This is a genomic window from Streptomyces sp. NPDC002835 (genome assembly GCF_053591995.1).
Genome location: NZ_JBSFUW010000012.1, coordinates 57,672 through 115,083 on the forward strand (window position 1 = coordinate 57,672; position 57,412 = coordinate 115,083).

Annotated in this window: 45 protein-coding genes and 4 pseudogenes (2 of these 49 only partly in view); 19 read left to right on the forward strand and 30 right to left on the reverse strand. The window is 70.8% G+C overall.

Features of this window, described 5'->3' with window-relative positions; translation table 11 throughout:
• From infB to rimP, 4 genes are all read right to left on the reverse strand, one after another.
• Nucleotides 1-63, reverse strand: the 5' end (the start) of a protein-coding gene (gene infB / locus ACWD01_RS15605; RefSeq protein WP_451162014.1) for a translation initiation factor IF-2. 3,024 nt of this gene lie to the left of the window's left edge; the window shows 63 of its 3,087 coding nt (coding positions 1-63); it begins with the start codon at nt 61-63; its stop codon lies beyond the left edge, outside the window.
• A 151-nt stretch (nt 64-214) separates the two neighbouring features.
• On the reverse strand, nt 215-493 hold the full coding sequence (locus tag ACWD01_RS15610) for a YlxR family protein (RefSeq protein WP_451162016.1): 279 nt from the start codon (nt 491-493) through the stop codon (nt 215-217).
• Between the two features lie 160 nt (nt 494-653).
• Entirely contained in the window at nt 654-1,649 is a 996-nt protein-coding gene (gene nusA / locus ACWD01_RS15615) for a transcription termination factor NusA (protein ID WP_451162018.1), read from the reverse strand.
• A gap of 2 nt (nt 1,650-1,651) precedes the next feature.
• Nucleotides 1,652-2,149: a ribosome maturation factor RimP gene (gene rimP, locus ACWD01_RS15620; protein ID WP_451162020.1), complete on the reverse strand. Its 498-nt coding sequence runs from the start codon at nt 2,147-2,149 to the stop codon at nt 1,652-1,654.
• Between the two features lie 150 nt (nt 2,150-2,299).
• On the opposite strand from rimP, the gene ACWD01_RS15625 reads away from it, so the two are divergent.
• The 3 genes from ACWD01_RS15625 to ACWD01_RS15635 are packed head-to-tail and all read left to right on the forward strand — an operon-like array spanning nt 2,300 to nt 4,181.
• On the forward strand, nt 2,300-2,833 hold the full coding sequence (locus tag ACWD01_RS15625) for a hypothetical protein (RefSeq protein ID WP_451162022.1): 534 nt from the start codon (nt 2,300-2,302) through the stop codon (nt 2,831-2,833).
• Nucleotides 2,830-3,285 carry a ferritin-like domain-containing protein gene (locus tag ACWD01_RS15630; protein WP_451162024.1) on the forward strand — a complete coding sequence of 152 codons (456 nt, stop codon included), beginning with the start codon at nt 2,830-2,832 and terminating at the stop codon, nt 3,283-3,285. Before ACWD01_RS15625 ends, ACWD01_RS15630 begins: the two co-directional genes overlap by 4 nt.
• Before the next feature lie 32 nt (nt 3,286-3,317).
• Nucleotides 3,318-4,181 (forward strand): aminoglycoside phosphotransferase family protein, encoded by an 864-nt coding sequence (locus ACWD01_RS15635; protein WP_451162026.1) that lies wholly within the window; start codon nt 3,318-3,320, stop codon nt 4,179-4,181.
• A gap of 372 nt (nt 4,182-4,553) precedes the next feature.
• On the opposite strand, the gene ACWD01_RS15640 is transcribed toward ACWD01_RS15635, so the two are convergent.
• The 8 genes and pseudogenes from ACWD01_RS15640 to ACWD01_RS15675 form a co-directional block, all read right to left on the reverse strand.
• Nucleotides 4,554-6,248: a proline--tRNA ligase gene (locus ACWD01_RS15640; RefSeq protein WP_451162028.1), complete on the reverse strand. Its 1,695-nt coding sequence runs from the start codon at nt 6,246-6,248 to the stop codon at nt 4,554-4,556.
• 65 nt (nt 6,249-6,313) lie between these two features.
• Complete coding sequence (locus ACWD01_RS15645; RefSeq protein WP_451162030.1) at nt 6,314-6,895, reverse strand: GNAT family N-acetyltransferase; 582 nt, start codon at nt 6,893-6,895, stop codon at nt 6,314-6,316.
• Nucleotides 6,896-6,976: 81 nt separating this feature from the next.
• Nucleotides 6,977-7,819 carry a GNAT family N-acetyltransferase gene (locus tag ACWD01_RS15650; protein ID WP_451162244.1) on the reverse strand — a complete coding sequence of 281 codons (843 nt, stop codon included), beginning with the start codon at nt 7,817-7,819 and terminating at the stop codon, nt 6,977-6,979.
• 148 nt (nt 7,820-7,967) lie between these two features.
• Nucleotides 7,968-9,137, reverse strand: a complete 1,170-nt coding sequence (gene ispG, locus ACWD01_RS15655) for a flavodoxin-dependent (E)-4-hydroxy-3-methylbut-2-enyl-diphosphate synthase (RefSeq protein WP_451162032.1) — start codon at nt 9,135-9,137, stop codon at nt 7,968-7,970.
• 168 nt (nt 9,138-9,305) lie between these two features.
• Complete coding sequence (locus ACWD01_RS15660; RefSeq protein WP_451162034.1) at nt 9,306-10,607, reverse strand: M50 family metallopeptidase; 1,302 nt, start codon at nt 10,605-10,607, stop codon at nt 9,306-9,308.
• Nucleotides 10,604-11,854 carry a 1-deoxy-D-xylulose-5-phosphate reductoisomerase gene (gene dxr, locus ACWD01_RS15665; RefSeq protein ID WP_451162036.1) on the reverse strand — a complete coding sequence of 417 codons (1,251 nt, stop codon included), beginning with the start codon at nt 11,852-11,854 and terminating at the stop codon, nt 10,604-10,606. The genes ACWD01_RS15660 and dxr overlap by 4 nt, the downstream gene beginning before the upstream one ends.
• Before the next feature lie 64 nt (nt 11,855-11,918).
• A complete protein-coding gene (locus ACWD01_RS15670) occupies nt 11,919-13,877 on the reverse strand; it encodes an acyl-CoA dehydrogenase family protein (RefSeq protein WP_451162038.1) in 1,959 nt (652 codons plus the stop codon).
• 158 nt (nt 13,878-14,035) lie between these two features.
• Nucleotides 14,036-14,317: pseudogene (locus tag ACWD01_RS15675) on the reverse strand (hypothetical protein); the annotation flags it as partial.
• A gap of 2 nt (nt 14,318-14,319) precedes the next feature.
• On the opposite strand from ACWD01_RS15675, the pseudogene ACWD01_RS15680 reads away from it, so the two are divergent.
• A pseudogene (locus ACWD01_RS15680) lies at nt 14,320-15,131 on the forward strand (penicillin-binding transpeptidase domain-containing protein); the annotation flags it as partial.
• 102 nt (nt 15,132-15,233) lie between these two features.
• Here the strand turns inward: ACWD01_RS15680 and ACWD01_RS15685 are convergent.
• From ACWD01_RS15685 to ACWD01_RS15695, 3 genes are all read right to left on the reverse strand, one after another.
• Complete coding sequence (locus ACWD01_RS15685; RefSeq protein ID WP_451162040.1) at nt 15,234-15,563, reverse strand: hypothetical protein; 330 nt, start codon at nt 15,561-15,563, stop codon at nt 15,234-15,236.
• Nucleotides 15,564-15,614: 51 nt separating this feature from the next.
• Entirely contained in the window at nt 15,615-23,582 is a 7,968-nt protein-coding gene (locus ACWD01_RS15690; protein ID WP_451162042.1) for a ricin-type beta-trefoil lectin domain protein, read from the reverse strand.
• Nucleotides 23,583-23,777: 195 nt separating this feature from the next.
• Nucleotides 23,778-23,951 (reverse strand): hypothetical protein, encoded by a 174-nt coding sequence (locus ACWD01_RS15695; RefSeq protein WP_451162044.1) that lies wholly within the window; start codon nt 23,949-23,951, stop codon nt 23,778-23,780.
• A 242-nt stretch (nt 23,952-24,193) separates the two neighbouring features.
• Between ACWD01_RS15695 and ACWD01_RS15700 the strand changes: the two genes are divergently transcribed.
• Together ACWD01_RS15700 and ACWD01_RS15705 are read left to right on the forward strand one after the other, a co-directional pair.
• Entirely contained in the window at nt 24,194-27,328 is a 3,135-nt protein-coding gene (locus tag ACWD01_RS15700) for a hypothetical protein (protein ID WP_451162046.1), read from the forward strand.
• A gap of 188 nt (nt 27,329-27,516) precedes the next feature.
• Nucleotides 27,517-27,771, forward strand: a pseudogene (locus ACWD01_RS15705) (transposase).
• A gap of 93 nt (nt 27,772-27,864) precedes the next feature.
• On the opposite strand, the gene ACWD01_RS15710 reads toward ACWD01_RS15705, so the two are convergent.
• Nucleotides 27,865-29,310 (reverse strand): aldehyde dehydrogenase family protein, encoded by a 1,446-nt coding sequence (locus tag ACWD01_RS15710; protein ID WP_451162048.1) that lies wholly within the window; start codon nt 29,308-29,310, stop codon nt 27,865-27,867.
• A 196-nt stretch (nt 29,311-29,506) separates the two neighbouring features.
• Nucleotides 29,507-30,478 (reverse strand): EamA family transporter, encoded by a 972-nt coding sequence (locus ACWD01_RS15715; RefSeq protein WP_451162050.1) that lies wholly within the window; start codon nt 30,476-30,478, stop codon nt 29,507-29,509.
• 197 nt (nt 30,479-30,675) lie between these two features.
• Here ACWD01_RS15715 and ACWD01_RS15720 point away from each other — a divergent pair, with 197 nt between their 5' ends.
• Together ACWD01_RS15720 and ACWD01_RS15725 are read left to right on the forward strand one after the other, a co-directional pair.
• The gene (locus ACWD01_RS15720; RefSeq protein ID WP_451162052.1) at nt 30,676-31,308 is read left to right on the forward strand and encodes an eCIS core domain-containing protein; all 633 of its coding nucleotides are present in this window, start codon (nt 30,676-30,678) and stop codon (nt 31,306-31,308) included.
• On the forward strand, nt 31,290-31,826 hold the full coding sequence (locus tag ACWD01_RS15725; protein ID WP_451162054.1) for a discoidin domain-containing protein: 537 nt from the start codon (nt 31,290-31,292) through the stop codon (nt 31,824-31,826). The genes ACWD01_RS15720 and ACWD01_RS15725 overlap by 19 nt, the downstream gene beginning before the upstream one ends.
• Here the strand turns inward: ACWD01_RS15725 and ACWD01_RS15730 are convergent.
• Together ACWD01_RS15730 and ACWD01_RS15735 are read right to left on the reverse strand one after the other, a co-directional pair.
• Complete coding sequence (locus tag ACWD01_RS15730) at nt 31,821-33,416, reverse strand: PucR family transcriptional regulator (RefSeq protein ID WP_451162056.1); 1,596 nt, start codon at nt 33,414-33,416, stop codon at nt 31,821-31,823. The two genes, ACWD01_RS15725 and ACWD01_RS15730, sit on opposite strands and share 6 nt — an antisense overlap.
• Nucleotides 33,417-33,547: 131 nt before the next feature.
• Nucleotides 33,548-35,656: an ATP-binding protein gene (locus ACWD01_RS15735; protein ID WP_451162058.1), complete on the reverse strand. Its 2,109-nt coding sequence runs from the start codon at nt 35,654-35,656 to the stop codon at nt 33,548-33,550.
• Between the two features lie 511 nt (nt 35,657-36,167).
• Between ACWD01_RS15735 and gabT the strand changes: the two genes are divergently transcribed.
• Both gabT and ACWD01_RS15745 read left to right on the forward strand, forming a co-directional pair.
• Nucleotides 36,168-37,502, forward strand: a complete 1,335-nt coding sequence (gabT, locus tag ACWD01_RS15740) for a 4-aminobutyrate--2-oxoglutarate transaminase (protein WP_451162060.1) — start codon at nt 36,168-36,170, stop codon at nt 37,500-37,502.
• Between the two features lie 102 nt (nt 37,503-37,604).
• Nucleotides 37,605-38,435 (forward strand): phosphatase PAP2 family protein, encoded by an 831-nt coding sequence (locus tag ACWD01_RS15745; RefSeq protein WP_451162062.1) that lies wholly within the window; start codon nt 37,605-37,607, stop codon nt 38,433-38,435.
• 74 nt (nt 38,436-38,509) lie between these two features.
• On the opposite strand, the pseudogene ACWD01_RS15750 reads toward ACWD01_RS15745, so the two are convergent.
• The 7 genes and pseudogenes from ACWD01_RS15750 to ACWD01_RS15780 all read right to left on the reverse strand — a co-directional run.
• Nucleotides 38,510-38,719: pseudogene (locus ACWD01_RS15750) on the reverse strand (hypothetical protein); the annotation flags it as partial.
• Between the two features lie 129 nt (nt 38,720-38,848).
• Complete coding sequence (locus tag ACWD01_RS15755; RefSeq protein WP_451162064.1) at nt 38,849-40,261, reverse strand: NAD(P)/FAD-dependent oxidoreductase; 1,413 nt, start codon at nt 40,259-40,261, stop codon at nt 38,849-38,851.
• A gap of 18 nt (nt 40,262-40,279) precedes the next feature.
• Complete coding sequence (locus ACWD01_RS15760; protein ID WP_356895690.1) at nt 40,280-41,077, reverse strand: ABC transporter permease; 798 nt, start codon at nt 41,075-41,077, stop codon at nt 40,280-40,282.
• Nucleotides 41,077-42,006, reverse strand: a complete 930-nt coding sequence (locus tag ACWD01_RS15765) for an ABC transporter permease (protein WP_451162066.1) — start codon at nt 42,004-42,006, stop codon at nt 41,077-41,079. Before ACWD01_RS15765 ends, ACWD01_RS15760 begins: the two co-directional genes overlap by 1 nt.
• The gene (locus tag ACWD01_RS15770; RefSeq protein ID WP_451162068.1) at nt 42,003-43,154 is read right to left on the reverse strand and encodes an ABC transporter ATP-binding protein; all 1,152 of its coding nucleotides are present in this window, start codon (nt 43,152-43,154) and stop codon (nt 42,003-42,005) included. Before ACWD01_RS15770 ends, ACWD01_RS15765 begins: the two co-directional genes overlap by 4 nt.
• Nucleotides 43,155-43,191: 37 nt before the next feature.
• Nucleotides 43,192-44,439 carry a polyamine ABC transporter substrate-binding protein gene (locus ACWD01_RS15775; protein WP_451162070.1) on the reverse strand — a complete coding sequence of 416 codons (1,248 nt, stop codon included), beginning with the start codon at nt 44,437-44,439 and terminating at the stop codon, nt 43,192-43,194.
• Between the two features lie 48 nt (nt 44,440-44,487).
• On the reverse strand, nt 44,488-46,002 hold the full coding sequence (locus tag ACWD01_RS15780; protein WP_451162072.1) for a gamma-aminobutyraldehyde dehydrogenase: 1,515 nt from the start codon (nt 46,000-46,002) through the stop codon (nt 44,488-44,490).
• A 176-nt stretch (nt 46,003-46,178) separates the two neighbouring features.
• On the opposite strand from ACWD01_RS15780, the gene ACWD01_RS15785 reads away from it, so the two are divergent.
• Nucleotides 46,179-46,727 (forward strand): NADAR family protein, encoded by a 549-nt coding sequence (locus ACWD01_RS15785; protein ID WP_451162074.1) that lies wholly within the window; start codon nt 46,179-46,181, stop codon nt 46,725-46,727.
• Here ACWD01_RS15785 and ACWD01_RS15790 read toward each other — a convergent pair.
• Nucleotides 46,724-47,422 (reverse strand): DUF4190 domain-containing protein, encoded by a 699-nt coding sequence (locus ACWD01_RS15790; protein ID WP_451162076.1) that lies wholly within the window; start codon nt 47,420-47,422, stop codon nt 46,724-46,726. The genes ACWD01_RS15785 and ACWD01_RS15790 overlap by 4 nt on opposite strands.
• Nucleotides 47,423-47,568: 146 nt before the next feature.
• Between ACWD01_RS15790 and ACWD01_RS15795 the strand changes: the two genes are divergently transcribed.
• Genes ACWD01_RS15795 through ACWD01_RS15805 form a run of 3 tightly spaced genes read left to right on the forward strand, consistent with a single transcriptional unit; the run spans nt 47,569 to nt 50,073 of the window.
• Nucleotides 47,569-48,594, forward strand: a complete 1,026-nt coding sequence (locus ACWD01_RS15795; RefSeq protein ID WP_451162078.1) for an adenosine deaminase — start codon at nt 47,569-47,571, stop codon at nt 48,592-48,594.
• A gap of 1 nt (nt 48,595) precedes the next feature.
• Nucleotides 48,596-49,303, forward strand: coding sequence for a glycerophosphodiester phosphodiesterase (locus tag ACWD01_RS15800; RefSeq protein WP_451162080.1), 708 nt, complete (start codon nt 48,596-48,598; stop codon nt 49,301-49,303).
• A gap of 20 nt (nt 49,304-49,323) precedes the next feature.
• The gene (locus ACWD01_RS15805; RefSeq protein ID WP_451162246.1) at nt 49,324-50,073 is read left to right on the forward strand and encodes an SAM-dependent methyltransferase; all 750 of its coding nucleotides are present in this window, start codon (nt 49,324-49,326) and stop codon (nt 50,071-50,073) included.
• 25 nt (nt 50,074-50,098) lie between these two features.
• Here the strand turns inward: ACWD01_RS15805 and ACWD01_RS15810 are convergent, their stop codons facing one another.
• The 3 genes from ACWD01_RS15810 to ACWD01_RS15820 form a co-directional block, all read right to left on the reverse strand.
• Entirely contained in the window at nt 50,099-50,638 is a 540-nt protein-coding gene (locus ACWD01_RS15810) for a hypothetical protein (RefSeq protein WP_451162082.1), read from the reverse strand.
• A 42-nt stretch (nt 50,639-50,680) separates the two neighbouring features.
• Nucleotides 50,681-51,217 (reverse strand): HXXEE domain-containing protein, encoded by a 537-nt coding sequence (locus ACWD01_RS15815; RefSeq protein WP_451162084.1) that lies wholly within the window; start codon nt 51,215-51,217, stop codon nt 50,681-50,683.
• A gap of 128 nt (nt 51,218-51,345) precedes the next feature.
• A complete protein-coding gene (locus ACWD01_RS15820) occupies nt 51,346-52,785 on the reverse strand; it encodes a gamma-aminobutyraldehyde dehydrogenase (protein WP_451162248.1) in 1,440 nt (479 codons plus the stop codon).
• A 164-nt stretch (nt 52,786-52,949) separates the two neighbouring features.
• Between ACWD01_RS15820 and ACWD01_RS15825 the strand changes: the two genes are divergently transcribed.
• From ACWD01_RS15825 to ACWD01_RS15845, 5 genes are all read left to right on the forward strand, one after another.
• Nucleotides 52,950-53,465, forward strand: coding sequence for an Lrp/AsnC family transcriptional regulator (locus tag ACWD01_RS15825; protein ID WP_451162250.1), 516 nt, complete (start codon nt 52,950-52,952; stop codon nt 53,463-53,465).
• On the forward strand, nt 53,450-54,838 hold the full coding sequence (locus tag ACWD01_RS15830; RefSeq protein ID WP_451162086.1) for an aspartate aminotransferase family protein: 1,389 nt from the start codon (nt 53,450-53,452) through the stop codon (nt 54,836-54,838). The genes ACWD01_RS15825 and ACWD01_RS15830 overlap by 16 nt, the downstream gene beginning before the upstream one ends.
• A gap of 209 nt (nt 54,839-55,047) precedes the next feature.
• Nucleotides 55,048-55,779, forward strand: a complete 732-nt coding sequence (locus ACWD01_RS15835) for an ABC transporter ATP-binding protein (RefSeq protein ID WP_451162252.1) — start codon at nt 55,048-55,050, stop codon at nt 55,777-55,779.
• Nucleotides 55,761-56,870, forward strand: a complete 1,110-nt coding sequence (locus ACWD01_RS15840; protein WP_451162088.1) for a hypothetical protein — start codon at nt 55,761-55,763, stop codon at nt 56,868-56,870. Before ACWD01_RS15835 ends, ACWD01_RS15840 begins: the two co-directional genes overlap by 19 nt.
• Nucleotides 56,871-57,287: 417 nt before the next feature.
• Nucleotides 57,288-57,412, forward strand: partial view of an LOG family protein gene (locus ACWD01_RS15845; protein WP_451162090.1) — the beginning only. It continues 1,006 nt past the right edge of the window; only the first 125 of its 1,131 coding nucleotides appear in the window; the start codon lies at nt 57,288-57,290; its stop codon lies off the right edge, out of view.

The window sequence follows — 57,412 nt, forward strand, 5'->3', positions numbered from 1 at the left end:
CATGACGACCTTGCTCTCTACGCCGAACTCCTTGGCGAGTTCGTATACCCGGACCTTAGCCACTTCGCTCCTTTTAGGTCCGGGTTACCGCCGGACCGTCGCTACTTCATGGGCGTACTCATCGCGTACTCATCGAGTGCTCATCGCAATCTCGACCTACTTCCGACTCGCGAGGTACCTGACCGCACGGGGTATCCGTGCCGTACTTCTTCTCTTACGGTGCTGCCTGCTCGACATACCGCCGCACCGCGGCGGTCTCGAGCGGTCCCTGGACCCGGAAGGCCCTCGGGAACGCCCGGCGGCGAACCGCCAGGTCGAGACAGACCAAGGCGGGGTGCACGTACGCACCCCGGCCGGGCAGCGTACCGCGATCATCGGGGACGCATTCACCCTCGATCACCACGATGCGCAGCACATCGCTCTTGGCCGCTCGCTCCCGGCATCCCACGCAGGTTCGCTCAGGGCACACGCGGGCATGCGTCCGGCCAGACACGGTTAAGTCTACCTCCCCGCACCGACCTCACCCCTTGGGGGCAAAAATCGAACGGTTGTTGTCCTGATCGTGGTCAGCCTGGACGGCGCCCGTCACCGTTGCAACAGGATTCCGCCCCCGGCCATTCCTCGGCCCGGGTCGCCGGGCCCCTGCCCGCCGCTCAGCGCTCGTCGTCGCTCAGCTCGGTGTCCGGGCGGATGTCGATGCGCCAGCCCGTGAGACGGGCGGCCAGGCGGGCGTTCTGCCCCTCCTTGCCGATCGCCAGGGACAGCTGGTAGTCCGGAACGGTCACCCGGGCGGAGCGCGCGCCGAGGTCGACGACCTCCACCTTGCTGACGCGCGCCGGCGACAGGGCGTTCGCCACCATCTCGGCCGGGTCGTCCGACCAGTCCACGATGTCGATCTTCTCGCCGAGCAGCTCGGCCATGACATTGCGCACCCTGCCGCCCATCGGGCCGATGCAGGCGCCCTTGGCGTTCAGCCCGGAACGGGTGGAACGGACGGCGATCTTGGTGCGATGACCGGCCTCACGGGCGATCGCGGCGATCTCGACGCTGCCGTCCGCGATCTCCGGAACCTCGAGCGCGAAGAGCTTCTTCACCAGGTTCGGGTGCGTACGCGAAAGAGTGACGGACGGACCGCGCACACCCTTCGCCACCCGGACCACATAGGTGCGCAGCCGCAGCCCGTGGGTGTACTCCTCGCCCGGCACCTGCTCCTGCACCGGCAGGATGGCCTCGAGCTTGTCGTCCAGCCTGACCAGTACGTTCTTCGGGTCCTTGCCCTGCTGCACCATGCCGGCGACGACGTCGCCCTCACGGCGCGCGTACTCACCGAACGTGACGTCGTTCTCCGCGTCACGCAGCCGCTGCTGGATGACCTGGCGGGCGGTGGTGGCGGCGATCCGGCCGAAGTCCGACGGGGTGTCGTCGAACTCCTTGGGCTCCTGCCCCTCCTCCAGGTCCGCCGGATCCTCCTTGGCCCACACGGTCACATGGCCGGTGTCCCGGCTGAGCACCACGCGGGCGTGGCGGCGGCTGCCCTCGGTGCGGTGGTACGCGATGAGGAGAGCCGACTCGATGGCCTCGACCAGCAGATCGAAAGCGATCTCCTTCTCCTGTGCCAAGCCCTTCAGGAGCTTCACGTCGATGTCCACGGCTACGCCTCCTCTTCCTTCTTGTCCTTGCGGTTGAACTCGATCTCCACGCGCGCCTTGGCGATCTCGTCGAAGGCGACCCGGCGGGTGGTGGGCCTGCGCCCCTTCACACCCGGCACCTCGAGATCGAGCCCCTCGTCGTCCACGGTGAGGATGCGGGCCACCAGCTCCCCGTTCTCGTGCAGCTGCAGCTTGACCAGCCGGCCGGTGGCGCGCACGTAGTGGCGGTGCTGGGTCAGGGGGCGGTCGGCGCCGGGGGAGCTGACTTCGAGGACGTACTCGCCCTCGCCCATCGCGTCCGTCTCGTCGAGCTTCTCGGAGAGGGCGCGGCTCAGCTCGGCACAGGCGTCCAGTTCGACGCCGTCGTCGGAGTCCACGGTGATCCTCAGCATCCGGCGCCGCCCCGCCCGGGAGACCTCGATCTCTTCCAGATCCAGTCCCGCGGCGCTGACGAGCGGTTCCAGCAGCCCGCGCAGCCTGTCGCTCTGGGTGGTGCTCATCCGGGTGACTCCTCGGCCGCGTGTGCTGTTGTGGGATCGTCGCGTGTCGAAGAAAGGGTATCCGGTCGCGGGGGGTGTTGCCGTCCACCCGCCCGGCCCGCGGGTACGCTCGCCTGCGGCGATGATCACTGCGAACCCGAGGAGACAGGCGTGGGGCGCACGGGGACGACACGAAGACGTGCGCTTCTGGCGACGGGGGCGGCAGCGGCGGGCCTGTTGACGGGCTGTTCGAACGACGCGCCCGCCTCCCGGCGCACGCCGGAGCGATCCCCCGACGCGGCGCGCACCGAGGCAGCGCTCCGTGCGCGCCTGGTGCGCACGAGCACCGCGCTGCGGGACGAGTACGACGCCGTGATCGCCCGTCATCCCGCGCTCGCGGACCGGTTGACGCCACTGCGGGCCGAGGTCGCGGCGCATGTGGTGGCGCTGGCGGGACCGGCGTCGTCGCCTTCTTCCTCCCCCTCCCCCTCGCCTTCTGGTTCCGCGTCCGCCGCGGCGCCCACCACGGCTCCCGACGAGCCCGCCGCCGCCCTGAGGGCGCTGGCCGCCGCTGAGCGCCGCACCTCCGACAGCCACACCACCGCCCTCGCCGCCGCCGAGCCCGAGCTCGCCCGCCTGCTGGCCTCCGTCGCCGCGGCTGGCGCCGCGCATGCGTACTTGCTGACGAAGGGTGACGGCCGATGACCACGGTGGACACGCGAAGCGGCGCGACCGCCCGGCGGGACGCCCTGCAGGCCGCGCTGGCCGCGGAGCACGCGGCGGTCTACGGCTACGGGGTGGTCGGCGGCCGGGTCGGCGACGACCGGGAGAACGAGGCCGCCGCCGCCCACGCCGCGCACCGCTCCCGGCGGGACGCGCTGGCGCGCACCGTGCGCGACCTCGGCGGGCAGCCAGCGGTGGCCGCCGCCGGCTACGACCTGCCCTTTCCCGTGCCGGACGCCGCCGCGGCGATCCGGCTCGCCGCCGTGCTGGAGGACCGCGTGGCCGGCGTCTACTCCGATCTCGTACGGGCCTCCGAAGGGTCCCTGCGACTGGAGGCCGCGGGCGCGCTGCGTGAGGCGGCGGTCCGCGCCGTGCGCTGGCGCGGCAGCGGCGTAGCCTTTCCTGGGCTCGCCGAGCGGGCCGACCGGAACTGACGGGGAAGACGGGGAAAGGGAACCACGGACGTATGGCTTTCGAACCGCCGCAGCGGCTGGTCCGGGCACTCGGTGAGGACGACGAGTGGCTGGCCCGGCTGCCAGAAACCGTCCAGGAGGCGGTGGACCGGCGGAAGCTGGACGTCGAACGGGCCGTCGCGCCGGGCGGCCGGAGCGGCCTGGTCCTCCTCGTACGGCAGCCGGACGGCACCCCCGCGGCCCTGAAACTCGCCCCGCCCTCCGCCGCGCCGGCCCTCGAGCGGGCAGCCCTGGAACAGTGGAACGGCTGGGGCGCGGTGCGGCTGCTGGACGCCACCGACGACGAGTTGCTGCTGGAACGGCTGCACACCGAGGTCTCGCTCCGGTCGCTGCCGGAGGCCAAGGCGCTGCTGGAGGCGGCGGGCACGGTGCGCCGGCTGTGGGTGGAGCCGCCGGCCGGCCACGGCTTCGAGACGGTGGCGCGGCGCACCGGGCGGCAGGCCGAGACGATGCGCGCGTCCGGCGAGCCGCTCGTCGCGGCGGCGCTGGCGGCCCGGGACGAACTGGTCGCGCTGCCGCCCGAGGAGCTGCTGCTGCACGGCAACTTCCGCCAGGGCAAGGTGCTTTCGGGCGACCGCGTGCCGTGGCTGGCGGTCGGACCGGAGCCGCTGGTCGGCGAACGCGCCTACGATCTGGCGCGGTTGGTACGCGACCGGGTCGAGGACCTCGTCGCGTCCTCCGCCGGCCCGTCGGCGGCCCGCCGCCGCGTCAACAAGCTCGCGGACTCCCTGGAGGTCGACCGCGAACGGCTGCGCGGCTGGACGCTGTTCCGGGCGGTGGAGTCGGGAACCCGCGCGGTGGCCGCGGGGCGGCGCGCGGAGGGCGAACTGGCGCTGGAGTTCGCGGGCTGGCTGTAGCGGGGCGGTGGCCGCTGCGCGGGGCTGTTCCCCTACCCTCCCCCTGCGGCCTGGCGGCCGCGGGGGGACCACCACCTTCCCGTAACCGGGCTCTGCCCGGACCCGCGCCTCAAACGCCGGCGGGGCTGGGTGTGGCCGGTCTCGTCGGGGCTCCGCCCCAAACTCCCCCTACGGCCTGGCGGCCGTGGGAGGTGCCCCCAGCGAGGCTGAAGTTGCCCGGGCACATCCAGCCCGGCCGGTGTTTGAGGCCACCGCGCGAAGCGCGGTACCGGGCCCGGGCGAAGCCCGGCCCACCGCCCGGAGGGCGGTAGGGGTCCGGGGCCTGTCCCGGTTCGGGAAGGGGCCGGTAGGGAACAGGCCCCCGGCACGGCGTCAGGCGCGCAGGCGCGCCACCGCCTCCGCGACCGGGAGCTCCTCGCGCTCGCCCGTCCGGCGGTCCTTCAGTTCCACCACGCCCTCGGCCGAACGGCGGCCCGCCACCAGGATCTTGGGGACGCCGATCAGCTCCGAGTCCGTGAACTTCACGCCCGGCGAGACACCGGCGCGGTCGTCGACGAGAACGCGCAGGCCCGCCTCGCCCAGCTGGTTCGCGACGTCGAGGGCGAGCTCGGTCTGGAGCGCCTTGCCCGCGGCGACGACGTGGACGTCCGCCGGGGCGATCTCGGCCGGCCAGCACAGACCCTTATCGTCGGCCGACTGCTCGGCCAGCGCGGCGACGGCGCGGGAGACGCCGATGCCGTACGAGCCCATGGTCACGCGGACCGGCTTGCCCTGCTGGCCCAGCACGTCGAGCTGGAAGGTGTCGGCGTACTTGCGGCCGAGCTGGAAGATGTGGCCGATCTCGATCGCGCGGTCCAGCCTGAGGCCGGTGCCGCACTTCGGGCAGGGGTCGCCCTCCTCGACGACCACGACGTCCAGGTAGTCGTCGACCTCGAAGTCACGGCCGGCGACGACGTTCTTGGCGTGGGTGTCCTGCTTGTTGGCGCCGGTGATCCAGCCGGTGCCCGGGGCGACACGGGGGTCGGCGATGTAGCGGACCTTGGCGAGGCCCTGGGGGCCGACGTAACCGCGGACGAGATCGTCGCGGCCCACGAAGTCCTCCGCGGTGACCAGCTCGACGACGGCCGGGGCGAGGTGCTCGCCCAGCTTGCCGAGGTCGACCTCGCGGTCACCGGGGACACCGACGGCGACGATTTCGCCGTCCACCTTCACCAGGAGGTTCTTGAGGGTCGCGGAGGCGTCGACACCGAGCTGGGCGGCGAGGGTCTCGATGGTGGGGGTGTCGGGGGTGTCGATGTCCTCGGCGGCGGGGTGCGTCGCGCCTTCGACGGCCTTGAGGGGGAAGGTGACGGCCTCGGTGTTGGCGGCGTAGTCGCAGTTCGGGCAGTCGGCGAAGGTGTCCTCGCCGGCGGCGGCCGGCGCGAGGAACTCCTCGGAGGCGGAGCCGCCCATGGCACCGGAGACGGCGGACACGATGCGGTGGTCCAGACCGAGGCGGTTGAAGATCTTGATGTACGCCTCGCGGTGCAGGCGGTAGGACTCCGCCAGACCCTCGTCGGTGGTGTCGAAGGAGTACGAGTCCTTCATCTGGAACTCGCGGCCGCGCAGGATGCCCGAGCGGGGGCGCGCCTCGTCGCGGTACTTCGTCTGGATCTGGTAGAGCATCACCGGCAGGTCCTTGTAGGACGTGCACTGGTCCTTGACGGTCTGGGTGAAGATCTCCTCGTGGGTGGGGCCGAGGAGGTAGTCCGCCCCCTTGCGGTCCTTGAGGCGGAACAGCAGGTCGCCGTACTCCTCCCAGCGGCCGGAGGCCTCGTACGCCTCCTTGGGCAGGAGGGCGGGCAGCAGCACCTCCTGCGCGCCGATCGCGTCCATCTCCTCGCGTACGACGCGGGTGACGTTCTCCAGGACGCGCTTGCCGAGCGGCAGCCAGGTCCAGATGCCCGCGGCGTTGCGGCGGACGTAACCGGCGCGGACGAGGAGCTTGTGGCTGAGCGTCTCCGCGTCGGCGGGGTCGTCGCGCAATGTCTTGACCATCAGACGGGACATGCGCTGGACCTGGGCCATGGTGAACTCCTGCTCGGAACGTGTGATGTGCAGGAGGTTAGCCGGGGCGCACCGGCAGGCGGAAATCAGTTCCCCGTGCCGCTCCCCCGCCGCAGCGGCAGCGGGGCGCCCATCACGGCGTACGGGCTGGGGGCGCTGGGGAAGAGCACCTGGCCCGCGAGGTCCTGGTAGCCGAGTCTGCGGTACAGCGCGCGGGCGGGGCTCTCGGTGTCGATCGCGGAGAGGATGGAGCGGGGCTGGTCCGCGGCGTCCGTGAGGACGGTGATCAGTTCGCGTCCGACGCCGCGCCCCTGGAAGGCGGGGTGGACGTGGAGCTCGGTGATGACGAAGGCGTCGTCGAGCCAGTCCTCGGTCCCGGTCCGGCGCAGATACGGCTCGACGACGGTGGACCACCAGTGGGCGCGGTCGTTGGGCATTCCGTAGACGAATCCGACGAGCCGGCCGTCGGCGGTCGTGGCGCCGAGCGCGCGGGCCCCCGGGTTCTCCAGATGGCGCAGCACGATGTACCGGCGGATGTCGATCTCGTCCTCGGTGAGGCCGAAGGCGAGCGCCTGCACGGCGAGCGCCTCGTCGACCCGTGCGGCAAGGTCGAGCGGTCCGACCACGGCGGCGGGGCCGTGGGCGCCGTCCCCGGTGAGTGCTGGCATGGGCCGAACCCTACTTGTCGTCGTCGCCGCGTACGGGCCCGCGGGCGTCGCACGGGCTGGCCGGTGACGGGCGTGCGGGAGTCAGAACAGCACGCTCATGAAGGCGCCGACCTCGCGGAATCCGACCCGCCGGTACGAGGCCCTGGCGGCGGTGTTGTAGTCGTTCACATACAGGCTGACGACCGGTGACACGTCCGCCAGCGCGTAGCGCAGGACGGCCGCCATGCCGGTCTCCGAGAGGCCGCGGCCCCGGTACTCGGGGGCGACCCAGACGCCCTGGATCTGGCAGGCCCGGTCGGTGGCGGCGCCGATCTCGGCCTTGAAGACGACCTTGCCGTCGTCGATGCGGGCGAAGGACCGGCCGGTGCCGACGAGTTCGGCGACCCGTGCCTGGTAGAGGAGTCCACCGTCGCCGGCCATCGGGGAGACGCCGACCTCCTCGGTGAACATGGCCACGCACGCGGGCATGATCACGTCCATCTCGTCCTTGCGGATCCGGCGGACGTGCGGATCGGGCTCGATGTCCGCCGGCACCCGGTCGGTGACCATCAGCGGCTGGTTGGGGCGTACGTCCCTGGCGGGGCCCCAGTTCGGTTCGAGGAGCCGCCAGAGCTGGGCGGTGGGCTCCGCGGGGCCGACGATGGACGAGCAGCGGCGCCCCGCCCGGCGGGCGCGGTCGGCGAAGGCGCGCACGGCCTCGGGGGTGGCGCAGATGGGGACGAGGTTGGCGCCGGAGTAGCACAGGGAGCGCAGGTGCCCGTCCGCGTACCAGCCCCACATCTCACCGCCGAGTCGCCACGGGTCGAGCCCGGCGACCTGGACGCGGGACGTGACGAAAGCATTCGTCACGGGCTCGCTCTCGAGGATGGCGAGCGCTGCGCCGAGTTCGCCGGGGTCGAGGACCCGGGTGGTGGTCTGCGTCAACACGAGGGCGCCTCATCACACGGTTTGCTGGTCTTGGCACTCTACCCGGCTGGTCCGGGGGGTGGCGCGGGCACGGAAGGACCCCACCGACCGGCGGGGTCGGCGGGGTCCTGGAAGGGCTTCCGGTGGCGACTGCCGGAGCAGCCGGTCAGGCGCCGGGGTCGCCCACGGCGACGACGTCCGGCGTACCGGAGGCGACGCCGTCCTTCTCCATCTGCTCGGCGATCTTCATCGCCTCTTCGATCAGCGTCTCGACGATCTTCGACTCGGGCACGGTCTTGATGACCTCGCCCTTGACGAAGATCTGCCCCTTGCCGTTGCCGGAGGCCACGCCGAGGTCGGCCTCGCGGGCCTCGCCGGGTCCGTTGACGACGCAGCCCATGACGGCGACCCGCAGGGGCACCTCCATGCCCTCCAGGCCGGCGGTGACCTCGTCGGCGAGCTTGTACACGTCGACCTGGGCGCGGCCGCAGGACGGGCAGGAGACGATCTCCAGGCGGCGCTGGCGGAGGTTGAGGGACTCCAGGATCTGGATGCCGACCTTGACCTCCTCGGCCGGCGGCGCCGACAGGGAGACCCGGATGGTGTCGCCGATGCCCTCGGCGAGCAGCGCGCCGAAGGCGACGGCGGACTTGATGGTGCCCTGGAAGGCGGGGCCCGCCTCGGTGACGCCGAGGTGCAGCGGGTAGTCGCTCTGGGCGGCGAGCTGGCGGTAGGCGTTGACCATGACGACCGGGTCGTTGTGCTTGACCGAGATCTTGATGTCGTGGAAGCCGTGCTCCTCGAAGAGGGAGGCCTCCCACAGCGCCGACTCGACGAGCGCCTCCGGCGTCGCCCGGCCGTACTTCTCCAGCAGCCGGCGGTCGAGGGAGCCCGCGTTCACCCCGATCCGGATCGGGGTGCTCGTCTCGCGGGCGGCCTTGGCGATCTCCTTGACCTTGTCGTCGAACTGCTTGATGTTGCCCGGGTTGACCCGGACCGCCGCGCAGCCCGCGTCGATCGCCGCGAAGACGTACTTCGGCTGGAAGTGGATGTCCGCGATCACCGGGATCTGCGACTTCCTGGCGATGGTGGCCAGTGCGTCGGCGTCGTCCTGGGTCGGGCAGGCGACCCGCACGATCTGGCAGCCGGACGCCGTGAGCTCCGCGATCTGCTGCAGCGTGGCGCCGATGTCGGACGTCCTGGTCGTCGTCATCGACTGCACGGAAACAGGCGCGTCACCGCCGACGGCGACCGAGCCGACCTGGATCTTCCGGCTGACCCTGCGGTCGGCGAGCTTCGTCGGAACGGACGGAATTCCGAGAGAAATTGCAGTCATCTGCTGTGCAACCCCAAGGTGTGGATCGAGGTCCCGAGATCGGCGGGCTCCAGCACCCGAGATTACGGCACTGGCGTTCGCCGGGGCACATCGCACACCGATGTCCACCCAAAGGTGACGGCCGGACACAAAGGATGTCCGGCCGTCGGGGTCCTGCGGAAGATCAGGTCAGCTGATCTTCACCGGGTTGACGATGTCCGCCACCAGCACGAGCAGGGTGAAGCAGATGAAGATGCCCGCCACCACATAGGCGACCGGCATGAGCTTCGCCACGTCGAACGGTCCCGGGTCGGGGCGCCGGAAGACCTTGGCGACGTTCCGCCGCAGGGACTCCCACAGCGCTCCCGCGATGTGACCGCCGTCCAGGGGCAGCAGCGGCAGCATGTTGAAGAGGAAGAGCGAGAGGTTGAAGCCGGCCAGCAGCATCAGGAACGTCGCGACGATGTTCGTCGTCGGCACGTCCAGATTGAGCACCTCACCACTGAGGCGCGCGGCGCCGACCACCCCGACCGGGGAGTCGTCCTTGCGCTCGCCGTCGCCGAAGGCGGCGTCCCACAGGTCGGGGACCTTGGACGGCAGGGCGACGACCGCCTCCGCGCCGTTCTCGATCATGCCGCCCATGCGCTCGACGGAGTCGCCGAACGACAGCGGAAGGATCTCCGTCTTCGCGGCGAAGCCGAGGTAGCCGGCCGGGACGAACTCCTCGGGGACGACCTCCCCGTCCTCGTCCTTCTTCGCGACCGTGTTCTCGATGAGCGTGGCCTGAAGGACCTGCTCCGTGCCGCCGCGCTCGACGGTGATCGTGGCGGGGCCGATGGTCTCCCGGATACGGGTCGACAGTGTGGCCCAGTCCTCGACGGGCTTGCCGTTGAACGCGACGATCCGGTCGCCCTCCCGCAGCCCGGCGGCGGACGCCGGCGACCGCGGGTCGCCCTTCGCACAGGTGTCGCGCTTCTCGCTCTGGGCGATGACGCACTTCTGCACGCCGGCGACCTCGGTGGTCTGCGTCGGCGAGCCGAAGGTCATCAGCACGCCGAGGAAGATCGCCACGGCGAGGATCAGATTCATGAACGGGCCCGCGAACATCACGATGACGCGCTTCCACGGCTTGCGCGTGTAGAACAGCCGCGTCTCGTCGCCCGGCTTCAGCTCCTCGTACGCGGCGGAGCGGGCGTCCTCGATCATGCCGCGCCACGGCGAGGTGGAACGGGCCTCGATCCGCCCGTCCTGACCGGGCGGGAACATCCCGATCATGCGGATGTAGCCGCCCATGGGGATGGCCTTGATCCCGTACTCGGTCTCGCCCTTGTGCCGCGACCAGAGGGTGGGGCCGAAGCCGACCATGTACTGGGGCACCCGGATACCGAAGAGCTTGGCCGTGGAGAGGTGACCGAGCTCGTGCCAGGCGATGGAGAAGAGCAGCCCGACCGCGAAGAGCGCGATGCCCAGAATGGTCAACAGAATCGTCATGCGCGAGCCTCCGCCGTCGCCTTCGCTGCCGTTTCACGGGCCCTGGCCCTGGCCCAGGTCTCCGCTTCCAGGACGTCCGCCACCGTCAGTGAGGTTCCCGGAGCCGGGGTGCCGTGCTCGGCGACCACCTCGGTGACCGTATCCATGATGGCGTTGAACGGCAGCCGTCCGGCGAGGAACGCCTCGACGCACTCCTCGTTCGCGGCATTGAACACCGCAGGGGCCGTGCCACCCAGCTCGCCCACGTGCCGGGCGAGCCCCACCGACGGGAACGCCTCGTCGTCCAGCGGGAAGAACTCCCACGTGGAGGCCATGGACCAGTCGAAGGCGGGGGCCGCGTCCGGCACCCGCTCCGGCCAGCCGACGCCGATGGCGATCGGGCCGCGCATGTCGGGCGGGGTGGCCTGGGCGAGCGTCGAGCCGTCCATGAATTCCACCATCGAGTGAACGTACGACTGGGGGTGGACTACGACCTCGATGCGGTCGAAGGGGATGTCGTAGAGCAGATGCGCCTCGATCACCTCGAGTCCCTTGTTGACCAGGGTCGCGCTGTTGACCGTGATCACCGGGCCCATGGCCCAGGTCGGGTGCGCGAGGGCGTCCTCACGGGTGACGTTCGCCAGCTCTGCCCTGCTGCGGCCGCGGAACGGTCCGCCGGAGGCCGTCACGACCAGCTTGCGGACGTCGGCGCGGGTGCCGGCGGCGAGCGCCTGGAAGAGGGCGGCGTGCTCGGAGTCCACGGGGATGATCTGCCCGGGCTTGGCGAGCGCCTTGACCAGCGGCCCGCCGACGATGAGCGACTCCTTGTTGGCCAGCGCGAGCGTACGGCCGGCTTCGAGGGCGGCGAGCGTGGGCGCGAGACCGATGGAGCCCGTGATGCCGTTGAGCACCGTGTGGCACGGGGAGGCGGCGAGCTCGGTCGCGGCGTCCGGACCGGCCAGGATCTCGGGCAGCGGCTCCGCGCCGTACTGGGCGGCGAGCGCCTCCCGCAGCGCGGGCACGGCGTCCTCGCGGGCCACCGCGACCGTACCCGCGCGCAGCCGGTACGCCTGCTCGGCGAGCAGGCCGACCCGCCCGCCGGCGGCGGACAGGGCGGTGACACGGAAACGGTCGGGGTTGCGCAGGACCAGGTCGATGGCCTGCGTACCGATGGACCCGGTGGAGCCGAGGACGACGATGTCCCGGCGGCCTTCGGCTGCGTCGAAGACGAGATGCGGGTCTGCGAGGGGTGATGGGCTGTCGCTCATCCCCCCATTGTGGCCGTACTCCCCGTCCGCCCGGACAGGGAGTACCGCGCACACCGCCGAAGCGTCAGCGGATCGGGCGGTGCACGTTCTCCTTCACCGTCGGGCCGGGGGTGGCGTCGGCGATCCAGGGGCCTTCGCCGCTGGCGTCGATCACACCCTCCTCCAGCCAGGCGTACGTACCGGACAGGACGCCCTTGACGACCTTGCGGTCCAGGTCGTCGGTGTTGGACCAGAGCCGGTCGAACAACTCCTCGACACGGATCCGCGCCTGGTGGCAGAAGGCGTCGGCGAGCTGGTACGCCTCGCGGCCGTGCTCCCCGGACGCCCGCAGCATGTCCGCGCGGACACAGGCGGCGCTCATCGCGAACAGCTCGGCGCCGATGTCGACGATCCGGCCGAGGAAGCCCTGCTTGGTCTCCATGCGCCCCTGCCAGCGGGACATGGCGTAGAAGGTGGAGCGGGCCAGCTTGCGGGAGCTGCGTTCCACGTACCGCAGATGCGCGGACAGGTCCTGGTGACCGGCGGGGTGGAACTCGGCGTACGTACGGGGCAGTTGGCCCGGTCCGGTGACGAGCTTGGGCAGCCAGCGGGCGTAGAAGGCGGCCGCGTTGGCGCCCGCCTTGGCCTTCGCGGACATCGGCTTGTCCGGGTCGATGATGTCGCCGGCGACGGCGAGGTGCGCGTCGACCGCCTCACGGGCGATGAGCAGGTGCATGATCTCGGTCGAGCCCTCGAAGATCCGGTTGATCCGCAGGTCGCGCAGCAACTGCTCGGCGGGCACGGCCCGTTCGCCCCGCGCCGCCAGCGACTCCGCCGTCTCGAAGCCGCGGCCGCCCCGGATCTGGACCAGCTCGTCGGCCATCAGACAGCCCATCTCGGACCCGTACAGCTTGGCGAGCGCGGCCTCGATACGGATGTCGTTGCGGTCCTCGTCGGCCATCTGGGAGGCCAGGTCGACAACGGCCTCCAGGGCGAAGGTGGTCGCGGCGATGAAGGAGATCTTGGCGCCGACGGCCTCGTGCTTCGCGACGGGCTTGCCCCACTGCTCGCGTACCTCGGACCACTCCCTGGCGATCTTCAGGCACCACTTGCCGGCGCCGACGCACATCGCGGGCAGCGAGAGCCGGCCGGTGTTGAGCGTGGTCAGCGCGATCTTCAGGCCGGCGCCCTCGGGGCCGATGCGGTTCGCCGCAGGCACCCGTACCTGATGGAAGCGGGTCACGCCGTTCTCCAGGCCGCGCAGGCCCATGAAGGCGTTGCGGTTCTCGACGGTGATGCCCTCGCTGTCCGCCTCGACGACGAACGCGGTGATGCCTCCCTTGTGCCCCTCCGACTTCGGCACGCGGGCCATGACGACGAGGAGGTCGGCGACGACACCGTTCGTCGTCCACAGCTTGACGCCGTCCAGGACGTAGTCGTCGCCGTCCGGCACGGCGGTGGTGGCGAGGCGGGCCGGGTCGGAGCCCACGTCGGGCTCGGTGAGCAGAAACGCGGAGATGTCGCTGCGGGCGAGACGCGGCAGGTACTTCTGCTTCTGCTCGTCGGTGCCGAACTGCTTCAGCGGCTGCGGCACGCCGATCGACTGGTGCGCGGACAGCAGCGCGCCGATCGCCGGGTTGGCCGAGCCGACGAGGGCCAGCGCCTTGTTGTAGTACACCTGGGTGAGGCCGAGGCCCCCGTACTTGGGGTCGATCTTCATACCGAGCGCGCCGAGTTCGCGCAGGCCGTTGATCACCTCGTCGGGGATCCGGGCCTCCCGCTCGATGAGGGCGCCGTCGATCTTCGTCTCGCAGAACTCGCGCAGCTTCGCGAGGAACTCCTCGCCGCGCCGGGTGGCCTCGCCGGTCGGCATGGGATGCGGATGGATCAGGTCGAGCCGGAAACGTCCGAGGAACAGCTCCTTGGCGAAACTCGGCTTGCGCCAGTCCTGTTCGCGCGCCGCCTCCGCGACCTCTCGCGCTTCGCGCTCACTGATCTTCGGGGTCTGGGGCTTGTGCAGGGGCTTGTCCGTGGGAGCGGACATGAGGCTCACCTCGCCGCGAATCGGGGACCGCCCAGGGCGTGTACCGGACGGTGCTACTCGTTCGTAGTACCCGATTCGGGGCACCTCCACCAGCCCGCGTACGGCAGCGGGAGCAACGGGGACCGGCCGTGGGCCGCGCACAGCGTGCGCCGGCCGGATCAGCGCGCTTCCCTGCGCGCCGCCTCGTGACTACGGCATACCCGGCCTCCGTGCGGGATCAGGCCGCCGAACCGGTACGGGAGGTACGTGGCCGGTTGCCGGAACGGTCCGCGCCAGGGCGAGGCCGATGTCGAGCAACGACGACCGGCCGAGGCGGGCGACCTCGGGGATCGGAGTCCAAACCGACTCGGCGGTCCGGCCGTCCGGCTCAGGGCGGAGCCGGACGCCGGTGCGCGGACCTGGTAGAGGATGCCGACGTTCTGGAGCTCGGGCCGGCCGGGAGATCGTGACGGCGGCGGCCCTCGACGCGGGCGTGGTGACTGACGTCGAGGCGCCGACGGACACCCCGGCCCTGTTCGTCCTGCCGGGAACCCGGCAGGTGCTCCCGAACGCGGCGCGGGGGTGCGGGAACGCCTCGCTCGCGTACGCGCTCCAGTGGTCGTGCAACTGGGTGATGGCGGGGCTTCGGGGTTGAGGTGGGCCTGGTGGGATGGTGGACGCGGCACAGCGGTTCGGCTTCGACGGTCCGGGCCTCACGATGCGCTCCTGGGTCGCGAGGTCCAACTTCGACATGGACATGAGCGACAACCAGCTGGCGTTGTCGACGATCGGCCAGTTCAACACGACGGCGACCCCGCTGCAGATGGCGATGGTGGCGGCGGCCGTCGCCAACGGGGAGATCGCGCACCCGTATCCGGTCGAGCGGACGACTACGTCAGGCGGCACGACGGTCGACGCCACCGGCCGTCGCAGCTACCGCCATGCGATGCGCCCCTCGACCGCCACCCTGCTGCAGCGGCTGATGGTCAAGGCGGTCGAGGAGGGCACGGGCACGAACGCGGCCATCCCCGGGGCGCGCGTCGGTGGCAAGACGGGCACGGCTCAGCACGGCCTAGGCACCACCGGGACGCCGTAGGCCTGGTTCATCGCCTGGGCGCAGGCGGCGGACGCGACCCGGCCGGCGGTGGCGGTGGCGGTCGTCGTCGAGGACGCGGAGGCCAGCCGGGGGACATCAGCGGGGGCGGGAGCGCGGCGCCGATCGCGCGGGCGGTGATGGAGGAGGGGCTGAGGCTGGAGAGGGAGGCGCGGTGGTAGTCCTGAAGTGAGGTCTGCCCGGAGACGACGATGCCCCGTTGTGGTAGCTCTGGAGCGCACCACAACGGGGCATTGTCTTGAACCTGCTCTTAAGACATCCGCTTACAGCTCTTGTAGAGCCGCGCAGATCGCCTGGCCTACGGCTTGGACGTTCTCACGATAGAAGCCGTACTTGTTGTGAAACGCCTCTTCAGAGGAATGGTTCAAGTAGGCGAACGCCAGAGCTCCGTGCACCGCGCGGAGTTCCGCGCGGCTGAGCTGCAGCTCGATGTTCCCCCTCGACCGAAAGTCGACCTCCTGTTTCCTCAGTTCATGGAGCTGCGCGAATTCCTCACCCGAGACGACGGCGATCAACTCCGAGGAGTTCCCGCCGCTGTACAGACTGATGAGAGTTCTCCTGACCAGATCGAACTGAGAGGGAGTAAGGGCCACTCTGTAGCCCTCACCCGCTCGAGAGACTTTTACACTCCGCCGCACGAGGCCTCACCCATCCAACGGGTTGAAGATGCTGTTGAACTCATCCAGGGACTGATGATAGGCGTGCACCATGTACGAATTCTGAACAATCGTCACACCCCTTCCCTGCCCGTCCACTGTCTCCTCGTCGCGCCGTGCGGTCGTTCCCGGCTTCCTCCGGTCGCCATGAGTCATCCCCAGGTTGCGCTGATTCCTGAGATAGTCGGCCAGAGCTCCGGTGTTGCTACCAATACCGTTGATGGTGTGGTCCGCAGCGTTGCTCGCCGAATTGCATTCGGGGCACATGCGCTGAATATTGTAGTCCACTCCGTCAGCGATGTCGTTCCCGTGCGAGTCCTGCAGCTGTTCGTGACGATCGTCACTGATTCCCTCACAGTTGTGCACCAGGACTGGCGTGGCACCCGCCAGCGCGTAGTAGGTGTGAAGGTCGCTGACGGTGAGGTTGTGGACAGTGGCGAGCTGGCTCGTCCGGCGCTCGATCGAGGTGATCCGGACGTAAGTGCCAGCGTTGGTCTGGAGCCACTGGCCGGCGCGCAGGTCGGTGGCTCCGATCCACTCACCGAGCTCGGGGACCCAGAAGGGGTGTCCGTCGGTCGCGCTGACCTGGGCCGTCTTTGTACCCGCCTTGCCGTCGGTGTCGATGGTGACCTTGACCAGGTGCTTGAGGCCCTGGCCCTTGATCTCGGCAGTGACCGTCTCGATCCGGGTCTCCCCGGTCTTCGGGTCGGTCGCCTTGACCTTGTCGCCCGTCTTGACCTTCTCGATCGGCTTGGTCGAGCCGTCGGCCATCAGCACCTTCGTGCCGGGCACGAAGCTGTTGCAGGTGCCGCCTTCCTCGGCCTTGCCGGAGCTACCGCTGCCGCTCGAACCACCGTTGCTGCGCGAAGAGCCGCCGGAGCTGCCGCCCGGCTTGGAGGTGCTGGCCTTGCCGCCCCCGCCCTTGCCGCCACCGGAGCCCTTGGGCTGGGAGGACGCCTTCGGGGCCGCCTTCGCCTGGGACTGCTTCTGGACGGGGTTACCGGTCTTCTTCTTCGCGGCGGCCGCCGCGTCGGCCTTTCTCTTCGCCGCTTCGGCTGCCTTCTTCTTGGCGCGTTGCGCGGCCTCCTTCTTGGCCTTCTCGATGGCGGCCTTCTTGGCCCTGAGCGCTGCTGCCTCGGCGGCCTTGGCGGCCTTGAGGACGGCCTCGGCGGCCTTCTTCGCCTTCTGGAACGCCTGGATGGCGTTGATCGTGCGGTTGACTGCCTTGAGCACCGACGGGATCTTGCCCAGCTTGGCCCACGGGATCGCCCCGATGATCATGCTGCCGCAGGACCACATGTCACCGCCGAAGCAGGCCATGGCGTCGCTGAGTCCGATGAAGTCGCTCAGGATGCTCCAGGCAGCCGCGAGGATCACCGAGGTCAGGGACTTGCCCATGGTGGCCTGCGCCTGCGCGACCTGGGCCGCGGACAGGCCCGCGCCCGTGAGCGCAGCGGCCTTCTCGGAGGCGGTCAGGGTGATCGCCAGACCCGTCGGGTCCGAGTAGGTCACCGGGTTGTTGTGGGCGTAGACGTACCCGTTGGCCTGCAGCGGGTCGTTCAGGTCCATCAACGGGTCGGCCGACAGGAACCGTCCGACCACCGGGTCGTACAGACGTGCGCCCAGCGGCTGGAAGCCGGAGGCGTCGTCCCTCGTCTTGCCCAGGAAACCCTTGTGGCTCTGCAGGTTGACGCCGACGGTATCGGCGCCGCGCTGGTTGCCGAACGGGTCCTGCTTGCGGATCCGCACCGCCATGGTGCCGCTCATGGCGACCTCGGCGTAGGTGGAGCCCTGGTGGTCACCCGTCTGAGCGACCAGTGACTCCGTACCCGTGCCGTAGGCATAGCGCATGACCGAGCCACCAGGGGTGGCGTAGGTGCGCTGCGAGTTGATCAGGACACCGCCCTGCTGGACAGTCACCTCGGCCTCGCCCAGGTTGAGGGTGGCCTGCTTGCCCTTGATGGTCAGCAGGCGCTCACCGTCGGGGCCGTAGATGTGACGGGTGTCGTTCTGGGGCGCCCACAGCTGCGCGGCGGACGTGCCGTCGCAGGTGGCCAGCACGATCGGCGTGCCGCTGGCCGAGTTGGCGCCCTGCACCGCCAGGCAGAGGCCCGACACGATGTGCGTGAGCTGACCGGCGGTGTTCCGCTTCAGCTCCTGCGCGGCCGTGCCATTGCACTTCTGGATCTGGACCGCGGACCCGGCCGTGTTCGCGGCCGGCTGGACACACCAGTTGTCGTAGACGGTGAGCGTGCCCCGGTTGGGGTCGATCTGCGTCCCGGCCACGGGGGCCGGAGTGGAGGTGAACTTCCAGTTCTGGGCGACCGAGGTGTTGCAGCTGTAGAGCTGGATCGGCTGGGAGGCAGTCGCGAGGCCGGACTTGAGGTCGAGGCACTTGTCGGCCAGACCCACGTACGGGGTCTTGCCACCGGTGCCCTGGCCTGTGATCCGGTCGACCTTGCCGTCCGCCGTCCAGGTCAGCGTCTGCTTGTCGCCGTTCTGGAGCGAGGTGATCGACTTGGTCTCACCGGTGAGCTCGTACAGACGCTCGGCCTCGGCCTTGACCTGCGCACCCGCGGGGCCGGTGTAGGTCTTCGACACCTTCGTCAGGGTGTGCGGCTGCGAGCCGTCCGCCTTGCCGTAGGTGTAGTCGGTGATGGCGTCCTTCGCCTCGGCGCCGGTCAGGTCCTTCTCGACCAGCTTCTTGCGGTTGCCCAGCAGGTCGTACTCGTACTGCTGCCAGTAGCCGGAGGTGTCATCGCCGGCGGCGACGTTGAGGGTGCCGTCGGTGTTCTTCGGGGCGGTGCACTTCTCCTTGTCCTTGGAGGTCCAGGCCTCCTTCAGCTGACCCAGCGGGTCGTAGGTGAAGCACTGCCGCTCCTCGATCCCGGTGGCGTGCTCACGGATGCCTGTGACATTGCCGGCGGGGTCGTAGGTGTACTCACGGTTCGTCACCAGGTTGTTGTTGGGCAGCGGGGTCTGCTCGCGGTAGACCATCTGGTTCTGCAGCTCACCGGTGGACTCTTCGAACGAGTTCTGCGTCCACACGCGGTACGGCAGCGCGCCCAGGGTCGAACGCATCACCTGACCGTACGGCGAGTAGACGGTCTCCGTGCCGTACCAGTCCTTGCCGGAGAGGGAGACCGGCTTGCCGTCCTTGTTGTAGCGGACGACCAGCTTCTCCGCGTCGAACTTGCCGACCTTGGGGAGGTTGGCCTCCTCCAGCATGCCGTTGTCGGAGTACGTGTAGCCGTAGGTGTACTCGGTCGGCAGACCCCACGTAGCGGCCAGCGTCGACGGCAGCGACAGCGTCATGGACGTCGGCTGGTAGTCCTTCGTGTAGCCGTTGACCTTCTGCGTGTACGCCTGACCGTCCGTGTAGCGCGTGACGGCGGCGGGCATGCCCTTGCCGCCTGTGACGGAGTCGTACGAGTAGGTGGCGAACGCGGCACCGGTGGGGCCGTTGAGCTTCTGCGCCACCGGCCGGGACAGCTCGTCGTAGCCGTTCCAGACCGTCACACCACGTGCGTTGGTGGTGGTCAGCAGACGCCCGCGGTGGTCGTAGGTGTTCCGCGTCGTGCCCGTGTCCGGGTCGGTCGCGGTCTCCAACTGGCCGCGGTGGTCGTAGGTCCACGACCACGGGTGCGCGGTGTCTGTGGAGCTGGTCGCCTTCGCCACCTGGCCGCGGTTGTTGTACTCGTAGCGCGTCGACGTGAAGCCGCCGGGCGCCGCCGGGTTGAACGTGTCCGTGCGGACGGTGCGGCCCAGGGCATCGGTGTAGACGCGGTAGGAGGAGTTCCCCTGCGGGTGGATCACCTTCGACCAGTCAGGGCCGTACTCGTAGCGGGTCGCCTTCTCGGGGACCGGCTGGGAGATGGCCTCGGTCGTGCCGGTGAGCTTGACCTTGAGAACCGGCATTTCCTCGAGCACGCGGCCGAGGCCGTCGTACTTGTAGCGGGTGATGTTCGGAACCGTGGTGTCCGCGCGCGGCGTGAACAGCTCACCGCTCGGGTCGTCCTGGTTCAGGTAGGCGTTGTTGGTCTGGTAGACCTCACCGGCCGTGTTGTACAGCGTGTCGGTGATCAGACGGCCGCCGCCGTCAGCCTCCTCCTGCGTCTGGCGCTCGCGGCCCAGACCGTCGTAGATCGTGACGGACTTCTCGACCCGGTCCTCGTAGCCACGCGAGTAGGTGGTGACGTACGGAGGCTTGCGGATCTTGCGGCCATCGGGGTCGGCCGGGTCGGTCTCCTCCGCCGGGATCGTGTACTCGGCGCGGAAGTCCGGCACCGACGACGTCGACGGAGTTCGACCCGCACCCCATGCCTCGGCGAGACGGCCCAACGGGTCGAACTTCGCCTCGCTCACGTGACCGTTGGCATCGGTCGTCTTCAGCGCGACCGCACGGCCCGGCTCCAGCTCCTGGACCTGGGTGTGACCGAGCGGGTTGGTCTCGGTCACCTTGAAGACCTGCCCGGTGGGCGGGTCGAAGGCGATCGTGGAGGACTTCGGAACCGGCTGCGCCATCTGGTCCGGGTCTGTCTGCCGGATCACCCTGCCGATGGCGTCGAAGCCGACCGTGCCGCCGGTCTGGAAACCGGTGCCCTTGTCGTTCAGCGACCAGGTCTCGGTCGCGAGACCGCGGGTCGTGGCGCTGAGAGCGGTGCCGTACGCGGTGCCGTCGTACGCGGTGCGGGTGGCGCCGCTCAACGTGCTGAGATCGGCCCAGTCGGCGTTGGCGCAGAGCGACGGGGAGACCAGGACCTGCTTGGACAGACCAATCAGGTTCTTGCCGGTGTGGTGCAGGTACTCCAGCTTGGTGCAGGACTCGTCACCGGTCTTGCCCGTGTCGCCGAGGGACTCCACCAGGGTCGGCAGACCGTGGGTCGACTCGTAGGTCGTGCTGCTCTTGACGGTCCGCACGGTGCGCGTGTCGTCGCCGGTGCCGGAGGACTTCGTGTACGCGATCTCCTCGGGCTCCGTGACGCGCCAGGCCTTCAGCGGGTCCAGGCCGTCGTCACGGTTGCGGCTGGCGAGCTCGGTGGCCGCGGGGACGGTGAGGCTGCGGGTGAGCCAGTTGGTGTCGGCGTCGGTCGCGTTGGTGTAGCTGAATTCCTCGGCGATCCGGCCGGCGAACGCCTCGCGGTCGTAGACGGTCTGGCCGTCGTGGGTGAGCGTGGCGCCCGTGATGTTCTTCATGGGGACGGTGTCGCCCATGCCGCGGAAGAAGCGGGTGACGGCCTTGGTCTTCGGGCCGTCGACTCCCGGCGTGTCCTCGGCCGGGTCGGAGCCCTCGCCGCTGTCGGCGGTGGCCTTGCGCTCGCCCGTGATGACCGCGGTCTGCTCGAAGCCGGCGAAGGTCGAGTAGGTCCGGGTGGACTTCTTCGAGAACTCCGCGTCGGCGAGCTTCCAGCCGGCGTTCTTGTATTCGTACGACGTCAGGGTCGAGTACGAGCCGTCGACGTTCGGCAGCTCTTCGATGGATTCCACGACGTACTTGTGGAACCAGTCGATGTCCTCGACTTCGGAGTCCGGGTGCCAGAACTGCGGGTAGCACAGACGCGTGTTGGCCTTCAGACCGGCCGTGTCCGACTTGGTGGGCAGGCCCTGCCTGCTGGCGCAGCCGTCGAGTGGGTCTCCCCAACTGGGCATCTTGTAGGTGACGACGGTCTCACCGCCGTACTCGTTGATGACACGGCCGATACGCAGCCTGGAGAAGCCGGGACGCGGGTCGATCGGCTTCCCCTTGTCCACGCCTGCCGTCTCCCTCAGCAGGACACGGTTGGGCATGTCGTCCTCGTTGGACTCGAACCGCACCGGGTTGAGCTTGACGGAGGCGTCCGTCGAGCCGTTGCGGGCGTAGCCGGTGCGCTGGATGGACTCCAGCCACAGGGCGGTGTTCGGGCCGGTCTTGAGGACCGGGAAGCTCTGCTTGAGCTGGAACTCGTCGACGACCTGGCGCGCGGTGGTGTCGGTGCGCCGCTGCGCGGACGTGGTGATCTTGTCCAGGCGCTTGCGGGTCCAGAACGTCGGGCCGGCGTTCCAGCACTTCTGCGTGTACGTCGCTGTGACCGCCTGGCAGCGCAGGTCGGCCGGGGTGTCGTACCAGATGCGGTACTTGCCCGGGTCCTTGGAGGTGAAGTTCTCCTCGCTGCAGGTGTGCGTGGTCGACGCGTCGTAGCAGCGCTCGGCGACGGTGAAGCCGACGCGGGCCGGGGCCGTCGCGGAGAAGATCGATTCCTTGCGCTGGCCGTAGTAGATGTGCGACAGGTAGCCGCCGCGGTCGTACTTGACCGGACCCTTGAAGTAGAAGTTCTTCGCGTAGTAGTTCTCCTCCTTCTGCCACCACAGGGACATGGCGTTGCCGTGGATGTCCTCGACGTAGTCGAGGCTCCAGCGCCAGCCCTGGGTGCAGGAGGAGTTCTTCCAGTCGGCCGTGGTCGGACCCTGGTAGCAGTCCTCGCCCGAGTGGTTGCCGTAGACCGGCACGGTGAGGACCGACTTGGTCTGCGGGTCGTCGGTGAGGCTGCCGTTGTCCGACCAGCCCGGGAGCTTGTTCAGACCGAAGTGGTACTTGGTGCCGTCCTTGGTGGTGACACGCCAGTACTCGCCGTCCTTCGCACCGTTGCCGGTGGCCTGGCCCTTGATCCGCTCGACCTTGGAGCCGTCACCGTTGGCGGTGAACCACTGACCCACGGGCTTGCCGTCGGCACCCAGCGGACCCTTCGTGTCGTCCCACACCAGCTCGGTGGTCATGCCGCCGAGCGACAGAGTGGCGTTGTTCGAGCCCCAGCACAGGTCCGCGGTCTTGTGGCCCGAGTTGTTGGACCCGGACTTCTTGGAGTCCTGGCGGCAGTTGTTGTACGTCCGGGTGATCGAGCCCGCGTTGTAGTCCCAGCCGTCACCGATCCAGGAGGCCTGGTTGTTCGAGGCCGAGGTGCGGCCGTCGACCGACTGCGAGTTGTACGACAGGTTGACCTTCGGCATCAGGCCGCCGGCGGTCTCCGGGACCTGCACCTGGTACGCGTAGGTGAAGGCACCGTTCGAAGAACCCGCCGCCCAGGAACCGCTGGACAGCAGCGGCGAGGCGGTGAAGTCACCCGAGACCGAGGCCCCGGTGTCCATCGCGCCCACGACCTGACGGCCCGAGGCGGCCACGACCGGGAAGGCGGCCCGGTGTACCGCGCCGGTCGCCTTCGACGGGGCACCCCCGTCCGGCAGCAGGTTCCCGACCGGAACCGAACCGGTCAGGATCTGGCGGTTCGGGGCCTTCTTCGCCAACTTCGTCTTGGTGGGCGCCTTGGAGGCCGGCACCACCTTGATCGTGCTGCGCAGCCGCTCGACCTCGTCGCCCGCCTCGTCCGTGCCGGACATGGTCTGGACTCCGGCGTCCGGGGCACAGTCACCGGAGTCCGGGGAGTCCACGACACAGTCCGGCAGCAGGACCAGACCGAAACGGCTGGCGGCCTGCGGCCCGTAGAGGTCGGCGAAGCCGGTGGTGTCGACGGCGAGCGTGACCTGCGCGGCCGGGTCGGCCGTCGCCGGAGGCACGACCTCCATGATCATGCCGGGCACGCCCTGGTCCTGCGACGTGGTGGTCGACTTCAGCGCGACCGTCCAGTCACCGGCGATCGCCGCCGGGTCCTGGCCCACCGGGACACCCACCGCGATCGGCAGACCCGCCTGGGTCGTCTGGTTCACGACCGGAACCGTGGCACCCTCCGCGGTCGAGGACGACAGGGTCGCCTTGCCTGCGTCCTCCGCCCACGGCGTGACGGCCTTCGCCTCGTACGGGACGATCGGCTGCTCCGGCGCCGTGCTCAGCGTCTTCGGAGCCTCGGCGTCCTCGGGGAGCGTGGTGCTCTTCGGGATGTCCGGCAGTTCGACCTGAGAGGTCTGCTCCTCACGGCTCATCCCGTCGCCGGGAACGGCCAGGGCCTGCGAGCCCAGACTCGTCACCGTCAATATCGATGACAACAAAAGGACGGTCGCCGTGCGGCTTCGCCGACGGCGCCGTCGTTGTGACTCTGTCATGGCCAGGCGATCCCGCCCCACCCATGACAGTGGAACTGAAGCACGCATACGCGTCGACTCCCACCCAGACGAACAAGACAACGGAGGAGGTGCGGAAACACCAAAGAGCACGCGCCTGGCTCAGGCGCGTGCGTGCGCACTTTCTGTCATGTGCGCTGCATTTTCAAGATCGTGGATGGTGGCCGAGGTGCCACGGAAGTGAGCTTCGCCACGGTGCAACCGCGAGCAGAACCCCGCACCGTCGACCTTTGCTTCAGATCGGACATCGGAGATATTCCCGATCTGATGGCTCATCAAGTGGCCATAAAGTGGATGAACTGATGGCTTGTTATGCCTCTGCCGCACAGTAGGTCACGTATTCATAAATCCTTTGGATATGGACGTCACCTGCCGCTCGTGTGATCGTGTGCGCGCATTACGCCCCGCGGCCCGTCCGTCGGGGCTGTCTGTGCTGTCCGAAAACTGTCCGAAAATCCCTCTGGTTCACACGGGAGTAGACCGCCGTGCCAGCGCCGCCTCGTCTTCTCAGCCCGTTCGTGCGCACGCGCACACGGCTGTCACTCACTCTCGGCCTCGTACTGGCCGCACTCACCGCAGCGCTCCTGCCCTGGTGGCAGCCGAGCGCGCCCCCGAACGCCAAGTCCCCCGTCACGGACGCCAAGCAGGCGTCGACCGGTCCGCGTGACGAGGCCGCCGCCGCGGCCGAGGCAAGGCGGACCGGCAAGAAGGTGCTCGTCGACACGGCGACCACCCAGACCCAGCTGGTCTGGGCGATGCCCGACGGCAAGATGCGCACCCGGATCCACGCCCTGCCGCAGCGCGCGAAGGACGCCAAGGGCAAGTGGGCGCCGATCGACAACACGCTGCGCCGGACGAAGGGTGCCGGCCCGCTGGGCGTCCGCCCGGTCAACAGCGCCGTGCCCGTCCGCTTCGCCAGTGGCACCGAGGCAGCCCGCGCCGACCGCTCGTCGTACAGCCGTCCGCCCCTCGCCGAGGACGTCCCGAACCAGAGCGTCCTCGCCGAGGTCGAACTGGGCGGCCACACCATCGCCTACACCTGGCCGGGCACTCTGCCCGAGCCGGTGCTCGACGGTCCCCGTGCCCTGTACCCCGAGGTGTTCCCGGGCGTCGACCTGCTCCTTGTGGTGCGTGAGGAGGGCGGCTTCGGCCAGCTCCTGATCGTCAAGAACCGCGAGGCCGCGCAGAACAAGGACCTCGCCTCCGTCTCGTACGGACTGCACTCGAAGACCGCGGTCTTCCGTACGGACGCGAAGGCGAACCGGGTCCAGGTCCTGGACAAGGCGGGCCAGGAGATCGGCAGCATCCCGACCCCGTTCGCCTGGGACTCAGGCGGCCGCGACTCCGAGGCCCCGGCGGGCACCCCGCGCCACACCTCGGTCGCGACCACGGCCGACGTGCTGAAGCTGTCGGGTCTGACCGGCATCGAGCCCGGCGCCCGCTCCGCGCAGCTGCCCGTCACCCTCGACGGCGACGACACCGGTGAGGCCCGGCTCCACCTGGACGTCGCCAGGACCGGCCTGCTCACGCACAAGGACACGACGTACCCGGTCTTCATCGATCCGCCGCTCAACAGCGGCTGGCTGGCCTGGACGGTGGCGTACAAGAAGTACCCGAACTCCAGCTTCTGGAACGGTACGAACTTCTCCTCCGGCACCTCCGACGCCCGTGTCGGCTACGAGAGCGAAACCGGCGGCCTCGCCCGCTCCTTCTGGCGCATGAACTTCTCCTCCAGCTACAAGGGGGCGAAGTTCGACTGGGCCACGTTCAAGATCAAGAACAACCACTCCTGGTCCTGCACCACGCGTCAGATGGAGTTCTGGCTGACCGGTTCGATCTCCTCGGGTACGACCTGGAACGCACAGCCGAGCTGGTCACAGGTGCTGCACAAGAAGTCCTTCGCGCACGGCTGGTCCTCCTCCTGCCCGGACGCGTACGAGGCGTTCACCGTGACGGCCGCGGCCCAGAAGGGCGCGGACAGCGGCTGGTCCAACATCACCTTCGGCATGCGCGCGACCAGCGAGAGCGACACCCAGACCTGGCGCAAGTTCGCCGCGACCGGCGCCGTGCTGGAGGGCCAGTACAACCGTCCCCCGTCCCAGCCGACCTCCGGCACTTCCTCGCCCGGTGGCGCGTGCGTGCCCGGCCCGACCAACAGCGTCACCATCGGCCGGACCACCATCACCCTGAAGGCCAAGGGCTACGACCCCGACGGCACCCTGCCCAAGCTGCGCTTCCGCTTCTGGAAGACCGGTGCGACCACCAAGAAGGAGTACGTCGCCACCCCGTCCTCCACCGGCTACGGGCAGATGGTCATCCAGGCCGACGACCCGCTGCTGGCGAGCATCACGGCCAACACCCTCTACTCGTGGGACGTACGCGCCGAGGACTCCGCGGGTGAGGTCTCGACGTTCTTCCCGACCGGTACCGAGCCGTGCCGGATCACCGTCGACCCGACCGCGCCGCCGCAACCGGACGTCACCAGCACCGTGTTCACGGAGGCCACGAGCGACGGCAAGACGTGGGCGTCGGTGAAGTTCGGCACGCCGGGTGACTTCACCTTCACCGCGGCCGGCGCGTCCAAGTTCCGATGGGCCTTCGAGGGCGTCGGCTACGTCGACGCGCCGACCCCGGTCAACGGCAAGGTCACGATCACCGGTGTCCAGCCCAAGCACGCGGGCCCGAACGTGCTGACCGTCTACGCCTACGACGTCAACGGCAACCAGAGCATTCGCGGGGAGTACAGGTTCTACCTGCCGCCGCGCGACAGGGCCGACGGCCCGGGTGACACCGGTGGCGACGACATCGCCGACCTCATCGTCGTCGACGCCGATGGCAACCTGCGGAACTGCGTGGGCGCCCCCGAGGGCGAGCTCTACTCCTGCCTGGCGGCCTCCTACGTGACCGCCGACTCCAAGCTCGACCCGCCCGGCCACTGGTGGAACGGCACCAAGGCCGCGCTCATCGCGCACTACAACGACACCTACCCCGGTGACGGCTCGACCGACCTGTTCGCGGTCGCCCCGGACGGTCAGTTCTGGCTCTACCCGGGCGACGGCTACGGCAGCTTCAACGTCGACGACCGCATCAAGATCCGCCTGCCCGCCAACGCCCCGGCGCCGTCGACCTGGACGCAGCTGAAGGCGACCGGCGACATCACCGGCGACAAGTTGCCCGACCTGGCCCTGCGGGCCGGCACGGCCTTCTGGGTGCTGTCCGGCTACACCGGCGCCACCTTCGAGACCGCGACGCTCATGGAGGGCGCCGCCTGGGCCCCGCGCGACATCGTCAACCTCGCGGACATGAACAAGGACGGCACGCCCGACCTGCTCTGGCGCAACGTGGACAACGGCAACATGTACGTCCGCCACGGCAAGCCCGGCGCCGTCGCCGGCAGCGTGGACCTGGAGTCGATCAAGCTGGCCGCCAACTCCGCCAACGGCGACGTCTCCTTCGGCAACAGCTGGACCGCGGCGAACGTGTCGGCCGCGATCGGCATACCCGACGTCAACAACGACGGGGTCCCGGACATCTGGGCCCGGTTCGCCGACACCGGAAACGTGAAGGTGTACCACCCGTCGACGACCAACACCAACCCACCGGTCAAGACGGTGCTGTCGGTGAACTGGAACAGCATCAAGTCCTTCGGATGACGTCCCGTTCCACACAGCGGTGAGCCCCCGGCGCGATGCGCCGGGGGCTCACCCCGTCTCCCGGGCTTCCAGGACCGCCTCGCCGCCGGCCTCCGGGGCCCTGGCCGGCGCAGCGCGCCGAGGGCCGTTCGGGTACAGGCGGAAGCTGTGCCTCAACTGCACGCCGATCACCCTACGGAAGCCGGGTCATGGCCGAGTGTCAGAACATCCGTACTGGAAGGCACCGCGCTTTCGTCCTTCACGCACACGTGGTTTTCGTGACGAAGTACCGGCACAAGGGTTGTGCTTCCCGCCCGAGGTCGCCCTGTCGAAGCTGGTGAACTCCCTGAAAGGGGTCGGCTCCCGCCGCCTCCGCCAGGAGATCCCCGACCTCGTCCCGGCACTACCGGCGGGCCGACAAGCTCTGGTCCGGTTCGTACTTCGCGGGCTCGGTCCCGCCATGATCCGGCCGTCCTTGCTGGTCAGCACGGAGACGAAGAGAGACGGCCGGAGCCCCCGCACAGTGGGCTCCGGCCGTCGGTCGTGGTGTACGGGCGTTACAGCGCCAGGCCGGTGAGGACCAGCACCCGCTCGTACGTGTAGTCGTCCATCGCGAACGCGACGCCCTCGCGGCCGACGCCGGACTGCTTGGCGCCGCCGTAGGGCATCTGATCGGCGCGGTAGGAGGGGACGTCGCCGACGATCACGCCACCGACCTCGAGGGCGCGGTGGGCGCGGAAGGCGGTGCGGACGTCGTGGGTGAACACGCCGGCCTGGAGACCGTACTTGGAGTCGTTGACCGCCGCGAACGCCTCGGCCTCGCCGTCGACCCTGGTCACGGTAAGGACCGGGCCGAAGACCTCCTCGCAGGCGAGGGTGGTGTCGGCGGGGACGTCGGTCAGGACGGTCGGCGCGTAGGCGGCGCCGTCGCGCTTGCCGCCGGTGAGCAGCTTCGCGCCGCCCTGGACGGCCTCGTCGACCCAGGACTCCACCCGCTTCGCGGCGTCCTCGCTGACCAGCGGGCCGACGTCGGTGGCGGCGTCGGACGGGTCGCCGGTGACCTGGGCGTCGACGGCGGCGACGATCTTCGGCAACAGCCGGTCGTACACCGTCGCGTCGGCGATCACGCGCTGCACAGAGATGCAGGACTGGCCGCCCTGGTAGTTGGAGAAGGTGGCGATACGGGTCGCCGCCCAGTCCAGGTCCTGTTCGGACGCGAAGTCGGCGAGGACGACCGCCGCGCCGTTGCCGCCGAGCTCCAGGGTGCAGTGCTTGCGCGGCACCGAGTCCATGATCGCGTAGCCGACCTTGTCGGAGCCGGTGAAGGAGATGACCGGCAGGCGCTCGTCCTGCACGAGGGCGGGCATCTGCTCGTTCGGGACCGTCAGCACGGACCAGGAGCCGGCGGGCAGCTCGGTCTCGGCGAGCAGCTCGCCGAGGATCAGGCCGGACAGCGGGGTCGCCGGGGCCGGCTTGAGGATGATCGGCGCGCCGACGGCGATCGCCGGGGCGATCTTGTGGGCGCAGAGGTTGAGCGGGAAGTTGAACGGCGCGATGCCGAGCACGACGCCCTTGGGGAAGCGGCGGGTCAGGGCCAGCCGCCCCTGGCCGCCGGCGTCGGTGTCGAGCCGCTGCGCGTCGCCGCCGTTGAAGCGGCGGGCCTCCTCGGCGGCGAACCGGAAGACGGAGACGGCACGGCCGACCTCGCCGCGGGCCCACTTGATCGGCTTGCCGTTCTCGGCGGAGATCAGCTGCGCGAGCTCTTCGGTGCGCTCGACCAGGCGCTTCGACACGTGGTCGAGGGCGGCCGCGCGGACGTGGGCGGGCGTTGCGGCGAACTCGTCGCGCACGGCGTACGCCGCGGCGACGGCCTCCTCCACCTGGGCCTCGGTCGGTACGGAGACCCGGCCGACGAGGCGGCCGTCCCACGGGGAGGTGACGTCGAAGGCGGTCTCGCCGGTGGCCTGGCGGCCGGCGAGCCAGAAGGCGTGGGTGGAAGTCATGCGGGTCCCGGCCCTTCCGAAGTAGTGGGGTCTGCTCTCGGTCGTTCTCTCCACACGGTAGGGCCGCCGGCCCGTCCGGTCGTTTGTCCGGCATGGAGTAGTCGCGTGTCCCGCCTGGCCTCTTTGGCGCGTCGGCGGCGGCGGGGCGGCCCGGCGGTACGGCGGCCGCCCCGCGGCGGCCGCCGGCCGGGCGCGGTCAGCGGCGGCGTTCGGTGGACACGATCAGGCAGACGCCGGCCACGACCACGGTGCCGCCCACCGCGATGGGCCAGGTCAGCCGCTCGCCGAGCACCAGCGCGCCGAGCAGTACGGCGACCACCGGGTTGACGTAGGCGTACGTGGCGACGAGCGACAGCGGCGCGGTGTGCAGCAGCCAGGCGTACGCGGTGAACGCGAGCAGCGAGCCGAAGACGACGAGGTAGGCGAGCGCGACCCAGGAGCGGGTGGAGACGTCGCCGAGAACGAAGCCGTGGTGCTCGCCCCGGCCGAGCGCGACCAGGGCGCAGCCGATGCCGCCGGCCACCATCTCGTAGGCGCTGGCCGCGAAGGGGTCGGCCGGCATCGGAATGCGGGACGACGAGAACGAGCCCACCGACCACATCACGGTGGCCGCGATCACGGTCAGGACTCCGGTGATGCGCACGTCGCCGCTGAGGCCGGGCAGGGTCAGCACGGCCAGCCCGGCCAGGCCCAGAGCGACGCCCGCGTACGCGCCGAGGCCGGGACGCTCGCCGGACGCCCGGCGCAGGACGACGACCCAGGCGGGGACCACCGCGATCAGCAGCGCGGCGAGCCCGGACGGGATGGACGTCTCCGCCAGCACGACCAGGCCGTTGCCGCCGAGGAGCAGCAGCAGGCCGACGACGGCCGCGGAGGCGAGCTGCCTCTTCGTGACCTTGAGCGCCGAGGGGCCGCGCCGCCAGGCGACGAGGGCTCCGAGGATCAGTCCGGCGACGACGAACCGGGCCGCCGCCGAGGCGAACGGCGGCATCGTCTCGACGACGACGCGGATGCCGAGGTAAGTGGAGCCCCAGACGACGTAGACGATGGCGAGCGCGGCCCAGACGGCACTGGAGATCCGGCGGCGGGCGGGGACCGAGGGGGCCGCCGGCAGGACCGGCGCGGGAGCGCGTTCGCCGGGTGTCGACTCGGCTGTGGGGCTTGTCATGCGCAGGAGATTAAGCACTCCGAGGCACGGGAACCAACAATCCTGCCCGACTTCGGGCAGGATTCCGGAAGTTCGGAGGGACTGCCCGAAGGGGCAGGGCTCCATGCCCCCGGCAGGCAGAGGGCGGGCTGGACGGGGCAGGCCGGGCGCCGTGATGGTGGAGGACCGGGCAACGGTGCGGGTCAGGGGAGACGTCGATGAACGCACACGGACACAGCCACGACCACGACCACGAGTGGGAGCACGACCACGGCCGCGGACGCGACCTCGAAGCCGCGGACGAACGTCGGCACGAGGGTGCGCACAGCGCCGCCCCGGCCGGGACGGCCCATGTGTTCCGCGCCGCCGCCACCGGTCGCGCCGACGTGGTCGGCGCCTCCGGACTGGGCGTGCTCCAGCGGGCCGCCGGGAACGGCGCCGTCGGGGCGATGGTGCAGCGCAGCAGGAGCGAGACGGGGGAGGAGTCCCGGGAAGAGGCGCGCTCCCCGGTCCACGACGTGCTCGCCTCGGGCGGGGGGCAGCCCCTCGACACCGACACCCGTGTCGACATGGAGACCCGGATGGGCGCGGACTTCTCCGATGTACGGGTCCACAACGACGCCGCCGCCGACTCCTCCGCGAAGGGCCTCGGCGCCCACGCGTACACGGTCGGCAGCAATGTGGTCTTCCAGCGCGACGCGTACGATCCGTCGTCGCCCCAGGGCCGTACCACCCTGGCGCACGAACTCACCCATGTCGTCCAGCAGCGCAGCGGTCCGGTGGAGGGCACGGAGGCGTCCGGCGGAATCCGCTGTGGCGGCGGCCGCCGATCGTGCTCCCCGTCGTACTGATCCTGCTGGCGTGCGGGATCTGGTTCGCGTGGCCGCGGCTGCCCGGTGTGCTCGGCATCGCGAAGCAGGAGACCGGCACCCCGGAGGCGCTGCTGCCCACGGGGTTCCGCAGCTCCAGCGCGGCGTCCGGCCATCCGGCGGGGGCCGCCTTCGACGGCTTCAACAACCGCTACTGGGCGGCGAAGGAGACGGGCGCCGGCACCGGCGAGTACCTGGAGTGCGACTTCGAGCAGCCGGTACGGGTGACGAAGCTGATCGTGTTCGCCGGCACGTCGGCGAAGAAGGACGAGTTCCTCGCGCAGGCCCGCCCCGCGCGGCTCACCGTGGTGCTCACCTCGGCCGACGGCACCGAGGCGCGCAAGAAGGTCACGCTGCGGGACGAGCCCGGCCAGCAGACCTTCGACGTGCGCGGCAGGGACGTCGTGACGGTCAGGATCGTCGCGGACGCGGCCTACGGGGTCGCGAAGGGCAGACGGCCGGCGGTCGCCGAGATCGAGTTCTTCGGCCGCAGGTCATGAGGCAGGACGCGGCTTCGCCGGCGGCTCGCCCGTCGCCTTGAGCGCGAGCCACAGCTCCATGCGCACGTCCGGGTCGTCCAGCGAGCGTCCGAGGATCTCCTCCACCCGGCGCATCCGGTAGCGCAGCGTGTGGCGGTGGACGCCGAGGTCGGCCGCTGCGGCGTCCCACTGGCCGTGGCGGGACAGCCAGGCCCGCAGCGAGGCGACCAGGTCGCCCCGGCCGGTCGCGTCGTGGTCGCGCAGCGCGCGCAGCATGCCGTCCGCGAACGCGCGCACCGCGTCGTCACCGAGCAGCGGCACGATCGACCCGGCCGCGAGTTCCTCGTGCTCGACGAGGGCGCGCCCTCGTCGGCGGGCCACGGAGAGCGCCTGCTCGGCCTGCTTGTACGCGCCGGCGGCCGCGGCCGGACCGGTCGGCGCCGAGAGCCCGACGTAGAGCTCCGCCTCCTCCGCGTCCCTGGCCGCGTAGGTTCCCAGGCACGCGGTGGCCACCGCGCCGCCGTCCACGGCGAGCACGACCATCCGGTCCTCGACCCCGTCGGGCACCGCGAGAACGGTCTCCCCGGCCCGCGCGGCCGCCGACTCGACCGACTCGGCGAAGGCGCTCAAAGCGGCGGGGCGGCCGCCGGCGGCCGGGTCCGGGTCGCCGTCGGCTTCGGCGATCAGCAGCCGGAACGGGGCGTCGAGGAGCCCGCCGTACAGCTCGCCGGCGACGGCCCGGGCGTGGTCGGGCTGCCCGGACAGCATCATGCGCAGCACCGCGGCGCCGAGGCGCTGTTCGGCGGCCTGCATCGCCCGGGACCGCTCGGTGGTCAGGGTGAGGAGGGCGACCGCGGAGTGCACCGCGTAGCGCTCCGCGGTGCCGAGCGGGGCGCCGGTGCCGACGGCGAGCGCGCCGCGGACCCGGCGGCCCGTGCCGAGCGACTGGAGCTCGACCCGGTCGTCGTCCTCCGTGCCGCCGACGACGGCGCTCGCGGGCGCGGCCCGTTCGCGCAGCCGCTCGATGTCGGCGGTGAGCCGGGCGGCACGCCGGGCGGCCCAGTCGGGGGCCGCGGCGACGACCGCGCCGGACGCGTCGTACAGCGCCGCCCAGCCGTCGATGTGCGCGGCGAGCCGTGCGACGACGGCGCCGGGGCCTTCGGTGAGCGCGGCCCGGGTCAGCTCCCGCTGCGCCTCGAATCCGGCGGTCACGGCCCGGTACTGGTCGGCGGCGATCGCCGCGGAGACGGCTTTGCTGATCGCGATGAACGGCGTGCGGCGGGGCACGGCGAGCAGCGGCAGCCCCTCCTGCCGGGCCGCGTCGACGAGCGCCTCGGGAATGTCGTCGTAGTACACGCCGACGGCGAAGCCCAGTCCGACCACTCCGGCGCCCACCAGCCTGCGCACGTAGCGGCGCATGGCCTCGTGGTCCTCGGCGTCCAGCTTCATGGCCGTGACCAGCAGCAGCTCCCCGCCCTCCATGTACGGCACGGGGTCGGTGAGCTCGCTGACGTGTGCCCATCGCACGGGTGTCTCGAGCCGGTCCTCCCCGGCGCGCACGGTGAGCTTGAGCGCCGAGTGCTGGACGAGCGAGGCGAGGGTGGGCGGCATGGGACCAGGGGCCCTTCGAGGCAGGGGACGGCGGGTGCGGATTTCGCCGTCCCGTATGAACGGCATACCTCGATTCTGCCAGGGTGTCGCAGTGCCGGTTTCCCGCGGCGTCCGCGCACCGTCCCGGCGGCTCAGGTCCGCAGATCGACCAGCAGCGGCGGCGCGTGCTCGCCCCGTACGGTCGTCAGCGACAGCACGGCGTGACCGGCGGGCACGGCGTGGGCCAGGTCCGACGCCGACCAGCGGGCGCGTTCCACCTCCCGTACGGTGACCGCTTCCGCGGTGGGCGCCCTGCCGGTGACCAGGCGGCGCATCATGTGCAGTGCCTTGGTGAGCGGCTCGTCCGAGATGATCTGCCGGTTGGTGACGTCCCGGGTCTGGACCCACTCGGTGCCCCAGCTCTCCGCGAACCGGCCGCCGTCCCACGGGGCCAGCCCCGCGAACGCCATCCGGCAGCCGACCGAGCCGAGCAGCGGACCGCGCAGCGGCTCCGGCACGTCCTCCAGGGTGCGCAGCGCGAGGACGACCCCGGCATGTGCGGAACGCAGCCGCTGCAGCGCGCGCACCGAGTCGGCGGTCACCGTGCTGGTCGCGTCGTCGAGCACCAGGCAGGCGAAGAGCGAGCGGTCGGAGCGGGTGAGCGCGGCCTCGGTGAACTGGGCGAGCACCAGCCGGGCGATGATCCGCGACGCCTCCGCGTGGCCGCGCTCGGGCAGGTCCACCCGGACCCGCATGGGGTGCTCGATGGCCCGCAGGGAGAACGTCCGCCCGCCGCCGTCCGTACGGAAGGACCCGGCGAACGCGGGCCGGTCGAGGAAGGCGATCCGCTCGGACAGCAGCACCCCGATGTCGTCGCCGCGGGCCGACTGCCGTTCCCTGGCGTCCAGTTCGCGCAGTTGCGACGCCTCGCCCGCCTCCTCCAGGGCCGTCCGCAGCGCCCTGAGCGCGGCGGGTGCGCCGCCGAGCAGTTCCCGCAGCTCGGGGACGGCCGGGAAGTGTCCGTGCACGCACCGGTAGGGCCCGACCAGCTGGGCCAGCGCGGTCGCCGCCCGCCGGCTGTCCCCGCCCGGCAGCCCGGCGGAAAGATCCCCGACGAGCGCCTCCGCGAGCACCCGGGCGGCCTCGTCGGGGTCCTCCGCGCCGCCGTACAGGTCGAGGTCGTGCGTGTTCCCCGGCTGCCCCACGGCGATCACCAGGTCGAAGTCCCCGTCGGGGACGACCGCGTTGCCGTGGGCGGTCACGGCGACGACGGCGGCGCGGTTGGCGAGCGCCAGCAGACACAGGGACTCGATCACCGGCCGCACGAGCCGCACGCTCTTGCCCGAGCCGGACGGGCCGACGGCCAGCAGCGACGTGCCCAGCAGGGCCGGCTCCAACGCGACACCTGTGGTGCGGCGGGCATACGGATTGCGTCCGTCGTCGACGACGGTGCCGATCTTGACCTGCCCGGTGGCCAGATCGTGCGTCGCGGTCCGCACCGGCAGGTCCCGCAGCCCCGACGGGTGCGCGCAGGCGGCGGGCCCGTGCCGGCGCACGGTGTCCACGAAGGCGGCGAGCCGCTCCGGCCGGGCGTGCACGCCCTGCCAGGCGCGGCGGATCCGCGCGTAGTCCACGTCCCCGAGGCTCCCGGCCCGCGCCGCCTCCGCGAGCCGCCCGGCCACCTCCCCGAGCCCCGCGGCACGCAACTCGGGCCAGTCGGCGGGGTCGGCGTCCGGCGCCGGGGGCGGCACGGGGGCGGGCTTGTCCCGGCGCACCACGTAACGCCGCCAGATCTCCGGCACGTTGCCGATCCGCGCGAAGAACACGAGCATGCCGCCGCCGATGATCGCGTAGTACACGTAGCTGGCGTTGCCCCATGTCGTCGCGTCGTCGCGCCACGAGTCGGGGGTGAGCACGAGCAGCGGCCAGAGCCAGTAGCGGCCGAGATAGCCGTTCCACAGCAGCGACCAGAGCAGCCAGCCGGTGAGCAGCGAGATCAGCGCGCCGGAGATCAGCCGCCGCGCCGGGACCAGCTCGGGCTCCTCCTCGGGCCGCGCCCGGTGCCCGAACCGCCAGACGCCGGGCTCCGCCTGGGGGCGCGGCGTCCGCAGCCAGTCGAGCACGGCGGGACGCGTCGACGGCGCGTGGCCCGGCAGCGCGGGAGCGCCGGGCGGCACGGACGGCTCCGCCGGTGGACCGGCAGGACGTGGCACGCGATCGGCGTGCGTACCCCGTGCGTCGAATGTGCCTTCGGATTCCATGAAACCGCTGCCCCCTGACCAGCCAGGCCCCGCATCGTGCACGGTCAATCTAGTGCGTAAGCCCTTGGGCGGGCGGCAGACCGGTTCACGTTTCCGGGCGTGGCCGGCCAGGCCCCGGCCCGGGCCCGGCCCTGGCGGGTCCCGAGTACGCGCCCGGCCCTGGCCCGGTCCGGGTGCTTGGGCGTCCGGGTGCCACTCCGGTGGTCATGTCCGGGATCCCCCCTCCGGAGGCCCCGACCCCCGCACCACCCACCGGCGCAGCGCGCCCGCCCCGGGGGACGCCGCGCCCACCGACCCGACCCATCACCGGGCCCGCCCGCCCCCGGGGGCACCGCGCCCACCGGACAGGGCCGGCCCGCCCCGGGAAGCGGCGCCCCGCCGACCCCGTATGGCCGTCGCGGACAACGACGCACCCGCAACACTCCCGATCGGCGCATGCCCGGCGTCGTGCCCCGCGCCTAGCCTGCGGAGAAAGACATCAAGCGTCCGGATACACCCCCAGGAGCCCCGCATGACCGCTATCCCGCAGGAGCGCCGCGTCGTCACCGCCATCCCCGGTCCGAAGTCGATCGAGCTGCAGGCCCGCCGTACCGCGACGGTCGCCGGTGGTGTGGGGTCCGTGCTGCCCGTGTTCACGGCGCGGGCCGGCGGCGGGATCATCGAGGACGTCGACGGCAACCGTCTGATCGACTTCGGTTCGGGCATCGCCGTGACGTCGGTCGGCGCGTCCGCCGAGGCCGTCGTGCGCCGGGCCGGCGCCCAGCTGCAGAACTTCACGCACACGTGCTTCATGGTGACCCCGTACGAGGGCTACGTGGAGGTGTGCGAGCGGCTCGCCGAGCTGACGCCGGGCGACCACGCCAAGAAGTCGGCGCTGTTCAACAGCGGCGCGGAGGCCGTCGAGAACGCGGTCAAAATCGCGCGGGCGCACACCAGGCGCCAGGCGGTCGTGGTGTTCGACCACGGCTACCACGGCCGCACGAACCTCACGATGGCGCTGACGGCGAAGAACATGCCGTACAAGCACGGCTTCGGGCCGTTCGCGCCCGAGGTGTACCGCGTGCCGGTGGCGTACGGCTACCGCTGGCCGACCGGCCCGGAGAACTGCGGCCCGGAGGCCGCGGCCCAGGCGATCGACCAGATCACCAAGCAGATCGGCCCGGAGAACGTCGCCGCGATCATCATCGAGCCGGTGCTCGGCGAGGGCGGCTTCATCGAGCCGGCGAAGGGCTTCCTGCCGGCGGTGGTGAAGTTCGCGAACGACAACGGGATCGTGTTCGTCGCCGACGAGATCCAGTCCGGTTTCTGCCGCACCGGCCAGTGGTTCGCCTGTGAGGACGAGGGCATCGTCCCGGACCTGATCACCACGGCGAAGGGCATCGCCGGCGGTCTGCCGCTCGCCGCGGTGACCGGCCGCGCCGAGATCATGGACGCGGCGCACGCGGGCGGCCTGGGCGGCACGTACGGCGGCAACCCGGTGGCGTGCGCCGGTGCGCTCGGCTCGATCGAGACGATGAAGGAGCTCGACCTCAACGCCAGGGCGAAGCGCATCGAGGAGGTCATGAAGGGCCGCCTGGCCGCGATGCAGGAGAAGTACGAGATCGTCGGTGACATCCGCGGCCGCGGTGCGATGGTCGCGATCGAGCTGGTGAAGGACCCGGCGACGAAGGAGCCGAACCCGGAGGCGGCCGGCGCGCTGGCCAAGGCGTGCCACGCGGAGGGCCTGCTCGTTCTCACCTGCGGCACGTACGGCAATGTGCTGCGTTTCCTCCCGCCGCTGGTAATCGGCGAGGACCTGCTGAACGAGGGTCTCGACATCCTCGAGCAGGCGTTCGCCCGCGTCTGACCGGCGGCGAAGGCAGCGCTCTGTGAAGAAGCTGTGGGGGGCCGATGGCGGGATGGAATTCCGGCTGTCGGTCCCCTTCCCGCTGGCGTACGGTTTCCGCAGATGAGAGAAACACCCCGCTCGCAGGAGACTGCGGGCGATTCCAGGCCGGAGCCTCCCCAGCCCCGACCTGGTCGTGCCCTCGCGCACACCACTGGAGCTTCAGGCTCCGGAACTCCTCACCGATCGGATGGCCGCCCGCCCCAAACCCCCCGGGGCGCGCGGCAAACCGGTCCGGCCGGCCACCTCGGAACAACCCCCCCTGTTCCGAGGCGGCCGGCCTCTCGGCGTTCCCGCACCGCCGTCGGCCTGTGCGTGGTGCTCTTCGTGTCGGTCACCTGGCAGGTGGCGGTCGAGGGGCCGTTGTTGACCGCGGACGTGGCGCTGGGCCGGGCCCTGTTCGGCGCCGGGCCGGCCGCCGTCACCGAACTGTTCGCGGATCTCGGGAACATGGCTGTCGCGCTGCCCGTGCTGGCCGCGGCGGTCGGATACGTCCTGGTGCGTGACCGGCGGCAGTGGCGGGCGGCGCTGACTGCCGTGGCCGTGATGGCGGCGGTGCCCGCGCTCGTCGTTCCGCTGAAGCTGCTGGTCGCGCGCCCGGCCCCGCTGGAGCCGGGCACCGGCTGGTATCCGTCGGGTCACACGGCGACGGCGATGGTCGCGTACGGCACGGCGGCGTTGCTGGTCACGCCGTATCTGCGGCGGAGGTGGGCGATGCCCGTCGCCGTGGTGCTGACGGTGGCGACGGGCATCGGCCTGGTGCTGCGCGGCTATCACTGGCCGCTGGACGTGGTGGGCAGTCTCTGTCTGTTCGGGGCGCTGCTGCCCTTCGTCGGGGTCGGCGTCAGCGCCACGCGTAGGCGTCCAAGTTCTTCGAGAACGCGTACTGGTTGAAGCGGTCCCAGTTGGTGACTCCTCCACCCCCTGAAGGGGGTGGCTTCTCGCTATGCCGGTTGGGCTTCGCGACGGACCGGGCCGGGCCGGTCGACCAGCCGGGTCAGCACGTCCAGGGTGGGATAGGCCAGTTCGCCGGGGAGGATCAGCACGTCCCAGCGCCGGCCGGCGGGCAGGAGGGCGATCCCGTGCTGGTTCCGTTCCCACTCCCGCCGGCAGGCGTCCGGGTCCGGCGCCACCGCCGCCAGCCATTCCATCGCGATCCTTGCCCCCGAGCCGCGCATGTCATGATCTCCGTCCCGTGTGCAGTGGTTCCACACGGAAGAGAGAGCGTGGCGGCGCCGTCCTATGACGCGACTTCGGGGCTCTGTTCACGCGACTTCGGCCGGCGGCGGACAGCACCGGCCCGCAACTCAGCTGTCGAAGCCGAGACCGAGGCGGTCCATCGTCCGCAGCCACAGATTGCGCCGGCCGCCGTTGGCGTCCGCCCTGGCCATGGACCACTTGGTGAGACCGATACCGGCCCAGGCCACCGGCTCCGGCGGGAACGGCAGCGGCTTGCTGCGGACCATCTCGAGCTCCGTCCGCTCGGTCCGTTCGCCGGACAGCAGGTCGAGCATCACGTCGGCGCCGAACCGGGTCGCGCCGACGCCCAGGCCCGTGAAGCCGGCCGCGTAGGCGACCTTGCCGGCGTGCGCGGTGCCGAAGAAGGCGGAGAAGCGCGTACAGGTGTCGATGGCGCCGCCCCAGGCGTGGCTGAAGCGGAGCCCTTCGAGCTGGGGGAAGCAGCGGAAGAAGTGCGACGCGAGCTTGAGATACGTCTCGGGCCGGTGGTCCATCTCGGCACTGACCCTGCCGCCGAAGGGGTAGACCGCGTCGTAGCCGCCCCACAGGATGCGGTGGTCGGCGGTGATGCGGAAGTAGTGGAACTGGTTGGCGCTGTCGCCGAGTCCCTGCCGGCGTTTCCAGCCCACGGAGGCGAGTTGGGCGGCGCTGAGCGGCTCGGTCATCAGGGCGTAGTCGTAGACGGGGACGGTGTAGGCGCGCACGCGCCGGATCAGCGACGGGAAGACGTTGGTGCCCAGCGCGACCCGGTGGGCGAGGACCCGGCCGTACGGGGTGGGCACGACCACCCCGGGGCCACTGGCGGCGAGCCGCAGGCCGGGAGTGTTCTCGTAGATGCGGACGCCGAGGTCGAGGCAGGTCTGCTTCAGACCCCAGGCCAGCTTCGCCGGGTGCAGCATCGCGACGCCCTGCCGGTCCCAGAGTCCGCCGAGGAAGGTCGGCGAGTCGACCTCGGCCCGTACGGCGTCCGCGTCGAGGAGTTCGAGGCCGGTGAAGCCGAGCCGGGTGGCCTGTTCGTGCGTTTCGTGGAGTTCGGCGAGCTGGTGGGGCTCGGTGGCGACGTCGATCTCGCCGGTGCGTTCGAAGTCGCAGTCGATTCCGTAGCGCGCGACGGTCTCCTCGATGGCGCCGAGGTTGCGCGCGCCGAGCTCCTCCAGCTTCGCCAGCTCGTCCGGCCAGCGGGCGAGGCCGTTGCCCAGGCCGTGGGTGAGGGAGGCGGCGCAGAAGCCGCCGTTGCGGCCGGAGGCGGCCCAGCCCGCCTCCCGGCCCTCGATCAGGACGACGTCCCGCGCGGGGTCGCGTTCCTTGGCGAGCAGCGCGGTCCACAGACCGCTGTAGCCGCCGCCGACGACGAGGAGGTCGCACCGCTCGTCGCCGGTGAGGGCGGGCTGCGGGTCGGGCTTGCCCGGGTCCTCGAGCCAGAAGGGCGCCGGCCGGGCGTCGGAGAGTGATCGGGCCGTGCTCATGGCTGCTGGGGCCATGGTTCCCACTCCTTCGTGCTACTGCGAAAGGGCGCGTTTCCTGCGGCGGTCGGTGACGATCTGGGCGCCGGCCACGATCAGCACGGCGACGGCGAACATGGCCGTGCCGATGACGTTGATCTGGACGGGGGTGCCGCGCTGGGCCGAACCCCACACGAACATGGGGAAGGTGACGGTGCTGCCCGAGTTGAAGTTGGTGATGATGAAGTCGTCGAAGGACAGGGCGAAGGCCAGCATCGCGCCCGCCGCGATGCCGGGGGCGGCGATCGGGAGGGTGACGCGCAGGAAGGTCTGCACCGGCCCGGCGTACAGGTCGCGCGCCGCTTCCTCCAGCTTCGGGTCCATCGACATGACGCGTGCCTTCACCGCCACCACGACGAAGCTCAGGCAGAACATGGTGTGGGCGATGAGGATGGTCCAGAAGCCCAGCTCCGCGCCCATGTTGAGGAAGAGGGTGAGCAGCGAGGCGGCCATGACCACCTCGGGCATCGCCATCGGCAGGAAGATCAGCGAGTTGATCGTGCCGCGGGCCCGGAAGCGGTAGCGGACCAGCGCGAAGGCGATCATCCCGCCGAGGACGGTGGCCCCGATCGTCGCCCAGAGGGCGATCTGCAGGGACAGCGTGAGTGAGCCGCAGAGATCGGCGACTCCGCACGGGTCGCGCCACGCGTCGGTGGAGAACTCCCGCCAGGCGTAGTTGAAGCGCCCGGCCGGCTTGTTGAAGGAGAACACCATCACGACGATGTTCGGCAGGATCAGATAGGCCAGCGTGAGCAGGCCCGCGATGACCACGAGGTTGCGCTTGAGCCATGGCATCAGACCAGGTCCTCCGTTCCGGCCCGGCGGATGTAGACGGTCACGGTGAGCAGGACGGCCGCCATCAGGATGAACGACAGCGCCGCCGCCGTCGGGTAGTCGAGGACGCGCAGGAACTGCGACTGGATGACGTTTCCGATCATGCGGGTGTCGGTGGAGCCCAGCAGCTGGGCGTTGACGTAGTCGCCGCTCGCCGGGATGAACGTCAGCAGCGTCCCGGAGACCACGCCCGGCATGGACAGCGGCAGGGTCACCTTGCGGAAGGTGGTGGACGGCGTGGCGTACAGGTCGCCGGCCGCCTCGTGGAGCCGGGGGTCGATCCGCTCGAGCGAGGTGTAGAGCGGCAGGATCATGAACGGCAGGAAGTTGTACGTCAGACCGGTGACCACCGCGAGCGGCGTGGCGAGCACCCGGTCGCCGGCGGTCATGCCGAGCCAGCCGGTGACGTCGAGGAAGCCGACCGTGTTGAGGACGTCGACCACGGGACCGCCGTCCGCGAGGATCGTCTTCCAGGCGAGCGTGCGGATCAGGAAGCTGGTGAAGAAGGGGGCGATGACCAGCACCAGCAGCACATTGCGCCAGCGGCCGGCCCGGAACGCGATCAGATACGCCAGCGGGTAGCCGAGCATCAGGCACAGGACGGTGGCGGTGCCCGCGTAGAGCAGCGAGCGCAGGAACTGCGGGTAGTACTCGCTCAGGGCGTCCCAGTAGGTGGCGAAGTGCCAGGTGACCTCGTAGCCCTCTTCCAGGGAGCCCGTCTGCACGGACGTCGACGCCTGGTAGACGAGGGGCAGCGCGAAGAAGACGACGAGCCACAGGATGCCGGGCAGCAGCAGCCAGTACGGGACCAGTCTGCGGCGCACCGGGGTCCGGTGGACGGGTGGCTCGGCCGGTGCGGGGGTGGTGGGCGGCGCCTCGGTGACGGTCATGCCGTCTCCCCCACGGTCTCCACACCGGCGTCGATGGCCTGGGCGGCGTCCAGACCGAAGGTGTGTTCCGGGTTCCAGTGCAGGACGACCTCCGCGCCGGGTTCGAGGCCGGCCCGGTGCTCGACGTTCTGTGCGTAGACCTCGAGTCCCTTGCCGGCGGGGCTCTCCACGACGTACTGGGTGGAGACGCCGATGAAGGAGGAGTCGAGGATGCGGCCGGTGACGGAGTTGCGGCCGGCGGGGACGGCGTCCGCGTCGGCTGCCGGGGTGAGGGAGATCTTCTCCGGCCGGATGCCGACGAGGAGTTTGCCGCCGGTGGGGGTTTCGTCGGGGCAGCGTCCGGCCGGCAGCCGGAGCTTGCCGCCGCCGGCGGTGACGACGACCTCGCCGCCGGAGTTCTGGACGACCTCGGCCTCGATCAGGTTGGAGGTGCCGAGGAAGTTGGCGACGAACGTGGTCCGCGGGTTCTCGTACAGCTCCGCGGGCGCGCCGAGCTGCTCGACCCTGCCCCCGTTCATCACGGCGACCGTGTCGGCCATGGTCATGGCCTCCTCCTGGTCGTGGGTGACGTGCACGAAGGTGATGCCGACCTCGGTCTGGATGCGCTTGAGCTCGAGCTGCATCTGGCGGCGCAGTTTGAGGTCGAGGGCGCCCAGCGGTTCGTCGAGCAGCAGGACCTGCGGGTGGTTGATGAGGGCGCGGGCGACGGCGACGCGCTGCTGCTGGCCGCCGGAGAGCTGGTGGGGCTTGCGCCGGGCGAAGTCGCCGAGCTGGACGAGCTCCAGCATGTCGTCGACCTGCTTCTTCACTGACTTGACGCCGCGGCGGCGCAGACCGAAGGCGACGTTGTCGTAGATGTTCAGATGGGGGAAGAGCGCGTAGCTCTGGAAGACCGTGTTGACGGGGCGTTTGTGCGGCGGGAGGGCGGTGACGTCCTTGTCGCCGAGCCGGACGGTGCCCGTCGTGGGGTCCTCCAGTCCGGCGATCATCCGCAGCGTGGTGGTCTTGCCGCAGCCGGAGGCGCCGAGCAGGGCGAAGAACGAGCCCTGCGGGACGGTCAGGTCCAGTGGGTGGACGGCCGTGAAGGAGCCGTAGGTCTTGCTGATCCCGGAGAGGCGGACGTCGCCGCCCGCTTGCTTGTCAGTCATGGGTCGCGATCCCAGGTGTCTCGGGGGAAGGGGACGGTCAGGCGCCGATGAGCTTGGCGAACTTCTCCTCGTACGCCGTCTCTTCCTTGGCGGAGAGCGAGCGGAACGAGTGGGACTTGGCTGCCATGGCCTCGTCGGGGATGATCAGCGGGTTCTCTGCCAGCTCGGGGTCGATCTTGGCGAGTTCGGCGCCGACTCCGGCGACCGGACACACGTAGTTGATGTACGCGGCGAGCTGCGCGGCGACGGGCAGCTCGTAGTAGTAGTCGATCAGCCGGGTGGCGTTCTCGCGGTGCCTGGCCTGCGCCGGGACCAGCAGGTTGTCGGTGGCCGTGACGTAACCGGCGGCGGGGATGGCGTACTTGATGTCCGGGTTGTCGGCCTGGAGCTGGATGACGTCACCGGCCCAGGCGAGGCAGGCGGCGATGTCGCCCTTGGCCAGGTCCGCCGTGTAGTCGTTGCCGGTGAAGCGGCGGATCTGCTTCTTGTCGACGCCCTTCTGCAGCCGGCCGACGGCGGCGTCGAAGTCGGCGTCGGTGAAGGTGGCGGGGTCCTTGCCCTGGTCGAGCATGGTCATGCCGACCGTGTCACGCATCTCGGTGAGGAACCCGACCCGGCCCTTGAGCGTCGGGTCGTCGAGGAGCTGGGTGACGGAGTCGACCTTCCGTCCACGGGTCGCCTTGGCGTTGTAGGCGATGACGCACGGGATGCCGGTCCACGGGTACGAGTAGGCCCGGCCCGGGTCCCAGTCCACGGTGCGGAACTGGGAGGAGAGGTTGGCGTAGGCGTGCGGCAACAGCGAGGGGTCGAGCTTCTGCGCCCAGCCGAGCCGGATCATCCGGGCGGCCAGCCAGTCGGTGACGTTGATCAGGTCGCGGCCGGTGTCCTGGCCGGCCGCGAGCTGCGGCTGGATCTTGCCGAAGAACTCGACGTTGTCGTTGATGTCCTCGGTGTACTTGACCTTGATCCCGGTGCGTTTGGTGAACGCCGCGAGGGTGGGGCGGCTCTTGCCGTCCTCGCTGGTGTCCATGTACTCGGTCCAGTTGGAGAAGTTGACCAGTTTCTCCTTGTCCGAGTGGTCGTCGGCGTCGGCCGCCCCGCCCTCCCGCTTGGCGGGCGGGATGCCGCAGCCGCTCAGGATTCCCGCGCCGCCGACGGCGAACACGCCGGCGCCCGAGGCGCGCAGCAGCGAGCGGCGGGACAGCGCCCCGCGTCCGCTGGTCATGCTGCGCCGCACGGCCGCCAGCTGGGCCGCTGAGAGGCGCTCGGTCTCGTACTGCTCCATGACGCTCTGCCCTTTCGGGTGGATGGCCGCCGAAGGCGCGGCCGCCGGCTATCGGCCTTGGAAGATGGTGCGGTGCCAGTCCTTGCGGACGATGGCGGTGTTGTCGTACATCACGTGCTTGACCTGGGTGTACTCCTCGAAGGAGTACGCCGACATGTCCTTTCCGAAGCCACTGGCCCGGTATCCGCCGTGCGGCATCTCGCTGATGATCGGGATGTGGTCGTTGACCCACACGCAGCCGGCCCTGATGTCGCGGGTGGCGCGCCCGGCCCGGTAGACGTCCCTGGTCCAGGCGGAGGCGGCCAGTCCGTAGGGCGTGTCGTTGGCGAGCGCGATGCCCTCGTCGTCGGTGTCGAAGGGCAGCACGACGAGGACGGGCCCGAAGATCTCGGACTGCACGATCTCGCTGTCCTGCGCGGCGCCGGTGACGAGGGTGGGCCGGTAGAAGGCGCCCTCCTTGAGGTCGCCCCGGGGCGCCTCGCCGCCGGTGACGACGGTGGCGTAGCCGCGGGCCCGGTCGACGAAACCGGCGACGCGGTCGCGCTGCGCATGGGAGACGAGCGGGCCGAGGTCGGTGGCCGGGTCGAACGGGTCGCCGAGCCGGACCGTCGCCATCAGGTCGGCGACGGCGCCGACGAAGGCGTCGTACAGGGGCCGCTGGACGTAGGCGCGGGTGGCGGCGGTGCAGTCCTGGCCGGTGTTGATCAGCGATCCGGCGACGGCCCCGTGCGCGGCGGCCTCGAGGTCGGCGTCGTCGAAGACCACGAAGGGGGCCTTGCCGCCGAGTTCCAGGTGGAGGCGTTTGACGGTCTCCGTGGCGACGCGTGCGACGCGTTTGCCGACGGCGGTCGAGCCGGTGAACGAGGTCATGGCGATGTCCGGGTGGCCGACGAGGTGTTCGCCGGCGTCCCTGCCCGCGCCGCTGACGATGTTGACGACGCCGTCGGGGATGCCCGCCTCGGTGGCCGCCTGGGCGAACATCAGCGAGGTGAGCGGGGTGATCTCGGCGGGCTTGAGGACGATGGTGTTGCCGGCGGCGATGGCCGGCAGGACCTTCCACGCGGCCATCTGGAGCGGGTAGTTCCAGGGGGCGATGGAGCCGACCGTGCCGATCGGCTCCCGCCGTACGTACGAGGTGTGGTCCGCGCTGTACTCGCCGGCGGACTGCCCCTGGAGGTGGCGGGCCGCACCGGCGAAGAAGGCGGTGTTGTCGACGCTGCCGGGAACGTCGAACTCGGTGGTCAGCCGCAGCGGCTTGCCGCACTGGAGCGATTCGGCGCCGGCGAAGTCGTCGGCCTGGTCGGCGAGGACCCCCGCGAAGCGGTGCAGGGCGTCGGAGCGCTCGGCCGGAGTGGCTCCGGCCCAGCCGGGCAGCGCGTCGCGGGCGGCGGTGACGGCCGCGTCCACGTCCGCGGTGCCGGCCAGTTCGTAGGTGTGGACCGTCTCGCCCGTGGCCGGGTCGACGATGTCCTGCGTGCGTCCCGAGGTGCCGGGGCGCAGCCTGCCGCCGATGTACTGCGCGCCGGCCGCGAAGCGGTCCTGTGTCCGGTAGCGGTTGCCCATAGCGCTCTCCGTAGTCCCAGCTCGAATTGAGTGCCGATCCTGACAGAGGGTGACCCGCGCAACAAGGGATTCCGTTGTTGCCATTTGATTACGCGACGGAATCGGTCGACCATGTGTCGCGTCGACGCGCCTTCGGCAGGACGAGGTGTCAGTGGCGGCTGCCACACTCGTGTGTCATGGGGATCGACGAGCTGATCAGGCGGACGGCCGAGGGGCAGCGGGTGAAGTACCTGCACTTCTGGGGCCACCGGGCGCGCCGGGACGGCACTCTGGGTGCGGGTTGCCTCAGTCAGTGGTGGCCGTCGCCGTTCGAGGTGGACGGCGTGCGGTACGAGACGGCGGAGCACTGGATGATGGCGGCCAAGGCCCGGCTGTTCGGCGACGCCGAGGCGGAGCGGGCGGCGCTTTCCGCGCGGACGCCGGCGGAGGCCAAGAAGGCGGGGCGGCTGGTGCGCGGCTTCGACGACTCCATATGGGAGCGCGAGCGGTTCGCCGTCGTGCGGGCGGGCAGTGTGCACAAGTTCGGGCAGGACGCGGCGCTGCGCGACTTCCTGCTGGCCACGGGGGACCGGGTGCTCGTCGAGGCCAGTCCCATGGACCGCGTGTGGGGCATCGGACTGGCCTCGGACGACGAGCGGGCGCAGGACCCGGCGCGCTGGCGCGGGCTGAACCTGCTGGGATTCGCGCTGATGGAGGCGCGCGAGGAGCTGCGGGGCGGTGTCTAGCGGGTGACGTCCACGACCAGGTAGTTCGAGTAGCTGTCGTAGTCGTAGTCGTCGTTCTTCTTTTCCTCGTTGATCGCCGTGGTGATGCCCCAGGCGAGCAGCGCGATGACGACGGCCCCGATGACGATGCCGCACACCCCGAGGATGATGCCCGCCAGCGCCATGCCGCCGTTGGTGGCCTCGCCCCGCTGGGCGCGCTTGCGGCCGAGGATGCCGAAGATCAGCGCGAGGACGCCGAGGACGACGGCGACGATGCCGTAGAGACAGAAGAGGCAGACGGAGAGGATGCCGAGCACCATCGCGGTGATGCCCATGCCGTTGGCCGGCTGCTGCTGCCACCCGGCGGTCTGGCCGTAGCCGGGGTAGCCCGGGTAGCCCGCGCCGTACGGGTCGGGGGCGCCGTAGCCGCCGGTGGCCGGCGGCTGCGGCATGCCCGGCGCGGCCGGGTAGCCGTAGGCGCCCGCGGGGGGCTGGGCCGGGGCCGGGCCGCCGGGTGCGACGGGCGGCGGCGGTACCGAGCCGGTGCCGTCGGCGCCCGGCATCGAGATGACCGTCTGCTGGTCGTGCACGCTCGGCGGCGGGGTCGCCGCCGGCTTGTCCAGGGGGACGCCGCCGGCTGCGCTGCTGTTCTCCGGCGGAGCCCACGGGTCGTGCGGCTGCGGCCCGCCGGGCGGCTGGGCCTGGTTGTCGGACATGCTTCTCCCCCATCGGTGGTCCGGCCATGTTACGGCCTTGGCCTCACGCTCCGGAGGGCCGCCTACGATGATCCCCGGGCAGAGCACCGCCCGGCACCCAGGACCTGCCCGTGCGCAGGAGCGGCACGTCCCACTTGGAGGAACCGATGACCGATCTGCACCCCTTCATCGCAGGGCTGCCCAAGGCCGAACTGCATGTGCACCATGTCGGTTCCGCCTCTCCTCGGATCGTCGCCGAACTCGCGGCGAACCACCCGGACTCGAAGGTGCCGGCCGACCCCGAGGCGCTCGCGGAGTACTTCACGTTCACCGACTTCGCGCACTTCATCGAGGTCTATCTGACGGTCGTGGACCTGATCCGCACCCCGGAGGACGTGCGGCTGCTGACCTTCGAGGTCGCCCGGGACATGGCGCGGCAGAACATCCGGTACTCCGAACTGACCATCACGCCCTTCAGTTCCACCCGCCGCGGCATCGACGAGAAGGCCTTCATGGCCGCCGTCGAGGACGCCCGCCGGGCGGCGGAGACCGAGCTCGGGGTGGTCCTGCGCTGGTGCTTCGACATCCCCGGCGAGGCCGGTCTCGAGGCCGCGGAGGAGACCGCCCGGCTCGCGGTCGACCTGCGCCCCGAGGGCCTGGTCTCGTTCGGCCTCGGCGGCCCGGAGATCGGCGTCCCGCGCCCCCAGTTCAAGCCGTACTTCGACCGCGCGATCGCCGCCGGACTGCACTCGGTGCCGCACGCCGGCGAGACGACCGGCCCGCAGACCGTCTGGGACGCGCTGAACGAGCTGGGCGCCGAGCGCATCGGGCACGGCACCACCTCGGTGCAGGACCCCCGGCTGCTGGCGTATCTCGCCGAGCACCGCATCCCGCTGGAGGTGTGCCCCACCTCCAACATCGCCACCCGTGCGGTCGCCCGCCTCGACGAGCACCCGATCAGGGAGATGGTCGCCGCCGGTGTCCTGGTGACGATCAACAGCGACGACCCGCCGATGTTCGGCACCGACCTCAACAACGAGTACGCGGTCGCCGCCCGTCTGCTGGAGCTGGACGAGCGGGGCGTCGCCGCCCTCGCGAAGAACGCGGTGGAGGCGTCGTTCCTCGACCCGGCCGGCAAGGCGCGGATCGCCGCGGAGATCGACACGTACACCGACGAGTGGCTCGCCCGCTGACATGCGCGCGGTGGCGGTGGTCGCCCACCGGGGCGACCCGTACCGGTTCCGGGAGAACACCCTGCCGTCGCTGCGCTCGGCCCTCGAACGCGGCGGGGACGCGGTCGAGATCGATGTGCGGCTCACCCGCGACGGCGTGCCCGTGCTGCTGCACGACGCGACGCTCAAGCGGCTGTGGGGGCATGACCGGCCGCTGGCACGGCTCACGAAGGCCGAGGTCGACTCCCTCACCCACGGCGGTGTGCCGACGCTGCGCGAGGCGCTGACCGTACTCGGCGGGCACCGGCTGATGATCGATCTGCCGGGCGCGACACCGGAGTCGGTGCGCGAGGTGGTGGACACCGTCCGCGACTGTGGCGCCGGGGAGCACGTCTACTACTGCGCGGGCCCGGCGACAATGCTGGCGGTGCGGGCGGCCGACGCCTCGGCGGAGATCGCCATGACCTGGACGACGCTCGCCCCGCCGCGTCCCGCGCTGCTGGAGGCCGTGGGACCGCGCTGGCTCAACTACCGATTCGGCCTGGTGGGGCCCGAGTTGGCGGACCGGGTGCACCGGGACGGTCTGCTGCTCTCCGCGTGGACGGCGGACACCCGTCGTACGATGCGGCGACTGATCGGCTGCGGCGTCGACTCGATCACCACGAACCGGGTCGACGCCCTCAGGGCCGTCCTGGACGACTCGCGCTCCCCGAAGGGACCTCGCAGGTGACAGACCGGATCCGCACCGACATGGCGCACAACGCCCGCGTCTGGAACTACTGGCTGGGCGGCAAGGACAACTACGCGGTGGACCAGGAGGTCGGCGCGCAGGTCGCCGGCATGTTCCCGAGCATCGCCGAAGTGGCCCGCGCCGACCGGGCGTTCCTCGGCCGGTCCGTGTCGTACCTGGCGGGCGAGGCGGGGATCGGGCAGTTCCTCGACATCGGCACGGGCCTGCCGACCGCCGACAACACGCACGAGGTGGCGCAGCGCATCGCACCCGACGCACGGATCGTCTACGTGGACAACGACCCGATCGTGCTGACCCACGCGCGCGCCCTGCTGGCGGGCACGCCGGAGGGTGTCACGGAGTACGTGGACGCGGACGCCCACGACCCCGACAGCATCCTGCGTTCCGCCGCCCGGACGCTCGACCTGAGCCGCCCCGTCGCCGTGATGATGCTCGGCATTCTGAACTTCGTGCTCGACACCGACAAGGCCCGCTCCATCGTCCGGACACTGATGGACGCGCTGCCGTCCGGCAGTCATCTGGTCCTCACCCACCCCACGCTGGAGCTCGGCGGCGAGGGCAACGCGGACGCGATGGCGTTCTGGAACGAGAACGCGACCCCGCCCATCACCGCCCGCAGCCGCGCTGAGTTCGCCTCCTTCCTCGACGGTCTGGAGATCGTCGAGCCGGGCATCGTCTCGTGCGCGCGCTGGGGCGCGCCCGAGGCGGCGGAGGTGGCGCAGTTCGGCGCGGTGGGCCGCAAGCCGTAGCCGCCCGCCCGTCGGCCGACGATGTTCAGGCCGCCGACGGCGCCGGTTCCCGTGCGGGGGCCGACGTTGTCAGCGCCTCGAGGCGCTTGATCCTGCGGCGGACGAGGTACAGCGGGATCACGCCGAAGACGCCGAAGGACATGTCGATCACCGACCACCAGAACGGGATGCCCCGGATCGGGCCGCAGATCAGGGCGAGCGGAATGATCCCGGCGCAGGCGATCATGCCGAACTCCACGACCCAGACGTTGCGGACGGGATCGCGGTACGGCCCGTAGAAGGCGACGGCGATCACCAGGTGGGCGAAGGCGAGCCAGTCCGTGCCGTAGAGCACGAAGGGGTACTTCTCCTCGGTGGCCTCGAGCCCCTCCCGTACCCGCTCGATCCACTCCATGGCGGCGGGCAGTTGCTCGGGGACGGGCGAGGCGGCGGACTTCAGCAGGCCCTCCAGCCACCGCATCTCCGTCACCAGCGGAAAGGCGGTCACCCCACTGAGCACCAGACACACCACGAAGAAGCCCAACCACACACGTATCCCCCGCAAGAGGGCTGCTCTCTCGCTCATACGGGCAGCCTACGGCAGAAGTGAACATGTTCAAAACTTGGTTCACAGCTGCCGGACGCCGCTGATCCGCCGGGCGACCAGGTGGGCGACGGCGGTCGCGCCCGCGGCCGCCGCCAGTCCCGCCGCGACGTCGCGTGCGCGGGCGGGCCGCAGCACCCCGGCACGCCGCAGCCGCCCCCTGGCCCAGAGCGCGAACGGCACCACGATCAGCGGCGAGGTCACCGAGCCGGGGGTGTAGCCGCGCACGGCGGCCGCCTGGGCGATGTGGACCAGGCCGTGCAGCCCGAAACCGTCTACCGCGCCCTGATAGAAGGCCGACCGGCCGCCGCTGCGGTGCCCGGCCACGGACGCGGCACCGACCATCAGCGCCATCGCACCCACCGCCGCGGCGAATTCGCGCTCGTCGACCGTCTCCGCGGCCCGCCACAGCCGCTCGGGGACCTGCGGGAACCGTTCCCGGAGCACGGGGACGTTTCGTCGTAGCCACCGCGGCCCGGTGGCCAGTTCCTCCAGGTCGTGCAGCGCCCAGGCGGCAAGCAGGCCGTAGGTGACAGTCGCGTTCATCCGGTCGTCGCTCATGATCCCCAGTCTGCGCCGGGGAGTTGACGGAGCGGCGCCTTCCCGCCACCGGTCCCGGGAACGGCTGCGCGCCCGGTGCACAGGGCACCGGGCGCGCAGCGTCTCCCTTCCGGGAGAAGGGGACGGGGTCAGCCGTCGAGGGACGTCATCACGTGCTTGACGCGCGTGTAGTCGTCGAAGCCGTACGCCGAGAGGTCCTTGCCGTAGCCGGACTTCTTGAAGCCGCCGTGCGGCATCTCCGCCACCAGCGGGATGTGGGTGTTGATCCAGACGCAGCCGAAGTCGAGGGACTTGGACATGCGCATCGCCCGCGCGTGGTCCTTGGTCCACACCGAGGACGCCAGCGCGTACTCCACGCCGTTCGCCCACTCGAGGGCCTGCGCCTCGTCGGTGAAGGACTGGACGGTGATGACCGGGCCGAAGACCTCGTTCTGGATGATCTCGTCGTCCTGCTTGAGGCCGGAGACGACGGTCGGGGCGTAGAAGAAGCCCTTGTCGCCGACGCGCTGACCGCCGGCCTCGACCTTGGCGTGCGCCGGCAGCCGGTCGATGAAGCCGGTGACCTGCTTCAGCTGGTTGGCGTTGTTCAGCGGGCCGTAGAGCACGTCCTCGTCGTCCGGGGCGCCCGTCTTCGTCTCCGCCGCGGCCTTGGCCAGCGCGGACACGAACTCGTCATGGATCGACTCGTGCACCAGCACCCGGGTCGCCGCGGTGCAGTCCTGCCCGGCGTTGAAGAAGCCGGCCACGGAGATGTCCTCGACAGCCTTGGCGATGTCGGTGTCCTCGAAGACCACGACCGGCGCCTTGCCGCCGAGCTCCAGGTGGACGCGCTTGACGTCCTTGGCCGCGGACGCCGCGACCTGGATGCCCGCGCGTACGGAACCGGTGATGGAGGCCATCGCGGGGGTCGGGTGCTCGACCATCGTGCGGCCGGTGTCGCGGTCGCCGCAGACGACGTTGAAGACGCCCTTGGGCGCGATCGCGCCGATGATCTCGGCCATCAGCACGGTCGACGCCGGCGTGGTGTCCGACGGCTTCAGCACGACGGTGTTGCCCGCGGCGAGCGCCGGGGCGAACTTCCAGACGGCCATCATCATCGGGTAGTTCCACGGCGCGACCTGCGCGCAGACGCCGACCGGCTCGCGCCGGACGATGGAGGTCAGGCCCTCCATGTACTCGCCCGCGGAGCGGCCCTCCAGCATGCGCGCGGCGCCCGCGAAGAAGCGGATCTGGTCCACCATCGGCGGGATCTCTTCGGTGCGGGTCAGCCCGATCGGCTTGCCCGTGTTCTCCGACTCGGCCGCGATCAGGTCCTCGGCCCGCTCCTCGAACGCGTCGGCGATCTTGAGCAGCACCTTCTGGCGCTCGGCGGGCGTGGTGTCGCGCCAGGCGGGGAAGGCGGCCGCGGCAGCGTCCATGGCGGCGTCGACGTCGGCCTGGCCGGAGAGCGGCGACGTGGCGTACACCTCGCCGGTGACGGGGTTGACGATGTCGATCGTCCGGCCGTCGGCGGCGTCCTTGAACTCCCCGTTGATGTAGTTGCGCAGTCGACGCAGCTCGGTGGTCACTGTTGCCACCCCTCCTGTCGTGTCCGATGGGTGAGACACCCCACCCTAATCGCTCCGCTGAGCTTTTCAACAGGCCCACCACGCTCCAACTTCGGATTCAGTGAAGTTTGACCCTCGCAACAACGAATTTCATCGCTCTGGGCTTGCCAGACAGACGAGTCGCGGTGCACAGTGTGGTCGTGGCCAGTCGTAGCGCAGACCCCAGGAACACGACCGTGAGCGGTTCGTCGACCCCGACGATCGACGCGGTCTCCCTCGCGATCATCGAACAGCTCCAGGAGGACGGTCGCCGTCCGTACGCCGCGATCGGCAAGGCCGTCGGCCTGTCCGAAGCGGCCGTGCGGCAGCGCGTCCAGAAGCTGCTCGACCAGGGCGTCATGCAGATCGTCGCCGTCACCGACCCGCTCACCGTGGGCCTGCGACGCCAGGCGATGGTCGGCATCACGGTCGAGGGCGACGTCGATCCCGTGGCGGACGCGCTGACGGCCATGGCCGAGTGCGAGTACGTGGTGATGACCGCGGGCTCCTTCGACCTGATGGTGGAGATCGTCTGCGAGGACGACGACCACCTCCTCGAAGTGATCAACAAACGGATCCGCGCGCTCCCCGGCGTGCGCTCCACCGAGAGCTTCGTCTACCTCAAGCTCAAGAAGCAGACCTATATGTGGGGAACCCGATAGCCGTGAGCCAGGACCGCAGCGACCTGTCAAAGTCCGCCTACGACCACCTGTGGATGCACTTCACCCGCATGTCGTCGTACGAGCACGCACCCGTGCCCACCATCGTGCGTGGCGAGGGCACCTACATCTACGACGACAAGGGCAAGCGCTACCTCGACGGCCTCTCCGGCCTCTTCGTGGTCAACGCGGGCCACGGCCGGCACGAGCTCGCGGAGACCGCCTACAAGCAGGCGCAGGAGCTCGCGTTCTTCCCCATCTGGTCCTACGCGCACCCCAAGGCGGTCGAGCTCGCGGAGCGTCTCGCCCACCACGCGCCGGGCGACCTGAACAAGGTCTTCTTCACCACCGGCGGCGGCGAGGCCGTCGAGACCGCCTGGAAGCTCGCCAAGCAGTACTTCAAGCTGCAGGGCAAGCCGACCAAGTACAAGGTCATCTCGCGCGCGGTCGCCTACCACGGCACCCCGCAGGGCGCCCTGTCCATCACCGGCCTGCCGGCCCTCAAGGCCCCCTTCGAGCCGCTGGTCCCCGGCGCGCACAAGGTGCCGAACACCAACATCTACCGCGCCCAGATCTACGGCGACGACCCCGAGGCCTTCGGCCGCTGGGCCGCCGACCAGATCGAGCAGCAGATCCTCTTCGAGGGCCCGGAGACCGTCGCCGCGGTCTTCCTCGAGCCGGTGCAGAACGCCGGCGGCTGCTTCCCGCCGCCGCCCGGGTACTTCCGCCGGGTCCGCGAGATCTGCGACCAGTACGACGTGCTGCTCGTCTCCGACGAGGTCATCTGCGCCTTCGGCCGGCTCGGCACGATGTTCGCCTGCGACAAGTTCGACTACGTGCCGGACATGATCACCTGCGCCAAGGGCATGACCTCCGGCTACTCCCCGATCGGCGCCTGCATCGTCTCCGACCGCCTCGCGGAGCCGTTCTACAAGGGCGACAACACCTTCCTGCACGGCTACACCTTCGGCGGCCACCCGGTCTCCGCGGCCGTGGGCCTCGCCAACCTCGACATCTTCGAGCGCGAGGGCCTCAACCAGCACGTCCTCGACAACGAGGGCAACTTCCTCTCCACGCTGCAGAAGCTGCACGACCTGCCGATCGTCGGCGACGTCCGCGGCAACGGCTTCTTCTACGGCATCGAGCTGGTGAAGGACAAGGTCACCAAGGAGTCGTTCAACGACGAGGAGACCGAGCGGGTCCTGTACGGCTTCCTCTCCAAGGCGCTGTACGACAACGGCCTGTACTGCCGGGCCGACGACCGTGGCGACCCGGTCGTCCAGCTCGCGCCGCCGCTGATCTCCGACCAGTCGACGTTCGACGAGATCGAGCAGATCCTGCGCGGCGTCCTCGCCGAGGCGTGGACCAAGCTCTAGCCCCGCCGGGGCCGGACCCGTCCGGCTCCACCCCGCTCTCCCCCGGCCGCGGCCCGGGTGCCTCCATCCGAGTGAGATGGACCGCGCCCGGGCCGCGTGCTTCCCCGGAGCCCGGCGGTGACTCCTTAGCGTGCCCAGTGACCGATCGGCCCTGTCTTCGTTCCCCCGTACGGGGGGCCGGATATGTGATCAGAACCGAGGTGTACGTCATGGTGGCCCCGCCGGACAACGATGTGATCTGGGCTCGCTCCCTGCACCACGCCCACCGCGGCTCCCCGGCCCTCGTCGGCGTGTCGCTGGGCGTGCGGGACGGCGAGATCCTCGCCGTGCACGGTGCGCGCGGCAGCGGCAAGACCACGCTCCTGCAGTGCCTGTCCGGGCGGCTCGTGCCGCAGCAGGGCGAGGTGTGGTTCAACAGCACACCCGTGCACACCATGCCGCCGATGGTGCGCGAGCGGCTGCGGCGTGACCGTTTCGGCTGGATCGACCCCGAGCCGACGCTCGTACCGGAACTGAAGGCCTGGGAGAACGCAGCCCTGCCCCTGCTGCTCGCGGGCGTCTCCCGGCGGGCCGCGAAGACGACGGCGATGGAGTGGATGGAGCGGCTGGACATCGGCCCCTGCGCGAGCAAGCGCCCCCGCGCGCTGCTCCGGGCCGAGCAGCAGCGCGTCGCCGTCGCGCGGGCCCTGGTCACCACCCCGTCCGTACTCTTCGCCGACGAGCCGACGGCCCCGCTGCACAGCATCGACCGGGCGCACGTCCTGCGTACGCTCGCCGCCGCCGTCCGCTCGCACCGGATCACCATGGTCATCGCCACGCACGACCTGGACGTCGCGGCGCTCGCCGACCGTACGATCACGCTCGCCGACGGGCGGCGCGTGGGCTCCCTGGCAGGAGCGGACGCGGAAGGCCGGGCCGCCGCGTGCTCGCTCTCCGTCTAGCCCGCGGGGCGCATCCGCTGGTACTCCTGCGCCGTCTGGTGGTGGCGGGGGCATCGGCGGGTGTCGGCTTCCTGCTGCTGTGCACGCTGATGTACGCGCTGTCGCACCCCGGCGACCCCGCCGCCGTGATGCGCCTGCTGTGGTGCGGCCTGCCGCTCGCCGCGACGGTGTACCTCGCGGTGGCCGTGGCCCGTACGGACCCGGGGACGCGGCCGCGGCCCGGCCTGTCCGCCGTCGGGCTCGGGCCCGTCCGCCTCACCGCGCTCGCCGTCGCGTCCACCGCACTGTCCTGCACGCTCGGCAGCATGGTCGCGCTGCTGTTCTTCCTGCATCTGCGGGGCGACCTGTCGGGGCTGCCGTTCGACGGGGCCGCGGCCGAACTCCTCGCCGCGGACCTGCCGCTGCCGCTGCCCGCCGCGCTCACACTCCTGGCACTCGTGCCGCTGCTGGCCACCGCGGCCGCCGCGGTGGTCCTGCGGCCGGGCGCCACGTCGCCCGACGCCGGGGAGCCGGACGCCACCCCGGCCGGGCTGCCCTGGGGCGTCGCGCTCGTCGCGGTCGGCCTGGCCGTCGAGACGTACACGAGCGCCGTCCGCGCCGACGGGCGGCCGGCCGGAGTGCTGGCGGGCTGGACGCTCACGGCCCTCGGCCTCTGGCTCGCCGGCCCGGCCGTCACCCACCTCTGCGGCCGCCTCCTCCAGTCCACCCGCCCCGGCGCGACCCGCCTGCTGGCCGGCCGCCTCCTCATGCACGAGTCCCGGCGCATCGGCCGCCCGCTCGGCGTGCTCTGCGCGGTGGCCTCGGGCGCGGTCGCGACCACGGCGGCGTACGGTTCCGCCCCGCGGCCCTGGGGCCCGATGACGGCGCTCGGCGCGACGCTCGTCGTCGCCTGCACGACGGCGGCGCTCCTGACGTCCGCCCTCGACGTCAGGGCGGCCCGCGCCGAGACCACGACGACGCTGGACACGCTGGGCGCGCCGGCGACGCTCCTGCGGCAGGCGGCGGCGCTGCGGGCGGGCGTCCTCGTGACGGTCTTCGTCCCGCTGACCCTCACGGTGGGGGCGCTGGCGGCGGCGCCGCTGACGCGCTGAACCGTTTCGGCCGAACCGCTGCGCGGGCCTCCTCCCCACCCCGCCCCTTCCCGCTGTACCGGATGTGCGGCTCCGCCGCGTGGGGGCTCCGCCCGGACCCGGTACCGCGCTCCGCGCGGTGGCCTCAATCTCCCCCTACGGCCTGACGGCCGTGGGTGGGGGCACCTCCCACGCCGCCAGGCGTAGGGGGAGTACCCCCCAGGCCGGGCTGGATTTCGCTCCGCGAAATCAGCCTCGCCGGCGATTGAGGCGCGGGGTCGGGGCAGCGCCCCGCCAACGCTCAACCGCACCGGACCCAGCGCGGAACCGGGCACATCCAGCCCCGCCGGCGATTGAGGCGCGGGGCCCGGGGGTTGTCCCCCGGTTCGGGAAGGGGCGGGGTGGGGGACAAGACCGGCCGCCGCCTATCGTGGGCGCATGACGGCCACCCCTCCCGACCGTGAGATCGAGTCCCTCGACGAGTTCGACCAGGTCGCCGCCCGCGGTTCGCTCGTCGGGTACCGGCTGCAGTCCCTCGACCTGACCGCCCGCACCGCCGACCT

What these genes read in the sequence shown, in the direction of transcription:
- rimP (WP_451162020.1), bottom strand. Translation starts at nt 2,149, where the DNA reads ATGAGCACCACCCAGAGCGACAGGCTGCGCGGGCTGCTGGAACCGCTC.
- ACWD01_RS15630 (WP_451162024.1), top strand. Translation starts at nt 2,830, where the DNA reads ATGACCACGGTGGACACGCGAAGCGGCGCGACCGCCCGGCGGGACGCC.
- ACWD01_RS15635 (WP_451162026.1), top strand. Translation starts at nt 3,318, where the DNA reads ATGGCTTTCGAACCGCCGCAGCGGCTGGTCCGGGCACTCGGTGAGGAC.
- ACWD01_RS15640 (WP_451162028.1), bottom strand. Translation starts at nt 6,248, where the DNA reads ATGGCCCAGGTCCAGCGCATGTCCCGTCTGATGGTCAAGACATTGCGC.
- ACWD01_RS15645 (WP_451162030.1), bottom strand. Translation starts at nt 6,895, where the DNA reads ATGCCAGCACTCACCGGGGACGGCGCCCACGGCCCCGCCGCCGTGGTC.
- ispG (WP_451162032.1), bottom strand. Translation starts at nt 9,137, where the DNA reads ATGACTGCAATTTCTCTCGGAATTCCGTCCGTTCCGACGAAGCTCGCC.
- ACWD01_RS15660 (WP_451162034.1), bottom strand. Translation starts at nt 10,607, where the DNA reads ATGACGATTCTGTTGACCATTCTGGGCATCGCGCTCTTCGCGGTCGGG.
- dxr (WP_451162036.1), bottom strand. Translation starts at nt 11,854, where the DNA reads ATGAGCGACAGCCCATCACCCCTCGCAGACCCGCATCTCGTCTTCGAC.
- ACWD01_RS15670 (WP_451162038.1), bottom strand. Translation starts at nt 13,877, where the DNA reads ATGTCCGCTCCCACGGACAAGCCCCTGCACAAGCCCCAGACCCCGAAG.
- ACWD01_RS15695 (WP_451162044.1), bottom strand. Translation starts at nt 23,951, where the DNA reads ATGAGCCATCAGATCGGGAATATCTCCGATGTCCGATCTGAAGCAAAG.
- ACWD01_RS15710 (WP_451162048.1), bottom strand. Translation starts at nt 29,310, where the DNA reads ATGACTTCCACCCACGCCTTCTGGCTCGCCGGCCGCCAGGCCACCGGC.
- ACWD01_RS15715 (WP_451162050.1), bottom strand. Translation starts at nt 30,478, where the DNA reads ATGACAAGCCCCACAGCCGAGTCGACACCCGGCGAACGCGCTCCCGCG.
- ACWD01_RS15720 (WP_451162052.1), top strand. Translation starts at nt 30,676, where the DNA reads ATGAACGCACACGGACACAGCCACGACCACGACCACGAGTGGGAGCAC.
- ACWD01_RS15730 (WP_451162056.1), bottom strand. Translation starts at nt 33,416, where the DNA reads ATGCCGCCCACCCTCGCCTCGCTCGTCCAGCACTCGGCGCTCAAGCTC.
- ACWD01_RS15735 (WP_451162058.1), bottom strand. Translation starts at nt 35,656, where the DNA reads ATGGAATCCGAAGGCACATTCGACGCACGGGGTACGCACGCCGATCGC.
- gabT (WP_451162060.1), top strand. Translation starts at nt 36,168, where the DNA reads ATGACCGCTATCCCGCAGGAGCGCCGCGTCGTCACCGCCATCCCCGGT.
- ACWD01_RS15745 (WP_451162062.1), top strand. Translation starts at nt 37,605, where the DNA reads ATGAGAGAAACACCCCGCTCGCAGGAGACTGCGGGCGATTCCAGGCCG.
- ACWD01_RS15755 (WP_451162064.1), bottom strand. Translation starts at nt 40,261, where the DNA reads ATGGCCCCAGCAGCCATGAGCACGGCCCGATCACTCTCCGACGCCCGG.
- ACWD01_RS15760 (WP_356895690.1), bottom strand. Translation starts at nt 41,077, where the DNA reads ATGCCATGGCTCAAGCGCAACCTCGTGGTCATCGCGGGCCTGCTCACG.
- ACWD01_RS15765 (WP_451162066.1), bottom strand. Translation starts at nt 42,006, where the DNA reads ATGACCGTCACCGAGGCGCCGCCCACCACCCCCGCACCGGCCGAGCCA.
- ACWD01_RS15770 (WP_451162068.1), bottom strand. Translation starts at nt 43,154, where the DNA reads ATGACTGACAAGCAAGCGGGCGGCGACGTCCGCCTCTCCGGGATCAGC.
- ACWD01_RS15775 (WP_451162070.1), bottom strand. Translation starts at nt 44,439, where the DNA reads ATGGAGCAGTACGAGACCGAGCGCCTCTCAGCGGCCCAGCTGGCGGCC.
- ACWD01_RS15780 (WP_451162072.1), bottom strand. Translation starts at nt 46,002, where the DNA reads ATGGGCAACCGCTACCGGACACAGGACCGCTTCGCGGCCGGCGCGCAG.
- ACWD01_RS15785 (WP_451162074.1), top strand. Translation starts at nt 46,179, where the DNA reads ATGGGGATCGACGAGCTGATCAGGCGGACGGCCGAGGGGCAGCGGGTG.
- ACWD01_RS15790 (WP_451162076.1), bottom strand. Translation starts at nt 47,422, where the DNA reads ATGTCCGACAACCAGGCCCAGCCGCCCGGCGGGCCGCAGCCGCACGAC.
- ACWD01_RS15795 (WP_451162078.1), top strand. Translation starts at nt 47,569, where the DNA reads ATGACCGATCTGCACCCCTTCATCGCAGGGCTGCCCAAGGCCGAACTG.
- ACWD01_RS15800 (WP_451162080.1), top strand. Translation starts at nt 48,596, where the DNA reads ATGCGCGCGGTGGCGGTGGTCGCCCACCGGGGCGACCCGTACCGGTTC.
- ACWD01_RS15805 (WP_451162246.1), top strand. Translation starts at nt 49,324, where the DNA reads ATGGCGCACAACGCCCGCGTCTGGAACTACTGGCTGGGCGGCAAGGAC.
- ACWD01_RS15810 (WP_451162082.1), bottom strand. Translation starts at nt 50,638, where the DNA reads ATGAGCGAGAGAGCAGCCCTCTTGCGGGGGATACGTGTGTGGTTGGGC.
- ACWD01_RS15815 (WP_451162084.1), bottom strand. Translation starts at nt 51,217, where the DNA reads ATGAGCGACGACCGGATGAACGCGACTGTCACCTACGGCCTGCTTGCC.
- ACWD01_RS15835 (WP_451162252.1), top strand. Translation starts at nt 55,048, where the DNA reads ATGGTGGCCCCGCCGGACAACGATGTGATCTGGGCTCGCTCCCTGCAC.